The sequence below is a fragment of the Thermus arciformis genome (assembly GCF_900102145.1).
GTDB lineage: Bacteria > Deinococcota > Deinococci > Deinococcales > Thermaceae > Thermus > Thermus arciformis.
Genome location: NZ_FNBC01000004.1, coordinates 1 through 56119 on the forward strand (window position 1 = coordinate 1; position 56119 = coordinate 56119).

Genomic DNA, 56119 nt, shown 5'->3' on the forward strand with positions numbered 1-56119 from the left:
TACTTCCCCCACGTCCACCAGGCGGCGGGCGTAGGGCTTAAGGAAAGCCGGGTAATACCGAGATTCCCGATCCCTAGGGACCTTCAGGTCCACCTGGCCGAAGGTGGTCTCCAGCTTGCGGGGGTAGTAGCCGTTCCTGCGCCCCCCGTGCACCTGCAAGAAGGCTGTCCGGTCCAGCTCCAGAACCGTCTGCAGAACCTCGGCTACTGTCTCCCGCACCGCTTCCCTCAGCAAGATCCGCAAGGTATCCTGGTCCACGGGGCACCTCCTCGTTCCAAGGTGTGCCCCCCTATTAAACACGGACCCTTACACATAAATCCTTACACGACCGGGTCGCTGGTGGCTGGTTGTAGGGTTCAGCGGACTTGTGGCGTCCTGTCAGTTGGGCGGGGTTCAACCCTCCAGTGCATCCCCTTCGGATGGGGACCCCATCCCTCCTGCTCTGGCTGAATCTCTTGCTGTGGGTCTGAAGGTTTCCACGAGCGGGCTTAGTCCACAGGCGGCAAAAGGGAAGAGCTACAGGATTGCCAGGGAAATGGTCTACGATATGTCTGGCAAGCCGCTACACCACTTGATTCTATTGGGGCCTGGGACTGGCGAGTTCTGGGCAACCCTGAGTGCACCGGACCCAGAGCATGCCCTCTTTGCGGTTGGGGCCACGGATAAGCGTAGCTTCTTCTCCTTCATCATCCCTGCCAGCAGTTTCAAGAGCATAGTGGAAACCCGGGACCGGGCAGGCTCCTTTAAGCGGTTCCTCAGCCCCACCCCCGGGGTTCTCTACCTGGAAGACCGCAGTGGGCGCATCTGGGATACCACCACGGCGACCGAGGTGGACCCGGCGGTTGTAGAGCAGTGGAGAAAGGCACAGCGGACCCTCATTGAGCAGAGGCAAAAGGACGGCATCCTGGACAAGATGAAAGAAGACTGGGCAAGGGTCCTTGCCGAAGCCAGCGGACAGGGCCTTAGCCCTCAGAGCACCGGAGTACCGACCCTAAGGGCGCTTACCTTGCCTGACGGCAGTCTGGATGTAGAGGGGTTTTTGACCCTCCTGGAAACCCAGATGGCTTCCAGGGGTATAAGCCCGCAGTATGTCAACGAGCGGGCTTGGTGTATGGGCTGGTTCTGTGCTGGCATGGGCTATGCCAGTGTGGTGAGGGGAAACCGCTACAACGGCGACATTGCCAACGACAGCCTTTACAACCCCAATGACCCGCAGGATTGCTCCACGCAAAACAAATGCGACATTGCTAATGGTCTTTTAGAGGGAGACCCGTTTGGGAATGAGCAGACAATAGCAGAATATCGTTATCTGCCGGACGGTACTTGGGGTGCTTGGGATTTTGGTCCTAGCGGGCTAATGCGCCTGGACTATGTCGGTTGCGGCCCCATGTCCATAGTTCGGCTCTTCAACTGGTACGCCTTCCACCGGGAACGGTTTGGAAGCGGCCCCAATGTGCATTTCGTAACCGTGAACGGAAGACCGCCAAGCTCTGAAAGGGAGCTCGCCCAAATCATGTTCGACCCGGTGCTCCTCGGGACACGGGATGGCATCAACTACTACCAGCCCAGGATTGCCCGCTACACGGACACCTGGCATTTCATGGGGCAGGGTATGACCCGGGATACCAATATGATTCCTGGGGCCAACACATGGATTAGTTACCACGCCAGCCCAGAAGGGAAAAACTGGGAGATGCGGGGTAGCCACAAGGCATTTGTGAACCTGGCTTATGCTGGGTCAGTACTCACTGTCGTAGGTATACCAATCTCCCTGATTGACTTCTCCCAACACACCTGGCGTGTGCGGGACATTGTGCGGGGTAAGATTGGACGGGACAACGAACCTGTTATTGCCCTCTATGCTACTGGTCGTGCTTTGGGGCTTGAGGGCCACTACGCCATGTCCCAGGCATACATTGTGCACGAGGGTTGGTTTTCCGCCAGTGTCCTCCTGTGGACAACAAAAGGTGCGGGGGACATACCACAAGGGCGGTATGTCAATGTAACCGATATGGGCTCTTTCTACAGCGGAGCATACGGCATGTACCGGAGGTGAAAGAGATGAGGTCCCTCAGAACAGTTGGGTTTTTTGGGCTTCTTGCGGGCCTCTCCCTCCTGCTTACCGCTTGCCCGGGGTTTGTTCCTGAGCGTATTCCGAGTTTGTTCGTGATGTACGAAGCCGGGGGTGTTTGTCAGGGGGTGATGGTGACGAATCACATGGGGGAGCAGTGGCGGATGTGGAGTTATGATCGAGGCAATGAGGAGTTCGTAACACTTCTCCCCCCAGGCCAAACCGTGCGCATCCCAGACCCCTTACCTTACCCCGAAATCACACGGTACAGCTTGAAAGGGCCTCAACTCCTTCCTCTGGGCCAGAAGGTACCCATAGACATAAGCTGGCACTGCTTGCCGGATAGACCTCCCGAGAGGTTTACGAGGGAGATTGAGAACGACCCCTCCAGGTACCTGTATGTCAGGGAAGACCCCAGGGCACCCAGCGGATTGCGCATCTACCTGGTCCTGGGAGAGCCACCCCGACAGTGAAGACCAATGCCGCCTACGGGCTTGTCAGCCTGCTGGCTAAAGTGTTCGGACAGCTTCACCCAGGGGGTCTGTCCACTCATCCCCCCAAAGGAGCAGGGCTTCATGTAAGGCTTCCTCGGGGGACATGTGGTTTTCCCCTTGGGGGAAGAAGAGGTCTAGAACAGGCTTTGTAAGGCGTATACCTCCTCCTAAGGCTAAATACGCGGAAGGCACTTCTGGGTACAGGGCGATTTTTCCTTTACCGGGACATAGCGGCCGCACAGAACATCCTGGCAAAGGCTTAGGCGGAGCCTGCGGGGATTGTGGTGGCAGTAAATGCTCTACACGAACCGTGGTCACGGGCGTAGCCCGTATCTTGTAGCCCTGCTCTTTAGAGCGGGGAGTCGTCACCCTCCTTGCCACGCGGTTTTCATCTCCGGTGCCTATGCTAATAGGGATGCGGCGGGGGTTTCTCCTCCTCCTGGGGTTCGCCCTGCTCCTCCTCCTTTTGGCCTGGCCTTCCCTTTTGCGTCTTGCCGTGGAGCGGGGCCTGGTTCTGGCGGGCTTTAAGGGCCAGGTGCAGGAGGTGAGGGGGCACCTCCTCCTGGGGCTGCGCTTAAGGGGGGTGGTGCTTAAGGGGGAAGGGCTTGCCCTCGAGGCGGAGGAGGTGCGCCTGGGCTATGATCTATTGGGACTTCTTCGCAAGGAGCTTCCCGTATCCCTGGTGGTAAGGGGGGCTAAGGTCCGGCCCACCTGGGAGGCCTTGATCCCGGAGAAACCGGGGCCTCCCCCCGCCATCCGGGTGGTCTTCCGGCAACTCCGTTTGGAGGAGACCCAGGTGGAGCTTCCCAAGGGGGAAAGGCTCTTTCTGCCTCCCGTCCGCCTCACCCTACTGGGGGAAAACCCCTATACCTTCGTGGCCCGGCTCCCCGGGGGGAGCTTCCAGGGGGAGGCCAGGGCCCTGGCCCCGGACCTCTCCGCCTGGGAGGTGCGCTACCAGGGAGAGGTGCGGGGGCTTTCCTTCTTCTACGAGGGGCTGAAAGGGGGCAGGCTCTGGGGGAGCTGGCGCCTTGGGCCCGGAGGACTGGAGGGGGAGAACCGGGTAGAGGGCGGGGTGGTGGAGCTGGTGGGCTTCCTCCTCACCGGGGTCAAGGGGGAGGTGGCCTTCCGGGAGGACCGGGTGGAGGCCAGGCTTCAGGGGGTGGGCCTCGAGGGGCCCCTACAGGCCCAGGTGGAGGTGGACCTGGAGGCCCCCCGTTACCGCTTCCAGGTGGAAGGCCGCCCCAGGCTTCCCGCCCTGGCCCGGCACTTCGGCCTCGCCCTCCCCGTGGAGGGGGACGGGGCCTTGTGGCTTCGGGGGGAGGGGTGGGAGGCCCTGAGGCTCCTTGGGGGCTTCCAGGGGGAGGGCCGGCTTTGGGGGGAGCCCTTTCGCCACCGGGGACGCCTTTCCTTTGACCGGGTCTTCGCCCTGGGGGCGGAGGCCGAGGGGCGCCTTTTTGACCGCACCTACGCCCTGGCCCTGGACCTGAAGGGCGGGGGCTACCGCCTGGACTACCGGGACTCCCTGGGGAGCGCCCTCGGGCTTTTCGGGGAGGGAAGCGCGGTGCGGGGGGAGGGCCTGGCCGCCTGGCCCAGGCCCCTGGAGGGGCTCGCCCGGGTGGCCTTCCAGGGGGAGGGGAGGCGCTGGCGGCTTCGGGTGCAAAGCCCCGGGGTGCGCCTGCCCCTCTTCCGGCCCCTGGACCTCTCGGGGGAGGTGGCGGGAGAGGGGGGCAGGGTCGGGGGGCGGCTTGGGCCCCTCGCCCTGGAGGGCCCCTGGGAGGACCTGGCTCTGGCCCTCGGCCCGGTTCCCCTGGTGGTGGGGCGCCTGGAGGGGGAGGGCCGCCTCCGGGGGGGGCGCCTCGAGGCCAGGCTCCGCTACACCTCCCCCTACGCGGCCTTTCCCCTTTCCCTGCGCCAGGAGGGGACGGGCTTCCGCTTCCAAAGCCCCTACGGGGAAGGGAGCTACCGGGGCGGGGCCCTGGCCCTAAGGCTTAGGGGGCTTCCCATCCGGGCCCTGGACGCCCTGACCCTTTCCGGGGAGGCCTTGTACCGGGAGGGGGCCCTCTCGGGGAGGCTTCGCCTGGAGGGGCGCTACCTGGACCTGGAAGCGGCCCTTTGCGGCCTGGGGGCGGACCTAAAGGGGCGCCTCCAGACCCCCCTGGGGGCGCTTCCCCTGGCGGGGGCCTACGACCCCGGGGAGGGGCTTCGCCTGAGGGCCCAAGGCCTCCTCCTCACCTACCGGGAGGCTTTGCGCCTGCGGGGCGAGGCGGCCTTGGGCCCCTGGTCCATAGGGGCGGACCTGGCCCTTGGGGAGGGGTTTTCCGGCTCGGCCTGGGTGCGGGGGCCCTACGGGCTTGAGGGCCGCCTTCTGGGGGAGGGGAAGCGGCTTCGCCTCAGGCTTTCCGGGCCCCTGGAGGGGGAGGGGGAGGTCTTCCCCCGGCTCCAGGTGGAGGGCCGCTTGGCCCTCCCCTTGCCCGAGGGGCTGGAGCTTCCCCCCTTGGCCTTCCGCCTGGACCGGGAGGGGCTTGGGCTTCCCGGGGTGGGGCGGGTTTCCTTCCCGGAAGGGGCCTTCCGCCTGGACCTCCCCTTCCGCTACCGGGGGGAGGAGGGAAGGCTTTGGGGGGAAGGGAACCCCAAAGGGGGCTTTCTCCGCCTGACGACCCGGTACGGGGCCTTGGAGGGGAGGGGGCCCTGGGGAAGCCTGGCCCTCCTCGGGGAGGGGGAGGCGCCTTTCCTCGGGCCCTGGCGCTTCCGGGGGAGGGCGGACCTCCCGGGCCTCCGCTACGGGGGGGAGGCCTTCTGGCCCCGGGCGGGCCTCCGCCTGAGCCTCGCTGGGGAAGGGCTAAAGGGGCGCCTCCTGGGCCAGGCCCCGGGGCTTAGGGTCCTGGGGGGGTATGGGGAGGGGGTTAGCCTCCTCCTCCAGGCGGAGGGGTACGACCTCGCCCCCCTGGGCCTTCCCCTAAAGGCCTGGGGCACCTGGGGGACCAAGGGGGGAAGGCTTCGCCTGGAAAGCCCCTACGGGGAGGCCTCCTTTTTGGGGGAGGAGCTCCTTCGGGCCAGGGTGCGCCTCCTCGGCCCCTACGTGGAGGGGGAGGGGGAGGTCTCCCCTCAAGGGGCCGCCTTGGGCTTCCGGGCCCGCTACCTTGGGGAGGGGGTGGCGGTGGAGGCCTGGGGGGAGGGGGGTGGCCCCTGGGGGGACTTGCGCTTCCAGCTGGCGGGGGAGGCCCGGCTTCCCTACCAGAAGCCCCTCCCCTTCAGGGGAGAGGTCTGGACGGCGGGCGGGGTGGGCTACCGCCTGGAGGGGCCGGTCTCCCTGGAAGGGCAAGGCCTCCGCTACCGGGGGCGCCTGGACCTGCCCCTGGCCCTCCTGGGCAAGGAGGGGCGGGTCCTGGGGAGCTTCCAGGGGGAGGGCCTTCGCCTCCAGGGGGAAGGGGAGGGGGTGTGGGCGGGGCTTCCCTTCGCCTTCCAGGGAGGGTACGGGGAGGGGGCTTCCCTCCGCCTCCGCTTCCCAGGGGGCGAGGTGGCCTGGAGGGGGGAGGAGGTGGCCTTGGACCTCAAGGAGGTGGCCCCCCTGGCCCAGGCCCTGGGGGTTCCCCTGGAGGGCCAGGCGGAGGCCAGGCTCTCCTTGCGGGGGGAGGGGGAGGGGAAGGCCCTCTTGGGCTACGGCGGGGAGGTCCTGGAGGCCACCTACCGGGGCACCTCCCTGAGGCTCTTCCTCCCGAGGAGGGGGGTGGGCCTCGCCTGGGACTGGCGCACGGGGGAGGTGGAGGGCCTGGGGGAGGTTCAGGGCGGGGGCCTCCTGCGCCTTCCCCCGGGGAAGGTGGAGGGGCGCTTCGCCTACCGGGGCCTGGAGGTGGAGCTTTCCGGGCCCTTGGGGGCCTTGGACCTCCGGGCCCGCTACGCCGAGGAGGCCCTGGGGGAGACCCTCCTCACCGCCCGGCTGGACCTCTTGGCCCTAAGGGGGGAAGGGGAGGTGCGCCACGCCTCGGCCTACGCCCAGGGCCAGGCCCGGCTTTCCTGGGAGGGGCGCCGCTACCTCCTGGAGGGCCGCCTGAGGGGGCTTCGGTACCTGGAGGAGGAAGGGCCCTTCCGCTTGGAGGGGGAGGGGGAGCGCTTTGAGGCCCGGTGGGAAGCCCCCCTGGCCCTGGGGGCCCGCCGCGAGGGGGGGTGGACCCTCTGGGCCAAGGGGAAGGGGGAGGTCCTGGGCTTCCGGGTGGCGGCCGACCTCGCCTACGGGCCCGGGGGGTACCGGGGCGCCCTCGAGGCGGAGGGGAGAGGGCTTGTCCTCCTGGGGGAGGGGAAGGGGCCCTTGGGCCTTCGCCTGAGGGGGGAGGGCCTGGAGGCGGAGGCCACCCTGGAGGACCTCCGCCTTTTGGGGGAGGCCCGCTACGCCTACGCCCTGGGCCAGGCCCGCCTCGAGGCCCGGGCCCGCCTGGCGGGCACCCTCCCCAAGGTGGTCCTGGAGGGGGAGGGGGCCTTGGCGGGGCAGGGGGAGAGGCTTCCCTTCCGCTTCGCCTACCGCCCGGGGGAGGCCTGGGACGTGCGGGCCCTGGAGGCCTTCGGGGAGGCGGAGGGGTTCCACCTTGTTCTCAAGGAGGGGCGCCTTTCCCTGAGGCTGGACCGGGACCTGGCCCCCTTCGGCCTCCCCGTGCGCCTAAAAGCCCAGGGGGAGGGCTCCTGGGACGCCCCCTTCGGGGTGGTGCTGGAGGGGAAGGAGGGGAGGCTTTCCGGGGAGGTGGCCCTTTGGCCCCTCAGGGCAGAGCTTTCTGGGGAGGTTTTGGGGGAGGCCGTGTTCCTCCGCTATGGGGAGGCCCTCGCCCTTTCCTTCCTGGGCCCCCGCCTCCGGGGGGAGGCCCTTTACCGGGAGGGGCTTTCGGGGGCCTTGGCCCTCCGGTACCCCCTGCCGGGAGGGGGGGTTGAGGGGAGGGTGGACCTTGCCCGGGGCACCTGGAGCCTCGAGGGCCAGGGGGCCTGGCAAGGGAGGCTGGAGGGGGGCTTCTGCCTGCCCCCTCCCCTGGGGCCTTGCCCGGGGCTTCGGGCGGAGCTGAAGGGCGGCTTGGGGTACGGGGAGCTGGTCTTCACGGGGGCCTACCGCTACGCCGCCCGGGAGGGCTACCTGGGGGAGGTGGCCGGGGAGGGGACCCTCGCCACCCCCTACGGGGGCCTCCGCCTCCTCGGGCGGGGGCTCGGCCTGGACCTCCAGGGGGCGGACCTGCCCCTGGAGGGGCGGCTTGAGCTCAACCCCTTCCGCCTGGCCTACCGCTACCAGGGGGCCTTGCCCCGGGGCCTGGGGGAGCTTTCCGCCACGGGGGTCTACCCCGGGGCCTGGCTTTCCGGGAGGTACCGCCTGGGGGAGGTGGTCTTGGCCTTGGAGGGCCTCCCCGGCTTCCGGGTGGCCCTGGAGGGGGAGGGGCTTAAGGGGGAGGTGGGGCCTGAAGGGGTTTCCCTCGCCTTCACGGGCTTCCGCTACGGGCCCTTGGCCTTCACGGGGAAGGCCCAGGGGCCCTGGGCCGGGCTTCTTCTGGAGGGGACGCTTTTGGCCTGGGGGCGGAGGGCGGAGGTGGAAGGGAGCTGGAACGGGGAGGGCCTCCGCCTCGCCTTTTCCGGGGACCTGGAGGGGGAGGCGGCCTGGAAGGGGGTCTGGGCGGGGAGGCTCGGTTTCCGGGAAGGGTGGGTGGCCCTCTCGGGGCCAGGGGTCCCGGAGCTTGAGGGGGAGGTCTTGGGGGAGGCGGTGCGCCTCCGCTGGCCCAGGCTTGCGGTGGGGGGGCTTTGGCTGGACCTTGGGGCGCGGGAGGTGGGGGGCAGGGGGCGGCTCTTTTCCGCGCTGGTCCCGCAAGGGGTGGAGGCCTGGGGGGAGGGGGGAAGCCTCCGCCTCGCCTACCGCCTTCCCGGCCTTGGCCTCCCCTTGGAGGGGGAGGTGGACCTAAAGGACTTCTCCCTCGCCCTCACGAGCCCGGAAGGGGAGGGGAGCCTCCGCTACGGAGGGGGAAGGCTTTCGGGGAGGCTTTCCCTGGACCTCGGCGGCCTGGCCCTCACCCTCTTGGGGGAAGGGGACCGCCTGGGCCTTTTAGGAGAGCACGGCCCCTACCCCTGGTGGGCGGCGGGGGAGGGGAGGCTGGAGGGGGAGGTGGACCTCTCGGGGGCCTACCGGCTCGCTTACGCCGCCGGGCCCCAGCGCCTCACCCTCACGGGACGCCTCCTGGAGGCGGTCCTCGAGGCGGAGGGGCCCTACGCCTCGGGGCGGCTCACCTACCCGGCGGGCGGGGACCTCCGGGTAGACCTCCCCCTCCCCCCCCTGGAGGGCCGCTTCCGGGGCCGGGTGGGCGGGGAGGGCTACGGGGTGGAGGGGGTCTTGGAGGCCGGAGGCGGCCGGGTCCTCGTGGAGGGGAGGCTCCTTCCCTTGCGCGGGGAGCTCGTCCTGGAGGAGGCCGCTTTGGAGGACTTTGTGGCCCGGTACGCCCCCTACCTCCGGGGGAGGGTTTCGGGGAGGCTTCGGCTGGAGGGCCTGGAGGCCCGGGGTGCCCTCTCGGGGCGGGTGGAGGTGGCGGGGACCGCCCTTCCCTTCCGCTTCTCCGGCGACCTGGGGGTGGGGCTCGCCCGGGGGGAAGGGCAGCTCGGGGAGACCCCCTTCCGGCTGGACCTCGAGGCGGGCAGGCTGGACCTTAGGGCCTCCCCCCGGGCCTTCCCCCTGCACCTCCTCCTCGCGGCGGTGGCGGGGCCTCTGGAGGGGGAGGCCTACTGGACGGGGGAGGCCCGCCTCCGCCTGCCCCTCGCCGACCCCTGGGGGGGGCAGGGGGTCTTGGTGGGGGAAAGCCTGGTCTTCCGGGGAGGGGGGGACGAGCTTCGGGGTAGGGCGGCCCTCCGCTACGGAGGGAAGCGGCTTTACGTGGACCAGTTCCATCTTTCTGGCAAGGGCACCTGGGAGGGGAAGGGCTACTGGAGCCCCGAGGGGAGCGACCTCTACCTCGTCCTGCGGGACACGGTCTTCACCCCCGTCCTCCAGGTGGTGCCCGCCCTCAAGCCCTACCGCCCCGAGGGCTCGGGGACCCTGGTCCTGCGCCTTAAGGACGAGGGCTTCCAGGTGGACTTCCGGGACTTCCGCTTCCGCCTGGGGCCCGTGGCGGGTTACCTGCCCGAGGGCCTCCTTTCCCTGAACGGGGGGGCGAGGGCGGAAGGGGAGCTCCGCCTTTTAGCCCCCTTCCCGGGCCGGGCGAGGCTTGGCCTCGAGGGCAGCCTGAGCGGCTTCCGGGTGACGGCGAAGGGCGCCGTCTCCCTCCCCGGCCTCAAGGAGGACACCCCCGCGGAGGTGGCCTTCCGCTACCCCACCTACGGGGTGGAGATCCGCCTGGGGGAGGCTTTGGCCCAGGGCACCCTCTTCCCCTTGCGCCTTGCGGGGTACGGCCGCCTGCCCCTTTCCTACCCCCAGTACTACCTGCAGGAGGGCCTTTTGGACGTGAAGGGCTTCTTCCTCTACGAGGAGAAGGGCGCCTACCGCCTCACGGGAAACGCCGAGGTGGTGCGGGCCCGCCTGGCCCTGCCCGAGGGAAGCCCCCAAAGGCTCCAGGAGGGGGTGGCGGTGGGGGAGGGCAAGGCGGCCCTGCCCCTCTTCTTTGACGGCGTGCGCCTCTACGCGGAACGGGGCGTCCTGGTCCAGGAGAGCTTGGCCCAGGGGGAACTCAAGGGGGAGGTCTACCTGGGGGGAAGCTACCAGGACCCCTTCCTCACGGGGGAGGTGACCCCCCTTTGGGGGAACTTCCGGCTCTGGGACAGCCTCTTCGCCCTAGACCCCACGGGGAGCTCCCTCCGCTTCCGGCCGGACCGAGGCCTCCTCCCGGAGTTCGCCCTGAAGGCCCAGGCGGAAACCCGCGGCTACAAGGTGTTCCTGGAGGCCACGGGGGAGTTCTTGCGGGAAGGGGGCCGGGTCAAGGTCCGCCTCGAGCCCCGCTTCGCCTCCGAGCCCCCTTTGAGCGAGCCTGAGATCTACGCCCTCCTCACCCTGGGGACCCCGGACGTGGCCCGCCTCACGGAAACCCTCCCCCAAGTGGCCCTGGGGGCGGCCCTGGAGAACCTGGTCCTGGGCCAGCTGGAGAGGGAACTCTCCCGCGCCCTGGGCCTGGACCGCTTCCAGGTGCAGGTGCCCCTCCTCCAGGGGGGAGGGCTTGAGGAGACCCGCTTTTCCATCGGCAAGTACCTGAGCCCGGAGCTCTTCTTGGGCTACGAGGTGGACCTCCGGGGAGAGCAGACCTTCTCCGCCCAGTACCGCAGGGACGGCTTCACCTTCACCCTCTCCTCCACCTTCCTGCCGGGGGATGGGAGGCTCGCCCGCTTCGGCTTCGCCCTGGGCTACGATCTCACGGAGGCCCTGGGGGTTTCCTTGAGCCTCGAGGCCAACGACGCCGTCCGCTTCAGCGTGGGCGCGGCCTACCGGTGGTAGCATGGCCCCGGTATGCGCGCCTTGGCCAAGCTGGCCCCCGAGGAGGGCCTAACCCTGGTGGACCGCCCCGTGCCCGAGCCGGGCCCGGGGGAGATCCTGGTGCGGGTGGAGGCGGCGAGCATCTGCGGCACCGACCTCCACATCTGGAAGTGGGACGCCTGGGCCCGGGGGAGGATCAGGCCCCCCCTCGTCACCGGGCACGAGTTCAGCGGGGTGGTGGAGGCCGTGGGCCCCGGGGTGAAGCGCCCCCAGGTGGGGGACCACGTGAGCCTGGAAAGCCACATCGTCTGCCACGCCTGCCCCGCCTGCCGCACGGGGAACTACCACGTCTGCCTCAACACCCAGATCCTCGGGGTGGACCGGGACGGGGGCTTCGCCGAATACGTGGTGGTGCCCGCGGAGAACGCCTGGGTGAACCCCAAGGACCTCCCCTTTGAGGTGGCGGCCATCCTCGAGCCCTTCGGCAACGCCGTGCACACCGTCTACGCGGGAAGCGGGGTCTCGGGGAAGAGCGTCCTCATCACGGGGGCGGGCCCCATCGGCCTCATGGCGGCCATGGTGGCCCGGGCGAGCGGGGCGGGGCCCATCCTCGTCTCCGACCCGAACCCCTACCGCCTCGCCTTCGCCAGGCCCTACGCCGACCGGCTGGTGGACCCCTTAGAGGAGGACCTCCTGGAGGTGGTGCGCCGGGTGACGGGAAGCGGGGTGGAGGTGCTTTTGGAGTTTTCGGGGAACGAGGCCGCCATCCACCAGGGCCTCATGGCCCTCATCCCCGGGGGGGAGGCGAGGATTTTGGGGATCCCTTCCGACCCCATCCGCTTTGACCTGGCCGGGGAGCTCGTCATGCGGGGGATCACCGCCTTCGGCATCGCCGGGCGGAGGCTTTGGCAGACCTGGATGCAGGGCACCGCCTTGGTCTACTCGGGGAGGGTGGACCTAAGCCCCCTCATCACCCACCGCCTCCCCCTAAGCCGCTACCGGGAGGCCTTCGGCCTCCTGGCCTCGGGCCAGGCGGTGAAGGTGATCCTGGACCCTAGGGCCTAAAGCCGCCTTTCCGGGTCAGGGGAGAGGGGGCGTGGCTCCCCTCCCCCGTTAAGGCTTTTGTAAGCCCCCCTGGGGAGGATGGGAGTAAGGACCCCAGGGGTCCCGGAAAGGAGGCGGTATGCGTCAGGGCGAGAGGTATGGGCTTCTCGTTAGGGGCTGGCTTTGGGCAGGGCTTCTTTTGGGGCTTGCCGCCTGCAGCTTCCCCTTCAACTACGCGGTCAACGTCCTGGAGTACGCCGGCCTCTCGGGCACCTTCACGGTGGGGCAGGGGGGGATCAGCCCCAACCCCAAGACGGTGGGCCCCGTGGAGATCCGTTACACCCCCGACAGCCGGCTGAACCTCACGGGGGCCACCCTGGACTACAAGGTGTGCTTCACCTCGGAAACGCAGGGGGCCACCTTCCAGGGGAGTGTGGCCTACACCGCCTACCTGGGCGGGGACGCGGGAACGCTCTTCCAGGAAGCCAACAAACTGGCGGAGGGCACCAAGGAGGTCTCGGCCCTCTCCACGGGAGCGGTGTGCGTGGAGGGGTAGGCCCAGGCCACGGCGGCCCAGGTCCAGGCCTTGCAGAGCGGGACCTTCTACGTGGGGGCCAGGATCTCCGGGGACGCCACCAGCGCCCAGGAGGCCACGGTGCGCTACCGGACGGAGCGCTTCCTCCTTAGGCTTTCCGGGACGGCGCGCCCGTAGGGGTCTTCTTTGAACGTGGGCCCCGCCCTTGGGGCGGGGCCCGGCCTTGGGGTAGCCTCTTCCTCAAGGAGGGGTCATGCTGAGCCGTAGGCGGTTTCTTTTGGGGCTTTTGGGCCTAGGGCTTTCCCGGGCCCAGGGCTTGAGGGCCGAGGAGGTGGTGGGGGGCCTCGAGGTCCCCTGGGCCCTGGCCTTCCTGCCGGACGGGGGGATGCTCATCGCGGAGAGGCCCGGAAGGATCAGGCTCTTTAAGGAGGGGAGGCTTTCCACCTACGCCGAGCTATCCGTCTACCACCGGGGGGAGTCCGGGCTTTTGGGCCTCGCCCTCCACCCGAGGTTTCCCCGGGAACCCTACGTCTACGCCTACCGCACCGTGGAGGAAGGGGGGCTTAGGAACCAGGTGGTGCGCCTGAGGCACCAGGGGGAAAGGGGGGTCTTGGACCGGGTGGTCCTGGACGGGATCCCCGCCCGGCCCCACGGCCTCCACTCGGGAGGCCGCATCGCCTTCGGCCCGGACGGGATGCTTTACGTCACCACGGGGGAGGTCTACGAGCGGGAGATGGCCCAGGACCTTGCCTCCTTGGGGGGGAAGGTCCTCCGCCTCACCCCGGAAGGGGAGCCCGCCCCGGGAAACCCCTTCCTGGGGCGGAAGGGGGCGAGGCCCGAGGTGTATAGCCTCGGCCACCGCAACCCCCAGGGGCTTGCCTGGCACCCAAAGACCGGGGAGCTTTTTTCTAGCGAGCACGGGCCAAGCGGGGAAGAGGGCTTTGGCCACGACGAGGTGAACGTGATCGTCCCCGGGGGGAACTACGGCTGGCCCAGGGTGGTGGGGAGGGGGAACGACCCCCGGTACCGGGACCCCCTTTACGTCTGGCCCCAGGGCTTCCCCCTGGGGAACCTCGCCTTCTTCCGGGGGGACCTCTACGTGGCGGGCCTCCGGGGGCAGGCCCTTTTGAGGCTCGTCCTCGAGGGGGAGAAGGGCCGCTGGCGGGTTTCGCGGGTGGAGACCGCCCTTTCCGGCTTCGGCCGCCTGAGGGAGGTCCAGGTGGGCCCCGATGGGGCCCTTTACGTCACCACCTCCAACCGGGACGGAAGGGGCAGGGTGCGCCCCGGGGACGACCGGGTCATTCGCCTGGCGTAGACTTGGGCCTGTGGAGCGGGTCTTGCCTTTCCGGTGGGACGAGGGGGAAGGGGTCTTCTGGCTTCTGGACCAGAGGCGGCTTCCCCTCGAGGAGGTCTGGGTCCCGGTGCGCACCGCCAAGGAGATGGCCGAGGCCATAAGGGCCATGGTGGTGCGGGGGGCCCCGGCCATCGGGGTCTCGGCGGCCTTCGGCATGGTGCTGGCCCACCTTCGGGGGGAGGACCCCGTGGAGGCGGACCGCCTTCTTAGGCAAAGCCGCCCCACGGCGGTGAACCTCTTCTATGCCCTGGACCGCATGCGCCCTCACTGGGGGAGTGCGGAGGGAAGCCTAGAGGAGGCCAAGGCCCTCTGGCGGGAGGTGGAGGAGACGGAAGGGGCCATAAGCCGCCACGGGGCCAGGGTCTTAAGGGGCCAGGTCCTCACCCACTGCAACACGGGGCCTTTGGCCACCGGGGGCTTTGGCACCGCCCTTGGGGCCATCCTCGAGGCCCACCGCCAGGGGCGGGTCACCCACGTCTGGGTGGACGAGACGAGGCCCTACCTCCAAGGGGCCCGCCTCACCGCCTTTGAGCTCATGAAGGCCGGGGTCCCCGCCACCCTCATCGCCGACAGCATGGCGGGGTTTCTCATGGCCCAAGGAAGGGTGGACGCGGTCATCGTGGGGGTGGACCGCATGGCCCTAAACGGCGACTTCGCCAACAAGATCGGCACCTACGCCCTGGCGGTCCTCGCGCGCCACCACGGCATCCCCTTCTACGCCGCCTTGCCCCTTTCCTCCGTGGACCCAAACCTCCCAACCGGGGAGGGCATCCCCATTGAAGAGCGCCCCCCCGAGGAGGTCCTGGAGCTAAAGGGGGTGCGCCTCGCCCCTTTGGGCTTTCCCGCCTACCACCCCGCCTTTGACCTGACCCCCCACCGCTACCTCACCGGCATCGTCACCGAGAAGGGAGTCCTCTACCCCCCCTTTGACGAGGCCTTACGGGATGCTTTGGGGCTTGCTTGAAGGGCTCTTGGGCCACGCCTGCCCGGGATGCGGGGGGAGGCTGGACCGGCCCCTCCTCTGCGCCTCCTGCCGGGGGGAGCTTAGGCCCTGGGCGCGGGAGGGGATGGTCTACCTGGGCCCCTACGCCCGCTGGGGAGGGCTTGCCCGGGCCCTCAAGTACGGCCGCCGCTTCGGCCTCGCCCTCCTTCTCGCCCGCCCCCTGGCGGAAGGGGTGCGGGAGGCGGGCTGGGGCCTCTGTGGGGTGACGGCGGTGCCCACCCTCCTCCCCCGGCTTCTCCTCCGGGGCTATAACCCCCCTGAGCTCCTCGCCAAGGAGGTGGCCCGCCTCCTCGGCCTCCCCTACCGGAGGGCCCTTCGCCGGGTGCGCTACGCCCCGAGCCAGCCCACCCGGGGCCGGGCCCGCCATAAGCTTCCCGGGGACCTCTTCGCCCCCGCCCTCCGGGTGGAAGGCCCCTGGCTTTTGGTGGACGACGTCCTCACCAGCGGGGCCACCTTCTTAAGGGCCAAGGAGGCCCTCCTCCTCGCGGGGGCGAGCCGGGTCTACGGGGCCTTCCTCGCCGTGAAAGACCCCGAGGCCCTGGGGCCTTACCGCTAGGCCACATTCCCCGGGAGGCGTTCCCCTAGACTGGGGCGTAAGGGGGTGGTTCCCCGTGAAGAAACCCCGCCTCCGCCGCCTCCCGGACCTCCTTCCCTACCTCAAGGAAGGCCGCTACCGCCTGGGCCCCCACGTGGCCAAGCACATGCTCCAGGAGGGCTTCACGGAGCTGGACGTCCTCCGGGCCTTGGAGTGGGGGAGGGAGCTTGCCATCTACCCCGAGGACCAGCGGATGCTGGTCCTGGGCTACATGGTCTTCCCCCCAAGGCTTCGGCTTCCCCTCCACGTGGTCCTGGAGTACGCCACCCCCCGCCAGGTGGACATCGTCACCGCCTTCATTCCCAAGGAGCCCTACCGGGTCTACTCCAGGCGGCGCCTCGCCGCCCTTCTCCGCCACGACCGGGCCTTGGAGGAGGTGCGCTGGACCAAGCCCCTGGACCTCTACCCCGCCTGGGAGTAGCACTGGGGGCAGCGGCCGTAGACCGTCACCTCGTGGGCCTCCGCCAGGAAGCCTGGCGGCAGGTGGGTGAGGGCCAGGTCGCACCCCGAAAGCTCGTACACCCGGCCGCAGGCCCGGCAGAGGAAGTGGTGGTGGTGGGCCTGGCCTGCCCGCTCGTACCTCGGGGGCTCCCCGGGCAGGGCCACGGGGACCAAGAAGCCTTCCTCCAGCAGGTTCTTCAGGTTGCGGTAGACGGTGGCCAGGCCCAGGGAGGGCACCTTCTTGCGGGCAAGCTCCAGCACCTCCTGGGGGGAGAGGGGGCGGCCCGCCTCCAGGAAGGCCTCCCGGATGGCCCGCCGCTGGCGGGTGGAGCGCTCCATGCCCTTAAGATACCTAACTTGAGAAGAAATTTTCATCCTCCTGGGGTACAGTGGCCCCATGCGCGGCCTTTGGATCCTCTTCCTCTGGTCCTTCGCCCTGGCCCAGGGGGCGGGGGAGTACCTCTTGGGGCGGATCCTCGCCCTGGACCCGGCGAAGGGGGTGGCCCAGGTGGAGGTCCAGGGGAGGGTGGAGGAGGCCCTCCTCCCCACGGACGCCGGGGGCTTCGGGGTGGGCCTGCGGGTGGTCCTCTACCGGGAGGGGGGAAGGCTTTACGTGGCCGAGCCCGACCGGATGCCCTGGCTTCTTGGGCTTTTGGGCCTCTTCGCCCTCATGGCGGCCCTGCTGGGGCGGGCCAAGGGGGTGCGGGGGCTTATCGGCACCCTCTTGAGCCTCCTGGTGGTGGTCTACCTGGTGGTGCCCAAGGTGGCCTCCGGGGGGAACCCCCTCCTTTACGCCCTCCTGGGGAGCCTAGGGGTGCTCCTCCTCACCGTCTACCTCGTCCACGGGGTCAACCGCAAGACCACCGCGGCCCTTCTCGGCGTCCTGGGGGCGGTGCTTCTGGTCCTTGCCTTGAGCGCCTTCTTCGTCCGGGCCATGGGCTTCACCGGCCTCGCCTCCGAGGAGGCCCTCCTTCTCCGCCAGTGGGGCGGGGTGGACCTCCTCTCCCTCTTCCTGGCCGGGGTGGTGGTGGGGGCCTTGGGGGCCCTCACCGACGTGAGCGTGACCCAGGCGGCGGTGGTCCAGGCCCTGGCCCACGCCAACCCCCACCTGGGGTTTTACGAGCTCTACCGCCGGGGGATGGAGGTGGGCTACGACCACATCGGGAGCCTGGTGAACACCCTGGTCCTGGCCTACGCCGCGGGGTCTTTGCCCCTTTTCCTCCTCCTCACCAAGGACCCCACCCCCTTGCGCTTCCTCCTGAACACCGAGCCCTTCGCCGCGGAGATCGCCGCCATGGTCTTGGGCTCCTTGGGGCTTCTTTTGGCGGTTCCCCTCACCACCTTGGTGGCGGCCTGGTTCTTCCAGGGGGGGAAGGGGGAGGCCCCAAGGGACCCCGGGCACGTCCACTGAGGCCCAAAGGGGCCCCCGTCCGGTGGGGTGCGTAGAATGGGGGCGTGCGCCTATTGCACACCGCCGACTGGCATTTGGGAAAGGTGTTGAAGGGCATAGACCGCACCCCCGAGATCGGGGAGGCTCTGAAGGACCTCCTGGAGATCGTGCGCAAGGAGAGGGTGGACCTGGTGGTGGTGGCCGGGGACCTCTTTGACCGGCCCCAGGTCTCCGCCGAGGCCGAGGCCTTGGCCGTGGAGTTTTTCCTGCGTCTGAAGGAGCTCCACGTGCCCGCCTTGGTCATCGCCGGGAACCACGACCCCAAGGAGCGCCTCGAGGCCCTCTCCCCCCTTCTGGCCCTGGCCGGGGCGGCGGTGCGGGGGAGGCTCCTTTTGCGGGAGGAGGGAGGGGTGGTGGAGGTCCAGGGGGTGCGGGCCGCCCTCCTGCCCTTCGTCTCCGAGAGGGTTTTGGTGAAGCGGCTTTGGCAGGAGGCGGAGGAGCGCCACCGCACCTACGCCGAGGCCATGCGGCGGGTCCTGGCCAACCTGGAAAGCCCCCTGATGCTGGCCCACTTCGCCCTGGAGGGGGTGCGGCCCGGGGGCGGGGAGTTTTTCTTCCACCTGGCCGGGTCCTACGCCGTGCCCCCCTCGGTCCTCCCCTTAGGGGCCCGCTACCTGGCCCTGGGGCACATCCACCGCCAGGGGCAGGTCTCCGAGGCCCCGTTGGCCTGGTACGCGGGAAGCCTCGTCCAGCTGGACTTCGGCGAGGGGGAGGAGGCAAAGAGGGGGGCGCTCCTCGTGGAGCTTCCCCCAAACGGGCCTCCCCGGGTGCACCCCATCCCCGGGCGCTGGGGGAAGCCCCTTAGGACCTTCCGCCTGAAGAAGGAGGAGCTGGACGGAAGGTTTTCCGAGCTGGAGCGCTTTCCCGGCTACCTCCGGGTGGTGGTGGAGGGGAGGCTTTCCCCGGCGGAGAAGGAGCGGTTTTACCGGGCCCTTCCCCACCTCCTGGCCCTGGAGGCCCTCGGGGAGCCCAGGGAGGAGGTGGGGGGAGAAGCCCCCGAGCTTGGCCTGGTGGAGGCCTACGGCCGCTACCTGGAGGAGCGGAACCGCAAGGAGGAGGCCCTTCTCGCCAGGTTTGGGGAGGTGCTTCGCGAGGTGGAGCGTGAGGCCCTGGAAGTTGGAGCTTGAAGGCTTCGGCCCCTACCGGGAGAAGCAGGAGGTGGACTTCTCCGAGGTGGAGCTTTTCGCCATCACCGGCCCCACGGGAAGCGGCAAGAGCACCCTTCTGGACGCCATCGCCTTCGCCCTCTACGGCCGGGTTCCCCGGGTGGGGCGGAACGTGAAGGACCTCGTCCACCCCGCGGCGAGCGAGGCCCGGGTGCGCCTCACCTTCGCCGTGGGGGAAAGGCTTTACCGGGTGGAGCGGGTGCGGGGCAAGAAGAGCGAGGCCCGGCTCTTTGAGGGGGAGCGGCTTGTCCCTCTGGAGGGCCTCGAGGACGTGAACCGCGCCCTGGAGGGGCTTTTGGGCCTATCCTACGAGGCCTTCACCCGGGCCCTCCTCCTGCCCCAGGGGGAGTTTGACCGCTTCTTGAAGGGGGAGGCCAAGGAGAGGCGGCAGCTTCTCATGGACCTCTTTGAGCTCTCCCGCCTGAAGCGGGCCCGGGAGAAGGCGGCCAAGGAGCGGGACCGCCTCAAGGAGGAGAAGGACCGCCTGGAGGGGGAGCTTCGGGGCCTTCAGGAGGCCACGCCGGAGGCCCTGGAGGCCCTGGGGGAGGCCCTGGAGGCCCTGAGGCGGGAGGAGGAGGACCTAAAGGGGGAAAAGAGGCGCCTGGAGGGCGCCCTGAAGGAGGCCGAAGGCCTTCTGGAAAGGGTTCGGGAAAGGTCCCTTCTGGAGGCGCGCCGGGCCAGGCTCCTCACCGAGAGGCCGGAGATAGATGACCTCCGCCACCGCCTGCGCAAAGCCGAGGAGGCGGCGAGGGCCCTGCCCCTTTGGGAGCGGCGAAGGAGGTGGGCGGAGGCCCTGGGCAAGACGGAGGAAGCCCTTTCCCAAGCCGAAGGGCGCCTGGAAGAGCTAGAGGCCCAGGTCCAGGCTTTGGCCTTTGACCCCGAGGCCCTGAAGGAGGCCCGGGAGAGGCTTCAAGAGGGGCAGGGGCTTAAGGCCCTCGAGGCCCTCTGGCGCAAGGTGGCCCCCGCCTTCCCGGAGGGCCTAGAAGGGGTTCCCCTCCCTCCCGGGGCGCCCGATCCCGAGGGCCTGGAGCGGCTTTTGGAGGAGGAGGCCTCCCTCCAAAGGGCCCGGGAGCTCCTTCGGCGCCTGGAGGAGCGGAAGGCCTCGCTGAAGGAGGCCCAGGAGGCCCTTTCGGCCTTGGAGCGCCAGGGCAAGGCCCAGCGGGAGGAGGTGGAGGGCCTAAAGGCCCGCCTCCAGGGGGCCTGGGCCCACCGCCTGGCCCAGGTGGAGGCGGCCCTCGCCGGCTTGAAGGCCGAGGAGGAGGCCTTGCGGGAGGCCCTGGAGGCCTTGCGGCGGGAGGAGCGCCGCCTGGGCCTCCTCGCCTACCACGACCTCCTCCGCCCCGGGGAGCCCTGCCCCCTCTGCGGGGGGGTGGTCCACCGGGTTCCGGAAAGGCCCTCCGGCCGCGACCTGGAGGGGGAGCGGAAGGGGCTTCTGGACCGCCTGGGGGCGCTTGAGCGCAGGCGGGGAGGCCTCCTCGCCGAGCGGGAGGCCCTTCTTGGCCTCCTGGGGGAGGCCAGGCCTGAGCCCCTCCCCGCCGACCCCAAGGCCCTGGAGGAGGACCTCAGGAAGGCGGAGGAGAGGCTTTCCCACCTCAGGGAGGCCTACAGGGAAGGGAAGGGCCGGGTGCAGGCCCTCTTGGAGGAGGTCCAGGCCTTAAAGGACCAGGTGGCCCGGGAGGGCCTGGGGACCCTGGACGAGGTGGAGGCGAGGCTTTCCGCCCTCAAGGAGGAAAAGGCCGCCTTGGCCGCGGGGCTTTACCGCCACCTGGAGGAGAAGACGGGGGGCCTCGGGGTGGAGCGGCACCTGAAGGCCCTGGAGGCCCGGGTCCGGGAGCTGGAGGCGCGGGAGGGGCGGCAGAAGTCCCTGGAAGAGGAGGTCCACCGGCTCCAGAGCGAGATTTCCGCCCTGAAGGCCCGCAAGGAGGAGCAGGCCCAGGCCCTGGAGGAGGCCCAGGCCGCGGTGCAGGGGCTCATGCCCGAGGAGGAGGCCAGGGCCTTCGCCCTCCCAGAGGAGGCGAGGCAGGCCCTGGAAGCCCGGGTCCAGGCCCACGAGAAGGAGTGGGAGGAGGTGGAGGCCCGCCTGCGGGCCCTTCCCCCTCTCCCCCCGGTTTCCCCCGCCGAGGCGGAGAAGGAGGTGAAGGCCCTCCGCGAGGGCCTGGAGGCCCTCGCGGCCAGGCTTCAGGACCTCGGCAAGGAGATCGGCGCCAAGGAGGTCCAGCTGGAAGGCCTGCGGAAGGACCTAAAGCGCCGCCAGGCCCTGGAGGCCCGCCTGGCGGAGGTGGTGCGGGAGATGGCCCTCTGGGAGAAGCTCGCCTGGGACCTCCAGGAGAACAACTTCCCCGAGTACCTTTTGGACCTCAAGCAGAAGGACCTCCTCGCCCGGGCCGACGGCTTCCTCGCCCACCTCTCGGGCGGGCGGTACCGCCTGCGGGTCCAAGGAGGGGAGTACGGGGTGCTGGACCTCTGGACGGAGGCCGAGCGCCCCGTGAAGACCCTCTCCGGGGGAGAGAGCTTCTTGGCGAGCCTCTCCTTGGCCCTGGCCCTTTCCGAGGAGCTTTCCCGGGGGAGGCTTGGGGCCCTCTTCCTGGACGAGGGCTTCGGCACCCTGGACCCCGAGACCCTGGAGGCGGTGGCGGGGGTCCTCGAGGCCCTCCCCACCCGGGGGCGGCTCGTGGGCATCGTCACCCACGTGGAGGCCCTGGCGGAGAGGCTCCCCGCCCGGCTTAGGGTGCGCAAGCACCCCTCGGGAAGCCGGGTGGAGTGGGTTTGAGCCCACCCCATGGGGCGTTTGTCCCTGGCGGGCCCCTGCCCCGGGGAGGTATCCTGGGCTTGCCCGGTTGAGGTGAGGAGGTGCGCCGTGAAAAAGGCCAAGGACATCATGTCCACCGAGGTGGTGAGGATCCAGGGCTCGGCCACGGTGAAGGAGGCCATCAACCTCATGAAGGAGACGGGCCTGCGCGCCCTCATCGTGGACCGCCGCAACGAGGAGGACGCCTACGGCATCGTCACCGAAACCGACATCGTCTACAAGGTCATCGCCTACGGCAAGGACCCCTCCACCGTCCAGGTGCACGAGATCATGACCAAGCCCGTGATCGCGGTGAACCCCGACCTGGCCGTGGAGTACGTGGCCCGCCTCTTCGCCAACACCGGCATCCGCCGCGCCCCGGTGATCCAGGGGGAGGTGCTGGGCATCGTTTCGGTGACGGATATCCTCCGCAAGGCGGTCTTCTGAGGGTGGCCGCCACGGGCCCCGGGAAGCCTCCCGGGGTTTTTCCTTGACCTGGTATAAAAAGGCCTGTAGAATGGCGGCGGAGGTGAACAATGAAGCGGCTTATCGCCCTCGTCCTCCTATGGACCCTGGCCCTGGCCCAGGGCCTCGAGGCCTTCTGGAAGGCGGTGGAGGTGCCCGGTGGGGTCTGCGCCGACGGCTCCCCCTACCGCTTCTACGTGAGCCCCGGGGACCCTAAAAAGGTGGTCATTGACTTCCAGGGGGGCGGGGCCTGCTGGGACCAGGCCACCTGCAACCCCCAAAGCCCCACCTACCGCAAGCGGGTGGACGTGCAGGAGCTCTACCTCGCCCAGGGCATCTACAACCGGATGAGCGTGGCCAACCCCTTCTTCGGCTGGACCCACGTCTTCGTCCCCTACTGCACGGGGGACCTCCACGTGGGCCGGGCCACGGTGGACTACGGGGGCTTCAAGGTCCACCACCAGGGGGCGCGGAACGCCCAGGCCGCCTTGGAGTACGTCTTCCGCAACCACACGAACCCCGAGCGGGTCTTCGTCACGGGGTGCAGCGCCGGGGCCTACGGGGCGGTGCTTTGGGCGGACAAGGTCCTCGCCACCTACAAAAACGCCCAGATCGCCGTCTGCGGCGACGCCGGGGTGGGGGTGGTCACGGGGGACTTCCCGGGCTTTGCCGTCTGGAACCCGCGCCTCCCCGAGCTTCCCGGCCTCTCCTCCCCGCCCAAGGTCGCGGAGGTCTACCGCGCTCTGGCCCAGGCCTACCCCAAGGCGGTCCTCGCCCAGTACACCACCCTCCTGGACGGGACCCAGATCTACTTCTACGCCCTCATGAAGAGGGAGGCCGCCCCCAGCGAGGCCACGGCCCGGGAGTGGGCCGCTTCGGCCCAGGAGGCCGTCTTAACCCCGGCCCAGGCGCCCAACTACACCTTCTACCTCGCCCCGGGAGGCCAGCACTGCATCCTCCCCCGGCCCGAGCTCTACACCTTGAAGGTGGGGGAGGTGAGCTTCCTGGAGTGGCTCAAGGCCCTTGCCGAGGGGAAGACCCCTCCCCGGGTGCGCCCCTGAGGCCGAAGGCGGCGAACCAGGACTTAAGCTCCGGGTAAAGCTCTAGGAGAAGGCGGTGGCCCTTCTTGCGGTCCAGGGGGGCCGCCGCCAAAAAGGCCTTAAGGAGGCGGTCTTGGTCCTTCTGCCGAAGCTCCTCCGCCTTCCGGGTGAAGTGGGCCTGGAACCAGAGGGCGCTTTCCAGGCCGCCCCGCCTCCCCTCGTAGGCGGAGAGGCTCCGCTTTTGGGGCTTCAGCCCCGAAAGGTACCGGCTCCAGGCGAGAAGGGTTTCCAGGAGGTCTTTTTGGGGCGCAAGGCCCAGGAGGAAGAGGTAGTTGGCGAAGAACTCGTCCAGCCACCTGGCCCCGGTGCGGAGCCTCCAGGCCACCTGCAGGGCGTGGGCGTACTCGTGGCCCAGGTTGAGGTCCAAGAAGGCCGGGATCTCCCCCGGGGGCGGCCCCAGGGGGAGGAGGACCTCTCTAAGGCGGTGGAGGAGCCTCTCCGGGTAGGCGAGGGGGGCGTAGACGGAAAGCCCTTCCGGCCCCGCGTGCTGGAAGGGGAGGCCGTAGGGGTAGGGGAGCCTCGCCCGCCAGTCCTTCTCCGAGAGGACGAAGAGGTGCACCGGGGGGAGGGGGGCGTAGCGGACGTAGACCTCCCTTAGGGAGAGGAGGTAGCCCTGGAGGGCCTTGGCCCTTGGGGCCCCGCCCTCGGAGAAGAAGGCGGGGAGGTGGGGGTGGGGGAGGGCCCGCATCAGATCACTTCCCGGAAGCCCACCCGCTCCGCCTGGGCCCTGAGCTCCTCCTTGAGGGCCCTATGCTCGGGGAGGTCCAGGGTGGGGTCCTTCTCCACGATGGCCTTGGCCAGGGCCCGGGCCTTCTCAATGATCCCCGTGTCCTCGGCGAGGTCGCCGAGCCTGAGCTCGGGGTACCCGGACTGCCGCGTGCCGCGGAGCTCCCCGGGTCCCCTGAGCTTCAGGTCCATCTCGGCGATGTAAAAGCCGTCCGTGGACTCCTCCAGGACCTTGAGGCGCTTTAAGGTCTTCTGGCCCGCCTCCCCCGCGAGGAAGATGGCGTAGCCCTGTAGCCCCCCCCGGCCCACCCGGCCCCTTAGCTGGTGGAGCTGGGCGAGGCCGAAGCGCTCGGCGTTTTCCACGATGATGAGGGTGGCCCTGGGGATGTCCACCCCCACCTCCACCACGGTGGTGGAGACCAATAGGTCGTAGTCCCCCCGCCGGAAGGCCTCCATCACCTCGTCCTTCTCCCGGGCGGGCATCCTCCCGTGGAGGAGGGCCAGGCGCACCCCGGGGAGGAGGCCTTGGAGCTCCTCGTAGAGGGTGGTGGCCGCCTTGAGGTCCAGCTCCTCGCTCTCCTCAATGGCCGGGGCCACCACGAAGACCTGGTGGCCCTTTCTCACCTCCTCCCGGGCGAAGGCGTAGGCCTGGAGGCGGAGGCGGTGGGGGAGGACCTTGGTCTTCACCGGGGTCCTTCCGGGAGGCATCTCGTCCAGGACGCTCACCTCCAGGTCCCCGTAGAGGGTTAAGGCCAGGGAGCGGGGGATGGGGGTGGCGGACATGACGAGGACGTCCGGCGGCGTCTGGGCCAGCTTGAGGAGGGCCCGGCGCTGCAGGACCCCAAAGCGGTGCTCCTCGTCCACCACGGCGAGGCCCAGGTCCCTAAAGCCCACCCCCTCCTGGATGAGGGCGTGGGTGCCCACGGCCACCTGGGCCTCCCCCGAGAGGAGGCGGGCCAGGGCGGCCTCCTTCTCCTTGGCCGTCATGGAGCCCAGGAGGAGCTCCACCCTCACCCCCAAGGGGAAGAGGTAGCGGGTGAGGTTTTGGTAGTGCTGCTTGGCCAGGATCTCCGTGGGGGCCATGAGGGCCCCTTGGGCCCCGTTCTTGGCCGCGAGGAAGAGGGCGAAGGCCGCCACCACCGTCTTCCCCGAGCCCACGTCCCCCTGGAGGAGGCGGGCCATCTGGCGGGGGCTTTGCATGTCCTTGGCGATCTCCTCTATGACCCTTTCCTGGGCCCGGGTGAGGGGGAAGGGGAGGGCCTTCTTGAAGGCCTCCACCCAGGCCGCCTCCACCCGGAAGCTCCGGCCGAGCACCGCCCCCCCCGCCTCCAGGAGGGCCTTGAGCTCCAGGAGGAGGTACTCGTCAAACTTCAGGCGGAGGAGGGCCCGCTTCAGGGCCTCCTCGTCCTCGGGGAAGTGGATGGCCTTCAGGGCCTCGGCGTAGGGCATGAGGCCGAGGTCTTTCCGGTAGGCCTCCAGGGGGTCGGGGAGGGGGAGGGCGAGCTCCAGGGCCCTGTGGGCGGTGCGGCGGAGGAAGGCCTGGCTGATCCCCTCCTTGGCGGGGTAGATGGGGACGATCCGCCCGGTGGAGAGGGACTCGGTGCCCTCGTCCTCAAAGTGCTCCACGTAAAGGAGGACCCCGTTTCGCCGCCCCACCCTCCCGGTGACGATGAGGGTGGCCCCCTCCTCAATCTGGGAGAGGACCCAGGGCTGGTTGAACCAGACCAGGGTGAGGCGCCACCCCCAGGCGTCCTGGGCCTTCACCTGGACGAGCTGCATCCCCTTCCTGGGGGTCTTGACGAGCTCCTTGGCGAGGACCTTCACCGCCAGGGTGGCCTTCTGCCCCTCCTCCAGGTAGCGCACCCCCGGGAGGGCCCGGCGGTCCTCGTAGCGGCGGGGGTAGTTGTGGAGCACGTCCCGCACCGTGCGCAGGCCGAGCTCGGAAAGCTTCCTCCGGCTTTGCGGGGGGGCGAGGAGGTGGGCGGGGTCGGAAGGGGCAAGCCTCCTGGGGGAGGCCTGCGCCGGGCCCTGAGGGGGGTTCTGGTCTTCCAGGAGGCGGAGGGCTTCTTGCAAGACCCGCTTCCGCTCCTCCGGGGGCCTTTCCCCGTAGCCCCGGAAGAGCTCCAGGAGCTTGGGGAAGGGGCGGGCGAGGTTTTGCACCAAGGCCTCGAGGCCCCCCACCACCACCCGGTCCCTGGCCCCGTCCTGGAGCTCCCGGAGAAGGGGCTTGAGGAGCCTGGCCTTGAGCTCCTCTTGCGTCACGCCTTCCATGATACCCTTAGGCCTGTGAGCCGCGTGGAGCGCCTACCCAACGGCCTGGTGGTGGCCCTGGAGGAGCGGGACTTCCCCGGGGTCGCCTTCCAGCTTCTGGTCCCCGCCGGGGCGGTGAACGACCCCGAGGGGATGGAGGGGGCGGCCGCCCTCCTCGAGGGGTGGCTCTGGAAGGGGGCGGGGGGCCTGGACGCGAGGGCCCTGGCCCAGGCCTTAGACGCCCTCGGGGTGCGGCGGAGCAGCGGGGCGGGTCTGGAGTACACCGCCTTCGCCGCCGCCTTCCTCCCCGAGGTCCTGGAGGAGGTCTTCCGCCTCTACGCCCTCCTCCTCACGAGGCCCCGCCTCCCCGAGGAGGGCCTGGAGGCGGTGCGGTCCGTGGCCCTCCAGGCCCTCCTCTCCCTGGAGGACCAGCCCGCGAGGAAGCTCCTTTCTGAGCTTCGCCGGAAGGTCTTCCGCTCCCCCCACGGGCGCGAGCCCCTGGGCCGGGAGGAGGACCTGAAGGGGGCGAGGGCCGAGGCCCTGAAGGCGGACTACCGGAGGCGCTACACCCCCAAAGGGGCCATCCTCGCCGTGGCGGGGGGGGTTTCCTGGGAGCGGCTTCGCGCCGCCCTCGAGCCCTTCCTCGCCTGGGAGGGGGAGGAGGCCTATTACCCTGCCCCGGAGCTTTCCGAGCCCCACCGCTTCGTCCTCCGGAGGCCCACGGCCCAGGTGCAGATCGGCCTTGCCTACCCCGACGTGGGCCCCGAGGACCCGGGCTTCTACGCCGCAAGGCTTGCCCTGGAGGTCCTCTCCGGGGGGATGAGTAGCCGCCTCTTCACCGAGGTGCGGGAGAAAAGGGGCCTGGTCTACGCCGTGAGCGCCTTCCCCGCGGGGGTCAAGGGCCGGGGCCTCCTCATGGCCTACGCCGGGACCACCAAGGAGCGGGCGGGGGAGACCCTGGAGGTGCTTCGCGCCGAGGTGGAGCGCCTGGCCGAGGGGGTGACGGAGGAGGAGCTTTCCCGGGCCAAGGTGGGCCTGAAGACCGCCTTGGTGATGGCGGACGAGTCCATCAGGAGCCGCGCCGCCTCCATGGCCCGGGACCTCTACATGCTGGGGAGGGTGCGCCCCCTTTCCGAGATTGAGGCCGCCATTGAGGGGACGGGCCTCGAGGCGGTGAACGCGTTCCTCAGGACCCACCCCTACCGGGACCCCTGGGTGGGGCTTTTGGGGGAGGTGGAGGATGTTTAGGGAAGCCGAGCTTAAAAACGGCCTTCGGGTCATCGCCGAGGTGGTGCCGGGGGCCCGGAGCGTGGCCCTAGGCTACTTCGTGAAGACGGGGGCCCGGGACGAAAGGGAGGAGGAGAGCGGGGTGAGCCACTTCCTGGAGCACATGGTCTTCAAGGGCCCCGAGGACATGGACGCCCTCGCCGTGAACCGGGCCTTTGACCGGATGGGGGCCCAGTACAACGCCTTCACCTCCGAGGAGGCCACCGTCTACTACGGGGCGGTCCTCCCCGAGTTCGCCTACGACCTCCTCGGCCTCTTTTCCAAGCTCCTCCGCCCCGCCCTCCGGGAGGAGGACTTCCAGACGGAGAAGCGGGTGATCCTGGAGGAGATCGCCCGCTACCAGGACCGCCCGGGCTTCATGGCCTACGAGTGGGCCCGCGCCCGCTTCTTCCAGGGGCACCCCTTGGGGAATAGCGTCCTGGGTACGCGGGAGAGCATCACCGCCCTCACCCGGGAAGGGATGGCGGCCTACCATAGGAGGCGCTACCTGCCCAAAAACATGGTCCTCGCCGCCACGGGGCGGGTGGACTTTGACCGCCTCCTCGCCGAGGCCGAGCGCCTCACCGAGGCCTGGCCCGAGGGCGAGGCGGAAAGGGCCTACCCGCCCCTAGCCCCCGTCTTCGGGGTGGAGGAGCGCCCCTACGAGAAGGCCCGGGCCCTCTACCTGGTGGCCCTCTTCCCGGGGGTCGCCTACCAGGAGGAGGCCCGCTTCCCCGGCCAGGTCCTGGCCCATCTCCTGGGGGAGGAGGGCTCGGGCCGGCTCCACTTCGCCCTGGTGGACAAAGGCCTCGCCGAGGTGGCCTCCTTCGGCCTCGAGGAGGCCGACCGGGCCGGGACCTTCCACGCCTACCTTCAGGCGGACCCCGCCCGCAAGGGGGAGGTGCTGGCCGTCCTCCAGGAGGAGCTTGCCCGCCTGGGGCGGGAGGGCGTGGGGGAGGAGGAGGTGGAACGGGCCAAGACCCCCCTCGCCACGGGCCTCGTCTTCGCCGGGGAGACCCCCATGCAGCGGCTTTTCCACCTGGGGATGGAGTACCTCTACACCGGGCGCTACCTCTCCTTGGAGGAGGTGAAGGCTAGGGTCCAAAGGGTCACCTCCCGGGAGGTGAACGCCCTTTTGGAGCGGGGCTTCCTGGAGAAGGGGCTTTACTACCTGGTCCTTCCCCATGGAGCCTAGGGCCTTAGGCGCGGCCCTCCTCACCCTCCTCTTCTGGGCGAGCGCCTTCGCCGCGATCCGGGCGGGGCTTGGGGGCCTAAAGCCCGGCCACCTCGTCCTCCTGCGCTTCCTGGTGGCGGGGGCCCTTCTCCTCCTCTACGCCCGCCTCCGGGGGCTTCCGCCCCCCAGGCGGGAGGACCTGCCCCGGCTCTTCCTCCTCGGGTTCTTGGGCATCACCGTCTACCACACCGCCCTGGTCTACGGGGAGCTCACGGTGAGCGCGGGGGCCGCAAGCCTCCTCATCGCCACGGGGCCCGTTTTCACCGCGCTCCTCTCCCACCTCCTCCTGGGGGAAAGGCTCGGGAGGCGGGGGGTTTTGGGCTTCGGCCTCGCCTTTTTGGGCTCCGCCCTCATCGCCTTCGGGGAGGGGGGAGGGGTGGGGCTTAGCCCCGGGGCGCTTCTCGTCCTCCTCGCGGCCCTCTCCACCTCCTTCTACTTCGTCCTGCAAAAGCCCCTCTTCGGCCGCTACGGGAGCGAGGAGATGACCGTCTACACCCTGCTTCTCGGCACCCTGCCCCTTTTCGCCTTCCTCCCGGGGCTTCCCGAGGCCTTGAGGGAGGCGCCGAGGCCCGCCCTCCTCGCCGCGCTTTACCTCGGGGTCTTCCCCGGGGCTTTGGCCTACCTCACCTGGACCTACGCCCTCTCCCGCACCCCGGCTTCCCGCCTCGCCTCCTTCCTCTACCTCTCGCCCCCCTTGGCCGTCCTCATCGCCTACCTGTGGCTCGGGGAGGTGCCCTCCTTCCTTTCCCTCCTGGGCGGGGGGGTCGCCCTCCTCGGGGTCCTCCTGGTGAACCTCCGGGCGTAGAATGGGCCGGGGTGAGCGCCATGGAGGTCAAGCGGATCGGCGTGGTGGGTGCGGGGCAGATGGGAAGCGGCATCGCCCAGGTGGCGGCAAGCGCAGGCTACGAGGTGGTCCTGGTGGACGTGGCCGAGGGCTTCCTGGAAAGGGGCCTCGCCGCCATAAGGCGCTCTTTGGGCAAGTTCCTGGAGAAGGGGAAGATCACCCAGGAGGCCCACGACGAGGCCCTTAGGCGGATCCGGACGAGCCTAAGCCTCGAGGCCCTCAAAGACGCCGACCTCATCGTGGAGGCCATCGTGGAGGACGAGGGGGAGAAGCGGAGGCTCTTTGAGCGCCTGGGGGCCCTGGCCAAGCCCGAGGCCATCCTCGCCAGCAACACCAGCTCCATCCCCATCACCGCCCTCGCCCGCTCCTCGGGGCGGCCGGAGCGCTTCATCGGCATGCACTTTTTCAACCCCGTGCCCCTCATGCCCCTCGTGGAGGTGATCCGGGGGGAGCTCACCTCCGAGGAAACCCGGGACGTGGTGGTGGAGGTGGCGAGGCGCATGGGGAAGACCCCCCTCGAGGTCCAGGACTACCCCGGCTTCGTCTCCAACCGCCTCCTCATGCCCATGATCAACGAGGCCATAGAGGCCCTCCGCGAGGGGGTGGCCACCAAGGAGGCCATTGACGGCGTCATGCGCCTGGGGATGAACCACCCCATGGGGCCCTTGGAGCTTGCCGACTTCATCGGCCTGGACACCTGCCTCGCCATCATGGAGGTCCTCCACCGGGGCTTTGGGGACGACAAGTACCGGCCTTCTCCCCTCCTTCGCCGCATGGTCCAGGCGGGGCTTTTGGGCCGCAAGACGGGGCGGGGCTTTTACGTCTACGACGAGAAAGGGAACAAGATAGGCTAGACCCTGAGGCAACCCTTTTAGAAGGCCGCTAGGTTTAGCGGCCTTCTTCTACACTAGAAGGTGAAATGCCAACGCCGATGATTAGGTTCCGCGGGGAGTACTTGGAGGCCGTGGCCTCCGGGCGCAAAACCTGCACGCTGAGGTTCAAGCGGCCAAAGCTCCAGCCGGGCGACCGGGTGCGCCTGGCCTTCGGGCGGCGGGACAGGCCGACCATCCTCGAGGCCGTGGTCCGGGAGGTGGCCGAGCTCCACATCCCGGGGGAGGTGGAGGTGGTGCGGGTCTGGCTGGAGGCTCCCACGGACGAGGAGGCCGAGCGCCTGTGGGAGACGATGGCAGCGGAACAGGAGGGCCTGCCGTCGCCTTCCTACGGTGAGCTCCTGGATCGGGCCTGCCAGGACTCCGGCACGGACCTCCTGGACCTCCTGGTGGATATGGTCTACGCCAACACGGACACGGTATGGGCCATATGGTTTGAGGTGGTAGACGCTTAGGTTTGGGTGGCGATGCCTCTACCTACATGGAAGCTCTTCCATACCCCGGGGGTATACTGGGGCCATGGAGCTTCCCCGCGCGTTCGGCCTCCTTCTCCACCCCACGAGCCTCCCCGGCCCCTACGGCGTGGGCGTCCTGGGCCAGGAGGCCCGGGACTTCCTGCGCTTCCTGCGGGAGGCGGGGGGGCGGTACTGGCAGGTCCTCCCCTTGGGCCCCACGGGCTACGGCGACTCCCCCTACCAGTCCTTCAGCGCCTTCGCGGGAAACCCCTACCTGGTAGACCTCAGGCCCCTCGCAGAGCGGGGCTACGTGCGCCTGGAGGACCCCGGCTTCCCCCAAGGCCGGGTGGACTACGGCCTCCTCTACGCCTGGAAGTGGCCCGCGCTTAAGGAGGCCTTCCGGGGCTTCCAGGAAAAGGCCCCCCCGGAGGAGCGGGAGGACTTCGCCGCCTTCCGGGAAAAGGAGGCCTGGTGGCTTGAGGACTACGCCCTCTTCATGGCCCTGAAGGGGGCGCACGGGGGGCTTCCCTGGAACCGGTGGCCCCTTCCCCTGAGGAAACGGGAAGAGCAGGCCCTGAAGGAGGCGAAAAGCGCCCTGGCCGAGGAGGTGGCCTTCCACGCCTTCACCCAGTGGCTCTTCTTCCGCCAGTGGGGGGCCCTGAAGGCCGAGGCCGAGGCGTTGGGCATCCGGATCCTCGGGGACATGCCCATCTTCGTGGCCGAGGACTCCGCCGAGGTCTGGGCCCACCCCGAGTGGTTTCACCTGGACGAGGAGGGCCGCCCCACGGTGGTGGCCGGGGTGCCCCCCGACTACTTCTCGGAGACGGGCCAGCGCTGGGGCAACCCCCTCTACCGCTGGGACGTTCTGGAGCGGGAGGGGTTCTCCTTCTGGATCCGCCGCCTGGAAAAGGCTCTGGAGCTCTTCCACCTGGTGCGCATAGACCACTTCCGCGGCTTTGAGGCCTACTGGGAGATCCCCGCAAGCTGCCCCACGGCGGTGGAGGGGCGCTGGGTCAAGGCCCCGGGGGAGAAGCTTTTCCAGAAAATCCAGGAAACTTTCGGCCAGGTGCCCATCTTGGCCGAGGACCTGGGGGTCATCACCCCCGAGGTGGAGGCCCTGCGCGACCGCTTCGCCCTTCCCGGGATGAAGGTCCTCCAGTTCGCCTTTGACGACGGGATGGAAAACCCCTTCCTCCCCCACAACTACCCTCCCCACGGGCAGGTGGTGGTCTACACCGGCACCCACGACAACGACACCACCCTGGGCTGGTACCGCACGGCCACGCCCCACGAGAAGGCCTTCATGGCGCGGTACCTGGCGGACTGGGGGATCACCTTCCGGGAAGAGGAGGAGGTGCCCTGGGCCCTGATGCGCCTGGGGATGAAGTCCGCGGCCCGGCTCGCCGTCTACCCGGTGCAGGACGTTTTGGCCTTGGGCAGCGAGGCCCGGATGAACTACCCGGGAAGGCCCTCGGGCAACTGGGCCTGGCGGCTCCTTCCGGGAGGGCTTTCCCCGGAGCACGGGGAGAGGCTTAAGGCCATGGCCGAGGAGACCGAACGGGCATAAAAAGCCCCAGGCTGGAGACCAGCCTGGGGCTTGGAAAGGCCTTTAGCCTAGGGCCTTCTTGACCAGCTCCACGATCTCGTCAATGGTGTCGGCCACGGGGATGCCCGCCTCGGCGAAGGCCCGGAGCTTGGACTCCGGCGTGCCCACGTTGCCCATGATGATGGCCCCGGCGTGGCCCATGCGCTTGCCCTTGGGGGCGGAGCGGCCGCCGATGAAGCCCACCACGGGCTTCTTCATGTGGGCCTTCACCCACTCCGCCGCCTCCTCCTCGTCAGAGCCGCCGATCTCCCCGATGAGCACCACGGCCTCCGTCTCCGGGTCCTCGTTGAAGAGGGGGAGGAGGTCCTTGAAGGTGGTGCCGATGACGGGGTCGCCCCCGATGCCCACGGTGGTGGTGGTGCCGAGGCCCGCCTGGGAAAGGGCGGCCGCGGCCTCGTAGGTGAGGGTGCCGGAGCGGCTGATGAGCCCCACCCGGCCCCGCTTGAAGACGTGGCCCGGCATGATGCCGATCTTGGTCTCCTCGGCGCTGATGATGCCGGGGCAGTTCCCCCCGATGAGGCGGCTTCCCAGGGCCTTGATCTCCTCCACCGCCTTCACCATGTCCAGGGTGGGGATGCCCTCGGTGATGAGGACGATGAGGGGGATCCCGGCGTGGGCCGCCTCCAGGGCGGCGTCCGCGGCCATGGGGGCGGGGACGAAGATGATGGAGGCGTCCACCTCGTGGTTCGCCACCGCCTCCTTCACCGTGTCGTAGACGGGGACCCCTAGGACCTCCGCTCCCCCTTTGCCCGGGGTGACCCCGGCCACGATCTTGGTGCCGTAGGCGAGCATCTGCTGGGTGTGGAACTGCCCCTCCCGGCCGGTGATGCCCTGGACCAGGACCCGGGTGTCGCGGTTCACCAGGATCACGCCGCACCTCCCACCATGGCCACGATGGCCTTGGCCGCCTCAATGGACGTGGGGTACATGTAGATGGGCTTCCCCTCCAGAAGCTTCTTGGCCTCCTCCTCGGCGGTGCCCGCCACCCGCATCACCACGGGCTTGGTGAGGAGCCCCTCCTCCAGGGCGCGGATCACCCCCTTGGCCACCTCGTCCGCCCGGGTGATGCCGCCGAAGATGTTGATGAAGACCCCCTTGACGTCGGGGTCCTTGAGGACCACCTTGAGGGCGTTGTAGACCACCTCGGCCTTGGCCCCGCCGCCGATGTCCAGGAAGTTGGCGGGCCTGCCCCCCACCCGGTTCACCAGGTCCAGGGTGTACATCACGAGGCCCGCCCCGTTGCCGATGATGCCGATGTTGCCGTCAAGCTTCACGTAGGCGAAGCCGTAGTTGCTGGCCTCCACCTCCAGGGGGTGCTCGGCCTCCACCTCCCTGAGCTCGGCCAGGTCGGGGTGGCGGAAGAGGGCGTTGTCGTCCAGGACGATCTTGGCGTCGGCGGCCACCACCTGGCCGTCCGTGGTCACCACCAGGGGGTTGATCTCGGCGATGGAGGCGTCCACGCCCTCGTAGGCCCGGTAGAGGGCCACCAGGACCTGGGCGAGCTTGTTCAGGTTGCCCTCGAGCCCCGCCCGCCTCACCATCTCCCGGGCCTCAAAGGGGCGGAAGCCCTTGTGGGGGTCAATCCAGAACTTGTGGATGGCCTCGGGGCGCTCCGCGGCCACCTCCTCAATGTCCACGCCCCCCTCCTTGGAGAGCATCAGGACCACCCGCTTCTTGGCCCGGTCCAGGATGAGGCCGGCGTAGTACTCCTTGGCGATGTCCACCGCCTCGGCCACCAGGACCTTCTTCACGGTGAGGCCCTTGATGTTCATGCCCAGGATGGCCTGGGCCTTCTCGTAGGCCTCCTGGGGGGTGTCGGCGAGCTTCACCCCGCCCGCCTTTCCTCTCCCGCCCACGTGGACCTGGGCCTTGATGACCACCCGCTTGCCGAACTCCTCGGCGATCCTCTTCGCCTCGTCCGGGGTGTAGGCCACCTTGCCGGGAGGCACCGGCACCCCGTAGCGGGCCAGGATCTCCTTGGCTTGATACTCGTGCAGGTTCAAGCTCCACCTCCTTGGCCGGCCAAGGCCGAAGGGCATTATACCCTGGTCCCAGGGAGGCTAAGGCCTTAAAGTGAGGAAATAAAGGAGGCCTTTGTGGAAAAAGGCAACAGCGCTTTGGCCCTAGGGGCGGCCCTCGTCCTTTTGGGCCTTTTGCTCCTCCTGCAGGCTCTGGGGTTCGCCGTGGGCCAGGCGGTTTTAGGCCTCGTGGCCTTGGGGGCGGGCGGAGGATTTTTGGTGGCCCGCGGGCAGAACCCGGGTCTTTGGTGGGCCCTGATCCCCGGATTTGCCCTTTTGGGCCTTGGGGGGGCGTTGCTCCTCCAGGGTCCCCTAGGCGGGGTGCTCTTTTTCCTGGGGCTAGGGGCGGGCTTTTGGGCGGTCTTTTTTCTCCATCGCGAGCACTGGTGGGCGGTGATCCCGGGAGGGGTTTTGACCACCTTGGCCCTGGTGGCCTTCGCGGAGGCGGTGTGGCCTAGGGTGGAGGCCGGGGGGCTTCTCTTCCTGGGCCTCTCCCTCACCTTCGGTTTCCTTTACTTCCTGGGCCACCGCTGGGCCCTGTGGCCTGCGTTAGGGGTGTTGGTGCCCTTGGCCTTAGCCCTCGAGCCCCTGAGGGAGTTATGGGCCTACGCCTTTCCCCTGGCCTTGGTGGCCCTGGGGCTTTACCTGATCTGGCGGGCTAGGCCTCGCTAGCGGGCCGGGCGAAGAAGAGACGGCCCACCTGGGTCTGGATGGCCTGGGTTACCACCACCTCAATCTCCTGCCCCCGGTAGCGGCTCCCCCCGTCCACCACCACCATGGAGCCGTCCTCCAGGTAGCCCACCCCCTGGTGGGGCTCCTTCCCCTCCTTGAGGACCAAAAGCTTCAGGGTGTCCCCCACCTGGAGCTGGGGCCTCAAGGCCTGGGCCAGGGCCTGGACGGAGAGGGCCTTCACCCCGTAGATCCGGGCCATCTGCAGGAGGGCCAGGTCGTTCGTCACCAAAGCCGCCCCCAGCTCCCGGGCGAGGAAGAGGAGCTTTTCGTCCACCGTCTCCCCCTTGGGGGCCTCCTCCAGCACCTCCAGGGGCAGGTGCTCCTTGAGCCTCTCCAGGGCCTCGAGGCCCCGCCTCCCCTTGGCCCGCCTTAGGGGGTCTTGGCTGTCGGCGAAGTGCTGGAGCTCCTTCAGGACGAAGTGGGGCACGTAGAGGGGGCCTTCCAGAAAGCCCGTGGCCGCCACCTCGGCGAGGCGCCCGTCCACCAGGACGCTGGTGTCCAGCACCTTGCCCCCCTGGGGGCGGCGCTCCTTTTGGGGCGGGCGGAGGTACTCCTTGTACCCCAGGGCCAGGTAGGAGAAGAGCCCCGCCAGGAAGAGGGCCAGGAGGAGGCTGTGGTGGGGGCCGAAGCCCGGCACCTGGGAGAGGAGGGTGGTGAGGAGCACGGTGAGGAGGAGGCCCAAGGTGGCCCCCAGGGTGAGGGCCACGGGCACCTCGGGGGGGAGGGCCCGCACGCGGGCGAGGGCCCTTTCCAAGAGGGCCTCCAGCCTGGGGGCCAGGAGGACCCCGCCCAGGAAGCCCGCCACGGCCAGGTAGAGCCGGTTCAGGGAGAGGAAGCCGGCGGAGCGGGGAAGAAGCCCCAGGCCCTCCAGGGCCACCGCGCCCTGGTAGCCCAAGAAGGCGAAGAGAAGGTAGAGGAGAAGGCGTCCCGTCATCCTAGGTACCGCTCCACCGCTTCCCCCAGGCTTTTGGTGTTCCCGGGGTGCAGGAAGCGGGCGAAGCCCGCCCGCTTCCCCTCCCTAAGCCGCCTTTCCAGGCCGGTGACGCTCCGCACCTCCCCCAAAAGCCCCACCTCGCCCACGGCCGCCAGGTCCTGGGGTAAGGGCCTTCCCACCACCGCAGAATACACCGCCAGGGCCACGGCCAGGTCCAGCCCCGGGTCCAAGACCCTAAGCCCCCCCGCCAGGTTCACGTAGACGTCCAGGTTGGCGAGGGGCAGGCCGAGCCGCCTTTCCAACACCGCCAAGACCATGTCCACCCGCCTCCCGTCCAGCCCCTGGACCACCCGGCGGGGGGCGGGGAAGGGGGTCTTGGCGGCCAGGGCCTGGACCTCGAGGGCCAAGGCCCTTTCCCCGGCCAGGGCCAGGGCGATGGCGCTTCCCGGCACCCCAAGGGGCCTTTCCAGGAGGAAGGCCTCCGAGGGGTTTTGCACCTCCAAAAGCCCCTCTTCTTCCATCCGGAAGACCCCGAGCTCCCCCACGGGGCCGAAGCGGTTCTTGGCGCTCCTCAGGACCCGGTAGACCCCGGCGGTCTCCAGGTAGAGGGTGGCGTCCACGGCGTGCTCCACGCTCTTGGGCCCCGCCACCACCCCCTCCTTGGTCACGTGCCCCACCAGGACCACGGCGGCCCCGCTCTCCTTGGCGAAGCGGACGAAGGCGGAGGTGGCCTCCCGCACCGCCACCAGGCTTCCCGGGCTCCCTCCGGCCTCTATGGTCTGCACGGAGTCCACGAAAAGGGCCTCAGGCGGGGAGGCCTCCAGGAAGGGGAGGAGGGAGTCTAAGCGCGTCTCCCGGAGGAGAAGGAGGTCCTTCACCCCAAGCCGCCGGGCCCGGAGCTTGATCTGGGCTGGGGACTCCTCCCCCGCCAGGTAGTAGACCCTTTGGGGCATCCTCCGGGCCATCTCCAGGAGGAGGGTGCTCTTGCCCACCCCGGGCTCCCCGCCCAGGAGGACCACCTCCCCCGGCACGAACCCCCCGCCCAGGACCCGGTCCACCTCGGAAAGCCCCGAGGAGAAGCGCCGCTCCTCCCCTTCGTCCACCTGGGCGAGGGAAAGGAGGGCGGGGGAAGGCCCCGGCGCCTCCTTCCGGGCTTGGGGAGCGGCCTCCTGGAAGCTTCCCCAGGCCCCGCACCCCGGGCAGCGCCCCAGGGGTTTGGGGGTGCGGTAGCCGCACTCCACGCAGACGTAGCTCGCCTTCTCCTGCCGCCTCACGCCGGGGGCGCACCTACACCAGGAACTCCTCCGCCTCGTGGAAGGCCAGGTGCCCGTCCTCCACGCTCACGTAGAGGCGGCCCGCCGGCTTCTTGAGGAGGGCCAGGGAGAGGGGGTCTTCAATGCGCTCGCGGATGACCCCGCGGATGGCCCGGGCGCTTCCCGTCTTGGGGGCCTGGGCCACCACGAAGTGGGCCACCTCGGGGGCGAAGGCCACCTCAATGTCCCGGCTCCGCAGCTCCTTCTGGATCTCGTCCAGCATGAGCCGGGCCACCTGCACCAGCTCCTCCTCGGTGAGGGGGCGGAAGCGGATGACCTCGTCCAGGCGGTCCAGGAACTCGGGGGTGAAAAGGGCCTTGAGGGGGGACTCCGTGTCCACCTCCTTGGAGGTGAAGCCGATGGCGGGGCCCACGTTGTAGCCGGTGTTGGAGGTCATGATGAGGATGACCCGGCGGAAGTCCACGGTGCGGCCCATGCCGTCGGTGAGGCGCCCCTCGTCCAGCACCTGGAGGAAGGTGTTGTAGATGTCGGGGTGGGCCTTCTCAATCTCGTCCAGGAGGACCACGCTGAAGGGCTGGCGGCGCACGGCCTCCGTGAGGCGGCCCCCCTGCTCGTAGCCCACGTACCCCGGCGGGGCCCCGATGAGCTTGGAGATGGAGTGGGGCTCCTGGAACTCGGACATATCAAAGCGGATGAGGGCCCGCTCGGAGCCAAAGAGGACCTCGGCCAGGGCCTTGGCGAGCTGGGTCTTGCCCACGCCGCTTTGTCCCACGAAGAGGAAGCTCGCCGCCACCCGGGTCCTTCCCCCGAGGCCCACCCGGGCCCGGCGGAGGGCGCTCGCCAGGGCGCGGATGGCCTCCTCCTGGCCCACCACCCGCTTCCTCAGCTCCTCCTCCAGGTGCATGAGCCTCTCGTCGTCCTTGTCGTCCACGTAGACCCCGCCCCAGGAGTCCACCACCGCCTCAATGTCCTCCCGGGTGACGATGGGGGTGCCGTCCTCCTCCTCGGCCACGGGGAGGCCCAAGGAGGCGTTCAGGCGCACCCTCGAGGCCGCCTCGTCAATGAGGTCAATGGCCTTGTCGGGGAAGTTGCGCCCGGGAAGGGAGCGGATCCCGATCTTCACGGAGAGCTCCAGGATCTCGTCGGGGATGATCACCCCGTGGTGGGCCTCGTACCGGGGGCGGAGGCCCTTGAGGATCTCCAGGGTCTCCTCCGGGGAGGGCTCGAGGACGATCACCGGCTGGAAGCGCCGTTCCAGGGCGGCGTCCTTCTCTATGTAGCGGTGGTACTCCCCGGTGGTGGTGGCCCCGATGACCTGGATCTCCCCCCGGGCCAGGGCGGGCTTCAGGATGTTGGCGGCGTCCAGGGTGCCCTCGGCCCCCCCGGCCCCGATCAGGGTGTGGAGCTCGTCAATGAAGGCGATGACCTTGGCGTTCTTGAGCTCCTCAATGATCTGGCGCAGGCGCTCCTCAAACTCCCCCCGGTACTTGGTGCCCGCCACCACCCCGGCGAGGTCAATGGCCACCACCCGGGCCCCCTTGAGGATGGGGGGCACCCGGCCCTCCACGATGGCCTGGGCCAGGCCCTCCACGATGGCCGTCTTGCCCACCCCTGGGTCGCCGATGAGCACGGGGTTGTTCTTGGTGCGCCGGGCGAGGATCTGGATCACCCGGTTGATCTCCTCCTGGCGGCCGATCACCGGGTCCAGCTTCCCCTCCCGGGCCTCCTTGGTGAGGTCGCGGCCGTATTCGTCCAGGAAGGGGGTGTTCACGGGCTTTTCCCGCTCGCGCCCCTCGGCCATGGCCAGGATGCGCCAGCGGATGGCGTCCACGTCCTTGGCGAAGTGGCTGAGGATGCGGTAGGCGATCCCGTCCCCCTCGCGGATGATGCCCAGGAGGATGTGCTCCGTGCCGATGACAGAAGCCCCCATGTTGCGGGCCTCGGCGCTGGCGAGCTCCATTACCCTCCGGGCCCTCGGGGTGATGGCCGGGGGCTCCCCGGTGCGGCTCCCCTCGCCCCGGCCCACCAGCTCCTCCACCATGCGGCGCATGGCCTCGAGGCTCGCCCCGTACTCCTGGAGGATGCGGGCCGCCGTACCCCCCTCGCGCATCAGGCCCAGGAGGAGGTGCTCTGGGCCGATCATGGAGTGGCCTAAACGGCTCCCCTCCTCCCTTGCGTAGTGGAAAACCAGCCTGGCGCGATCGTCGTACCTGTTCATGCTCCCCTCGTCACCTATTCTAGCCTAAGGCCCCTCCCCTTGGGGGTTTATGCCCGGGCTCACCTTAGGCCCCATCGGTTAAGATGCCCTCTAACCGGGGGGCTCGCCCCCTTTGGGGAGGAAGCATGCCTGCGGAAACCCTGGACGAACTGGTGGCGCTTTGCAAGCGGCGTGGGTTCATCTTCCAAGGCTCGGAGATCTACGGGGGCCTCCAGGGCACCTACGACTACGGGCCCTTGGGCGTGGAGCTCAAGAACAACCTCAAGCAGGCCTGGTGGCGGCGGAACGTCTACGAGCGGGACGACATGGAGGGCCTGGACGCCAGCGTCCTCACCCACCGCCTCGTCCTCCACTACTCCGGGCACGAGGCCACCTTCGCCGACCCCATGGTGGACAACCGCCTCACCAAGAAGCGCTACCGCCTGGACCACCTCCTGAAGGAACAGCCGGAGGAGGTCCTAAAGAGGCTTTACCGGGCCATGGAGGTGGAGGAGGGGAACCTCCACGCCCTGGTCCAGGCGATGATGCAGGCCCCCGAAAGGGCCGGGGGGGCGATGACGGCGGCCGGGGTCCTGGACCCCGCAAGCGGGGAGCCCGGGGACTGGACCCCGCCCCGCTACTTCAACATGATGTTCAAGACCTACGTGGGCCCCGTGGAGGAGGAGGCCGCCTTGGCCTACCTCCGCCCCGAGACCGCCCAGGGCATCTTCATCAACTTCAAAAACGTCCTGGACGCCACGAGCCGCAAGCTCCCCTTCGGCATCGCCCAGATCGGCAAGGCCTTCCGCAACGAGATCACGCCCAGGAACTTCATCTTCCGGGTGCGGGAGTTTGAGCAGATGGAGATTGAGTACTTCGTCCGCCCCGGGGAGGACGAGCACTGGCACCGCTACTGGGTGGAGGAGCGCCTCAAGTGGTGGCAGGAGATGGGCCTAAGCCGGGAGAACCTCGTCCCCTACCAGCAGCCCCCCGAGGAGCTCGCCCACTACGCCAAGGCCACCGTGGACCTCCTCTACCGCTTCCCCCACGGCCTGGAAGAGCTCGAGGGCATCGCCAACCGCACGGACTTTGACCTGGGGAGCCACACCAAGGACCAGGAGGCCCTGGGGATCACCGCCAAGGTCTTGAAGAACGAGCACTCCACCCAGCGCCTCGCCTACCGCGACCCCGAGACGGGGAAGTGGTTCGTCCCCTACGTGATTGAGCCCTCCGCCGGGGTGGACCGGGGGGTCTTGGCCCTCCTCGCCGAGGCCTTCACCCGGGAAGAGCTTCCGAACGGAGAAGAGCGCATCGTCCTCAAGCTCAAGCCCCAGCTCGCCCCCATCAAGGTGGCGGTGATCCCCCTGGTGAAAAACCGTCCGGAGATCACCGAGTACGCCAAGCGCCTGAAGGCCAGGCTCCAGGCCCTGGGCCTGGGGCGCATCCTCTACGAGGACACGGGCAACATCGGCAAGGCCTACCGCCGCCACGACGAGGTGGGCACCCCCTTCGCCGTCACCGTGGACTACGACACCATCGGCCAGAGCAAGGACGGCACCACCAAGCTCAAGGACACGGTCACGGTGCGGGACCGGGACACCATGGAGCAGATCAGGCTTCACGTGGACGAGCTGGAGGGCTTCCTTCGGGAGAGGCTTAGGTGGTAAGCTGGAGGAACGATCCGTTTTTGAGGGACCCGAAGTGGCGCAAAACCGGAAGCACTGGAAGGAGGTTCTGGCTCAGCTGGAGGCGCGCATAGAGGAGCATTGGCGGAAGATCCGGGAAGAGGAAGCTAGACCTCAACCCAACTGGGGCGTCATCGCCCACTGGGAGCGGGAGATCCGGTCATGGGAAAGAAGAAGGGAACGCATCTTACGGCGCCTAGGCAGGAGGTCCTAGGCATCCCCGAGCCGATCTGGCGGGAGCTTTGGGAAGAGGTAGAGCGGGCACGGGCGCTCTACCAGGAGATGCAGGTGGCCCCTTCCCGCGAGCTGGAGCGGGAACTCTTTGGCGCCTTGACCCACCTGGTGGGCCACGTGAGCGCCATGTGGGAAGAGGCCGAGTTTCTAGAGGAGGACGCATGAGGGTGGCCGTGGTGGGGGCCACGGGGGCCGTGGGGCGGGAGATCCTCAAGGTCCTCGAGGCCCGAAACTTTCCCCTAAGCGACCTCAGGCTCTACGCCTCCCCCCGCTCCGCCGGGGTGCGCCTCGCTTTTAGGGGCGAGGAGATCCCCGTGGAGCCCCTGCCCGAGGGGCCTTTGCCTGTAGACCTCGTCCTGGCGAGCGCCGGGGGGGCGCTTTCCAAGGCCAAGGCCTTGGTCTGGGCGGAGGGCGGGGCCCTGGTGGTGGACAACTCCAGCGCCTGGCGCTACGAGCCCTGGGTGCCCCTGGTGGTGCCCGAGGTGAACCGGGAGAAGATCTTCCAGCACCGGGGGATCATCGCCAACCCCAACTGCACCACGGCCATCCTGGCCATGGCCCTTTGGCCCCTGCACCGGGCCTTTCAGGCCAAGCGGGTCATCGTGGCCACCTACCAGGCGGCTTCCGGGGCCGGGGCCAAGGCCATGGAGGAGCTCCTTACCGAGACCCACCGCTTCCTCCACGGGGAGGCCCCCAAGGCCGAGGCCTTCGCCCACCCCCTCCCCTTCAACGTCATCCCCCACATTGACGCCTTCCAGGAAAACGGCTACACCCGCGAGGAGATGAAGGTGGTCTGGGAGACCCACAAGATCTTCGGGGACGACACCATTAGGATCAGCGCCACGGCGGTGCGGGTGCCCACTTTAAGGGCCCACGCCGAGGCGGTGAGCGTGGAGTTCGCCCGCCCCGTGACCCCGGAGGCGGCCCGGGAGGTCCTCAAGGAGGCCCCGGGGGTGGAGGTGGTGGACGAGCCCGGGGCCAAGCGCTACCCCATGCCCCTCACCGCAAGCGGCAAGTGGGACGTGGAGGTGGGGAGGATCCGGAAAAGCCTCGCCTTTGAGAACGGCCTGGACTTCTTCGTGGTGGGGGACCAGCTCCTGAAGGGGGCCGCCCTAAACGCCGTGCAGATCGCCGAGGAGTGGCTTAAGGGCGCCTGAGCCAAAGCCAGTACTCCAGGTTCCCCTCCTTCCCCGGGAGGGGGCTTTCCGCTTCCCCCAGGGCCTGGAAGCCCAGGGCCAAGGCCTTTTCCCGCACCCGCCTTAGGGCCTCCCGCCGCTTCGCCTCCTCCCGCACCACCCCCTTGTGGGCCTTGGGCCCCAGCTCAAACTGAGGCTTCACCAGGACCAGGGCCTCTCCCCCAGGGCGCAGGAGCCCTAAGACCTTGGGGAGGAGGAGGGTGGAGGAGATGAAGGAAACGTCCATCACCACGAGGTCCACGGGCTCAGGCAGGACCAGGGTGCGGGCGTCCTCTTCCTCCAGGGCCACCACCCGGGGGTCTTCCCGGAGGCGGGGGTGGAGCTGGCCCTTGCCCACGTCCACGGCGTAGACCCGCCTCGCCCCTCGCTCCAAAAGGACCTGCGTGAACCCCCCGGTGCCCGCCCCGAGGTCGGCGCACACCTTCCCCTCCACCGCCACGGGGAAGGCGGAAAGGGCCCCGAGGAGCTTGTAGGCCCCCCGGCCCACGTAGCGCTCCTCCTCCAAGAGCTCCACCCTGGCCCCTTCGGGCACGGGGTGGGCGGGCTTTTGCACCACCTTGCCCCCCACCCGCACCTTGCCCTCCTGGATCAGGCGCTTGGCCTTCTCCCGGCTTTCCACCAGGCCCCGTTCCACCAGGTAGCGGTCCAGGCGCACAAGGGTATTATGGGGGGGTGGCGCCCGACCTTTCCGGGACCTGGTACGTTTTGGAGGGAGACCCGGGGGAGCACCTGGTGGTGGAGGCCTTGGGGGAGAGGCTTTCCGGCATCTGGACCAGCCGGGAGCTGGCCGAGGCCTTCCTGGCCCACCACCCCCACCTGGGGATGCGGGTGAGCGCCTTGGAGGGCCGGGCCCTGAAGGAGGCCTTCTTGAGGGCCCTCGGGATGCTCCAGGTGGAGGCGGTCATGGTGGACTACCGCCCCGGGACCCACCGGGCGCAGGTGGCTAGGGTAAAGGACCTTCTGGAGGAGGTGCGGCGTGCGTAGGCTTTTGGCGGCCCTTTTTCTGGTCTTGGCCTTCGGCGTGGCCCAGCGGGCCGAGCTCAGCGTGGGTAGCCCCTTCGGCCTCCAAGGGGGGGTGCGCTTCCCCCTCCTTCCCCTTCTCCTGGACGGGCGGGCCTACGGGGGGGTGGGCCTCGAGGCCTTGGGGGGAGGGGCGGACCTCCTCCTGAAGCTTCCCCTCACGGACCTCTACCTGGGCCTCGGGGCCTTCTACGGCACGGGCCCCGCCCTGAGCTACCCTCCGGACGGGCGGGGCCAAGGGGGGCTCAGGGCGGTCCTCGGCACCTGGCTCAACCTGCCTCTTCCCCTCCTCGGGGCTTACCTGGAAATCCACCCCACCTACTACCTCGCCCCCACCCAGGGCTTCGGGGTGGGGGCGGCGGTGGGCCTGAGCGTGGGGCTTTAGGCCTTGTACCCCTCCTTCAGGGGGACGATGCGGTTCATCACCAAGGCGCCGGGCCTCGAGTCCACGGGGTCCTGCCAGAAGTAGCCCAGGCGCTCCAGTTGGTAGCGGGTGTCCTTGGGGTCTTGGGCCACGCTGGGCTCAAGGAAACCCCGCTTCACCACCAGGGCCTCGGGGTTCAGGTTCTTTAGGAAGTCCCCCCCTTCCTCCGGGTCCTTGGTGAGGAAGAGGCGGTTGTAAAGCCGAAACTCCACGGGCAGGGCGTGGCGGGCGGAGACCCAGTGGATCACCCCCTTGGGCTTCGGGCCTTCCTCGGGGTTCGCCCCCAAGGTCCCGGGGACGATGCGGGCCTTCAGGAGCTTCACCTCGCCCCCTTCCTCCACCACGTCCTCAAGCTCTAGGACGTAGGCGTGCCTCAGGCGCACCCTCTGCCCCGGGGCGAGGCGCTTCCAACCTTTAGGGGGGTTCAGGCTGAAGTCCGTGCGCTCAATGTAGAGCTCCGGGGAGAAGGGGAGGGGCCGGCTTCCCTCCTTGGGGATGTCCCGGGGCCAGTAGGGGGCCTCGAGCCACTCCTCCCCCTCGTAGTTGGTGAGGACCACCTTCAGGGGCTCCACCACGCCCAAGACCCTGGGGGCGATGGGGTTCAGGTCGTCCCGCACCACCTCCTCAAAGAGGTCCATCTCAATCTGGGCCTCGTTGCGGGAGATCCCCGTCTTGCGCACGAACTCCACGATGGCCTCGGGCCTCACCCCCCTCCGCCTCAGGCCCCTCAGGGTGGGGAGCCTGGGGTCGTCCCAGCCCGAGACGTACCCCCCTTCCACCAGCCTGATGAGCTTCCTCTTGGAGAGCACGGTGTGGCTTAGGTCCAGCCGGGCGAACTCGTACTGGTGGGGCCTGGGGGAGGTGGGAAGCCCGCACTTCCCCTTGAGGTTTTCAATGACCCAGTCGTAGACGGCGCGGTTGTTCTCAAACTCCAGGGTGCAGAGGGAGTGGGTGACCCCCTCTATGAAGTCCTCCAGGGGGTGGGCGAAGTCGTACATGGGGTAGACCACCCACTTGTCCCCAACGTGGTAGTGGGGGGCGTGGACGATGCGGTAGAGCACGGGGTCGCGGAGCTTGAAGTTGGGGTGGGCGGGGTCAATCTTGGCCCTCAAGACCCGGCTTCCCGTGGGGAACTCCCCCCGGCGCATCCTCTCAAAGAGCTCCAGGTTCTCCTCCACGCTCCTTTCTCGGTAGGGGCTCGGCTTCCCCTGGGCCCTTAGGGCGCTCATCTCCTCCTCGGGGAGGTCGTCCACGTAGGCCTTGCCCTCCCGAATGAGAACCAGGGCGCACTGATACATGGTCTCAAAGTAGTCCGAGGCGTAGAGGACCCGGGTGGGCCGGAAGCCCAGCCAGCCCACGTCCTCCTCAATGGCCCGGGCGTACTCCTCCTTCTCCGTCTCGGGGTTGGTGTCGTCAAAGCGCAGGTTGCACTCCCCGCCGTAGTCCAGGGCGAGGCCGAAGTTCAAGACGAGGCTCCGGGCGTGGCCGATGTGGAGGTAGCCGTTGGGCTCCGGGGGAAAGCGGGTGACGAGCTTGGCGTACTTCCCCTCCTTGAGGTCCCGCTCCACGATCTCGGTGATGAAGCACTCGGGGACAAGGCCCATAAGGAGAGTCTACTCAGAACCTGGGCGGCCGCTTCTCAAAGAAGGCCCGGATCCCCTCCCTCAGGTCCCCGGTCTCCCGCACCCAGGCGTTGGCCAAGGCGGCGAGGCGGAAGCCGTCCTCGAGGCCCATCCCCGGTAAGGAGAGGAGGAGCTCCTTGGTGAGGCGGAGCGAGGTGGGGGCGTTCTTCGCCACCTCCTCCGCTAAGGCCTTCGCCTCCTCCAGGGCCTTTCCTAAAGGGGCGATGCGGTTTACCAGGCCCAGGGCCTTGGCTTCCTCTGCCCCCACGAGCCTTCCCGTGAGGAGGAGGTCCTTGGCGGCCTTCTCCCCCACGGCCCGCACCAGGATCACCGAAACCAAGGCGGCCACGAAGCCGATCTTCACCTCGGTGTAGCCGAGCCTTGCCTCCTCGTCCATGACCACCAGGTCGCAGGCGGTGGCAAGCCCCGCCCCCCCCGCCACCGCTGGCCCGTTCACCGCGGCCACCGTGGGCTTGGGGTAGGTGTAGAGGCGGTGGAAGAGGCGCATGAGGGAGAGGGAGTGGCGGTAGTTCTCCTCGGCGCCGAGCTCCGTGACCCTTTCCAAGAAGGCCAGGTCCGCCCCGGCGCTAAAGGCTTTCCCCCTTCCCGTGAGGACCACCGCCCGCACCCCGGGGTTGGCCTCGAGGCGGTCCAGGGCCTCCAGGAGGCCCGCCACCATCTCGGGGGAGAGGGGGTTGCGGCGCTCGGGATCGTTCAGGAACACCGTGGCCACGAGACCTTCTTCCACCTGGACCATGCCCCCATTGTAGCCGAGGGGCTTTTCCTGCTACACTCCCCTTAGCCCGCAAAGGGTGCCGTAGAAGCCTAGCGGGCGAGGAGGTGGTGTAGATAAAGGAGTACCTGACCAACGAACGCATCCGTGCGAAACAGGTCCGCGTCATCGGCGCCGACGGGCAGCAGCTCGGCATCATGGACACCCGGGAGGCCCTGCGCCTGGCCCAGGAGCAGGACCTGGACCTGGTCCTGGTGGGCCCCACCGCCGACCCCCCCGTGGCCCGCATCATGGACTACTCCAAGTGGCGCTACGAGCAGCAGGTGGCGGAGAAGGAGGCCCGGAAGAAGGCCAAGCGCACCGAGGTGAAGTCCATCAAGTTCCGGGTCAAGATTGACGAGCACGACTATCAGACCAAGCTGGGGCATATCAAGCGCTTCCTGGAGGAAGGCCACAAGGTCAAGGTGACCATCATGTTCCGGGGACGGGAGATGGCCCACCCCGAGCTGGGGGAGAGGCTTCTCCAGCGGGTGGCCGAGGACCTCAAGGGGATGGCGGTGGTGGAGATGAAGCCCGAGATCCTCGGCCGGGACATGAACATGCTCCTGGCCCCGGCCAAGGTGTCGGCCTAGACCCGGTAGCCTCCCTCTGGTATAGTGGGAAGGCTTTGGGGAGCACCCAAGACCCCCGCTGGGGGCGCTTCCCAGGGCGGAGGAGGCTTATGCCGAAGATGAAGACCCACAAGGGCGCCAAGAAGCGGGTCAAGATCACCGCTTCGGGCAAGGTGGTGGCCATGAAGACGGGCAAGCGGCACCTGAACTGGCACAAGTCGGGGAAGGAGGTCCGCCAGAAGGGGCGGAAGTTCACCCTGGCCAAGCCGGAAGCGGAGCGGATCAAGCTCCTCCTGCCCTACGAGTGAGGAGGTAAGGGATGCCGCGCGCCAAAACCGGATTCGTCCGCCGCAGGAAGCACAAGAAGATCCTGAAGCTGGCCAAGGGGTACTGGGGCCTGCGCTCCAAGAGCTTCCGCAAGGCCCGGGAGACCCTCTTCGCCGCCGGGAACTACGCCTACCGGGACCGCAAGCGGCGGAAGCGGGACTTCCGCAGGCTCTGGATCGTGCGCATCAACGCCGCTTGCCGCCAGCATGGCATGAACTACTCCAGCTTCATCCACGGCCTGAAGCAGGCGGGGGTGGAGCTGGACCGCAAGGTCCTGGCCGACCTTGCGGTGCGGGAGCCCGAGGCCTTCGCCGAGCTGGTGGAGCGGGCCAAGGCGGCCCGGGCGTAAGGCCCGAGGAAGGGGCGCCGGTCCATGGGCCCGGCGCCTTTTTTAAAATGGACGGCATCCCGCCACAGCTTTACGTCCTCCTGGTGGCGGCCCTCCCGGTGGTGGAGCTCCGGGGGGCCATTCCCCTCGGGGTGGCCCTGGGCCTTCCCCTCTGGGAGGCCTTTTCCCTGGCCCTCCTGGGCAACCTCCTGGTGGCCCCCCTGGCCCTTTGGCTCCTGCCCTGGGCGGTGGGGGTCGCCACCCGGGTGCCTGCCCTCGCCCGACTCTGGGAGGCCCTCGAGGCCCGGGTGCGCCTGAAGGGCGAGGAGCAGGTGCAGCGCCTGGGGGCCTTGGGCCTCTTCCTCTTCGTGGCCGTGCCCTTGCCGGGAACCGGGGCCTGGAGCGGGGCGGTGCTCGCCGTGGTCCTCGGGCTTAAACGGCGCTACGCCCTTCTCGCCATCTCCTTGGGGGTCTTGGCGGCGGGCCTTCTCGTCCTCCTCCTCACCGGAGGGGCGGTGGCGGGGCTAAACTACCTGCGATGACGGCCCTCCTCCTTCCTTTGGCCTACCTTACGGGCGCCTTGCCTTTGGGGCACTGGCTCGCCCGAAGGCGCGGGGTGGACCTGCGCACGGCAAGCCCCTACGCCCTGGGCCTGGAAAGCGCCATGAGGCGCCTGGGCCTGGGCTTCTTGGTCCTTTCCTTCCTCCTGGACTTCCTCAAGGGCTACCTGCCCCTCCTCCTGGGGCGGGCCTTGGGGCTGGACTTTGCCGGGCTTCTCGCCTTGGGGGTGGCGGTCTACCTGGGCCACCTCTACCCCCTCTTCTTCCGGGACCCCTGGCCCCTAAGGGCCAAGGGGGCGGGGGTGCTTCTGGGGGTGCTGGCGGGCCTTCCCCTCCCCCCCGCCTTGGGCCTTGTCCCCGTGGCCTTGGGCCTCGTCCTCTACGCCCTCACGGGCTACGCCTCCTTGGCCGCCTTGGGGCTTCCCCTGGGGCTTTTAGGGGTGGTGCTCTTCGGGGGGTTCGGCCTTGGGGAAAAGCTCCTCGCCTTCGCCCTCCTTCTCCTCGCCCTCTGGCGCTACAAGGAGAACCTGGGGCGGATCCTCGAGGGCACGGAGCCCAAGCTCGGCGACCCCTTGCCCCTTCCCTCGGAGAAGCAGGTGGTCTGCGCCTTTCTCATCCACCCCCTGACCCTGGAGGACTTCTGGCAGAGCCCCCGCTTCCGCTGGCTCAGGCCCCTGGTGCGCCTGGGCCTCCTTAAGCAGGAGTGGATAGAGCGCCTCGCCGAGCGCTTCCGCCCCATGAAGGTGGGGGAGGTGCGGGGGGTGCGGACGGCGGACGGGCGGGAGGTCCTCTGCCACCTCCTCTCCGCCCCCCTTTTGCCCCACCAGATCAAGGCCAAGCCGGAGCTCGCCGTGCGGCGGGCCATCCAGGGGGCGCGGCTTGCTCAGGAGCTCGGGGCCACGGTGGTGGGCCTCGGGGCCTTCTGGAGCGTGGTGGGGGAGAAGGGGAAGCGGGTGCAGGAGGCCGTGCCGGGCATTGAGGTGACGAACGGCGGGGCCTACACCGCGGGCACCGTCCGCGCGGCCATCCCCAGGATCCTCGCCCACTTCGCCCAAAGCGGCAAGGACCTGAAGGGGGTCACGGCGGCCGTGGTGGGGGCGAACGGGGTGGTGGCCTTCGGCATCGCCCGCCAGATCGCCCCCTACGTGGGGCGGCTCATCCTGGTGGGGCGGGACCTGGAAAGGCTTGAGCGGGCGGCGGAAAGCCTCAGGAAGAACCTGGAAAGAAAGGGGGAGGCCCCCGAGCTGGTGGCGACCACGGAGGTCGCCGCCATCCGGGAAGCGGACCTCGTCTTCACCGCCACCAGCGATCCCAACCCCGTGATCTACCCCGAGCACGTGAAGCCCGGGGCCTGGATCTACGACGAGGGCGTCCCCCCCGACGTCCACCCCTCCGTCAGGGAGGTGCCGGGGGTAAGGGTGATCCCCGGGGGGGTGGTGCGGCTTCCCGGGGAGGCGAGGGCCACCCTGGACCTCCACTTCGGCGCCCCCGACCAGGTGCCCGCCTGCCTCGCCGAGACCATGGTCCTGGCGGCGGAGGAGGCCTTTGACCGGAAAAGCCTCGGGGGGGAGGTCAGGGCGGAGAACATCCAGTTCTTCGTGGAGCGGGCCGAGGCCTTGGGGTTTAAGGTGGTGGAGTAGTGTGGCTCCTTCTTTCCCCCACCCGCCTCGAGGCTCCCTTCCTCAAAGGGGAGCCCTTCGCCTTCCTGGCCTGGCGGGGCCTTAAGGGAAAGGGCTTCGTCTACCTGGAGACGGGAATCGGCAAGGTGAACGCCGCCATGGCCCTTGCGGCCTACGCCGTCCGAAACCCCGTGGAAAAGGCCCTCCTCTTCGGCCTCGCCGGGGCCTACCCCGGGGGGCCTTCTTTGGGAGAGGCGGTCTTGGTGGGGGAGGAGGTGGAGGCGGATTTGGGCCTCAAGGAGGGGCTAGCGCCTTTGGGCTTCCCCGCCTTGGTCCTTGGGGAAAGGCGCTACTTCAACCGCTTTCCCTTGGACCCCGGCCTTACCCAAGGGCTCGCCCAGGGGCTTGGCCTGAAGGTGGCCGTGGGCCTCACCCGGGACCTGGTCTCGGAGACCCTCGAGGAGGCCCTGGCCCTGGCCCAGCGGTGGGGGGCTTCCCTGGAGAACATGGAGGGGGCGGCCTTCGCCCGGGCCTGCCTGGCCCTGGGGGTGAGGGGGGCGGAGCTCAGGGCCCTCTCCAACCCCGCCGGGGTGCGGGACAAGGCCCGTTGGCGCACCAAGGAAGCCCTTTCCGCCCTGGCCCAGGCGGTAAGGCAGCTCCTCGCCGAAGAGGGGGCCCCGTAGGGCCCCCCGGCGAAGGCCATGGGGATCAGGCCTTCTGGAAGAGCTCCTCGGCCACGTCCCAGTTGAGGACGTTCCAGATGGCCTGGAGGTAGTCGGCCCGGCGGTTCTGGTACTTGAGGTAGTAGGCGTGCTCCCAGACGTCAATGCCCACGATGGGGGTAAAGCCCTCCATCACCGGGTTGTCCTGGTTGGGGGTGGAGAGGACGTGGAGCTTGCCGAAGGGGTCCTTCACGAGCCAGGCCCAGCCCGAGCCGAAGCGGCCCATGGCCGCCTGGGTGAGCTTCTCCTTGAGGGCCTGGAAGCCCCCGAACTCCTGGTCAATGGCCTTCTTCAGCTCCCCCACGGGCTCCTTGGCGCCCCCTGGGGTGAGGAGCTTCCAGAAGAGGCTGTGGTTCAGGTGGCCGCCGCCGTTGTTGCGCACGGCGGTCTGGATATCCGCGGGGAGGGCGGCGAGGTGCCTCAGGAGGACTTCCACCTCCGCCCCATGCAGGTAGGGGTATTTCTCCAGGGCGGCGTTGAGGTTCGTCACGTAGGCCCCGTGGTGCTTCTGGTGGTGGATCTCCATGGTCTTGGCGTCAATGTGGGGCTCCAGGGCCTCGTAGGGGTAGCCTAGCTCCGGAAGCTTGAACGGGTACGGCATACTTCACCTCCGCCTCCCACTATAAAGGAGGCCACCCCCAGGGGGGTGGCCTTTCTCACAAAGCCCCGCGCCGCCTACGCCCCCTCGTGGGGCTTGGCGAGCCTCATGGGGACCACGATGCGGTCAAACTCCTCCTCCGTGAGGTAGCCGAGCTCGAGGGCCGCCTGCTTCAGGGTCTTCTTCTCCTTGATGGCCTTCTTGACGATCTCCGCCGCCTTGTCGTAGCCGATGGCCTTGTTGAGGGCGGTGGCCAGCATGGGGTTCTTCTGGAGGTGCTCCTCAATGCGCTCCAGGTTGGGCTCAATCCCCTTGGCCAGGTGCTCGTTGAAGGACTCCATGGCCTCGGCGAGGAGCTTGATGGACTCGAGGGCGGCGTCGGCCATCACCGGCTTAAAGACGTTGAGCTGGAAGTTCCCCTGGCTTCCCGCGAAGGCCACGGCGTGGTCGTTGCCATAGACCCGCACCACCACCATGGTGAGGGCCTCCACCTGGGTGGGGTTCACCTTCCCCGGCATGATGGAGGACCCGGGCTCGTTGGCGGGGATGAAGATCTCCCCGATCCCCCCGTAAGGCCCCGAGGCCAGCCAGCGGATGTCGTTGCCGATCTTCATCAGGGCCCCGGCCAGGGTGCGGATGGCCCCCATGGCGAAGACCAGCTCGTCGTGGGCGGCCAAGGCGGCGAAGCGGTTTTCCGCCACCCGGAAGGGGAGGCCCGTTTCCTCCGCCAGGTACTTGGCCACGAGCTCCCCGAAGCGGGGGTGGGCGTTTAAGCCCGTGCCCACCGCCGTGCCCCCGATGGCGAGGTTGTAGAGGCCCTTTTCCGCCTCCCTCACCATGGAGAGGGTGTTCCTGAGCTCTGCGGCCCAGCTTCCCACCTCCTGGCCCAGGGTGATGGGCACGGCGTCCATGAGGTGGGTGCGGCCGATCTTGACGATGCCGTCAAAGGCCTTGGCCTTTTCCTCAAAGGTCTGGATCAGGCCTTCCGCCGCCGGGTAGAGCCTTTGGTGAAGGGCCAGGGCCATGGCCACGTACATGGCGGTGGGGAAGGTGTCGTTGGAGCTTTGGCCCCGGTTCACGTGGTCGTTGGGGTGGACGTACTTGGAGCCCAGGGGCTTCCCCAGGATCTCCGAGGCCCGGTTGGCGATGACCTCGTTCACGTTCATGTTGGTCTGGGTGCCGCTTCCCGTCTGGAAGACCACCAGGGGGAAGTGGTCGTCCAGCTTCCCCTGGACCACCTCCTCCGCCGCCTGGATGATGGCCCTCCCGATCTCCTCGGGAAGCTCCCCGAGCTCCAGGTTGGCTCTGGCCGCGGCCTTCTTCAGCATCCCGTAGGCGCGGATGACCTCGAGGGGCATGCGGAAGCGCCAGGCCCCGATCCTAAAGTGTTCCAAGGAGCGCTGGGTCTGGGCCCCCCAGTAGCGGTCCGCCGGCACCTTCACCTCGCCCATGGTGTCCCGCTCCACCCGGTATTCCATAAGCCACCTCCGCCTCTGATTTTATTCCTCGTAAGGGTCGTGGAGCTTCACCGGGCTTCCCCTAAGCCCAGCCCGGAGGTTCAGCCACTCCACGAAGACGGCGAAGCCCATGGCGAAGTACACGTAGCCCTTGGGGATGTGCACCCCCGTGCCCTCGGCCACCAGGGTGAAGCCCACGAGGAGGAGGAAGGAGAGGGCCAGCATCTTCACCGTGGGGTGCCGGTTCACGAAGGCGTAGATGCCCTTGGAGGCCACGAGCATGATGCCCACCGAGATGAGGATGGCCGCCACCATCACCGGCACGTAGGAGGTGAGGCCCACGGCGGTGATGACGGAGTCTATGGAGAAGACGATGTCCAAAAGGAGCACCTGGCCGATCACCGAGGCGAAGGAGGGGGCCACCCTTTTGGCCGCGTGGCCGGGCTCCCCTTCCAGCCGCTCGTGGATCTCCTTCACCGACTTGTAGATGAGGAAGAGCCCCCCGGCGAGGAGCACCAGGTCCTTGCCCGTGACCTCGTGGCCCAGGAGGGCGAAGAGGGGCTTTTTAAGGGCCATGATCCAGGCGATGGAGAGGAGGAAGAGGATGCGGGTCACCGCCGCGAGGCTCAGCCCTACCACCCGGGCCCGGTCCTGTTCCTCCTTGGGGAGCTTGGAGGCCAGGATGCTGATGAAGATCACGTTGTCCACGCCGAGGACCACTTCCAGGACCGTGAGGGTGAGGAGGGCCACCCAGATCTCGGGGTTCGTGAGCCAGTCCATGGGAAGGAGTCTACCGGGTGCCCTAGACTTAAGGCCATGGTGGACGTCCTGGTGGTGGGGGCGGGGCCCGTGGGGCTTTGCGCCGCCCTTTGGGCCAAGCGCCTCGGCCTTTCCCACCTGGTGCTGGAGCGGGGCACGGTGGCGGAGACCCTTTACCGCTTTCCCCGGGACATGGTCTTCTTCTCCGAGGCCAAGAACATTGAGATCGGGGGCCATCCCCTGGTCGCCCAAGGCCCCAAGCCCACCCGCAAGGAGGCCCTCCTCTACTACCAGCGGGTGGCGGAGCGGGAGGGGCTAAGCGTCCTCACCTACACCGAGGTCCTGGCCATCCGGGGCCGGGAGGGGGACTTTCAGGTCCTGGCCAAGGACCGCAAGGGGGAAGGGGTTTTCCCGGCCCGGTACGTGGTGGTGGCCACGGGCTACTTCGGGAACCCGAACCGCCTGGGCGTCCCCGGGGAGGACCTCCCCCACGTCCTCCACCGCTACGAGGAGGCCGCCCCCTTCTTCGGGCGGGAGGTGGCGGTGGTGGGGGGGTCCAACTCGGCGGTGGAGGCCGCCTTGGACCTCTACCGGGGCGGGGCGAGGGTCACCCTCGTCCACCGGGGGAAGTGGGTCCGTCCCAGCGTGAAGTACTGGCTCCTCCCCGACTTTGAGAACCGGGTGAAGGAGGGGAGCATCCGGGCGGTGATGGAGGCGGAGGTGGAGGCCATCACCCCGGAGGGGCTTTGGCTTTCCCGCCCAGAAGGGCGGGAGTTCCTGCCCGCCGACTTTGTGCTGGTGCTCATCGGCTACCGGGCTGAAGACCGCCTCCTTAGGGAGGCGGGGGTGGCGTACCAGGGGGAAAAGCCCGTGCTCTCCCCGGAGTTTGAGACCTCCTTGCGGGGCCTCTTCGCCATCGGCTCCTGCGCCTACGGGCCCGACACCCGCTCCGTCTTCATAGAGAACGGCCGGGAGCAGGCCCGCTTCGCCCTCGCCGCCATCGCCGCCAGGGTGCGGGGCTTGACACCAAGGCCTTAGGGGGCTATCCTTAGCCCCAAGATGCGCGCCGGACTCGCCCTATCCCTAGCCCTGGTCCTAATCGTAGGGCCAGCGGGGGGTAGGGCGTAGCGTTTTAGGGCGCATCCCATAACCCCCCGGGCCAACCGGGGGGTTCAAGTTTAAGGAGGGGTCCATGAAGGGAGCGGAGGCACTTTTACGGGCGCTGGAGCGGGAAGGGGTGGAGGTGATCTTCGGCCACCCGGGTGGGGCGATCATGCCCACCTACGACGCCCTCTACGATAGCCCCATCCGCCACATCCTGGTGCGGCACGAGCAAGGCGGGGTGCACGCCGCCACCGCCTACGCCCGCGCCAGCGGCAAGGTGGGGGTGGTGATGGCCACCTCAGGCCCCGGGGCCCTGAACCTGGTCACGGGCCTCGCGGACGCCATGATGGACTCCACCCCGGTGGTGGCCATCACCGGGAACGTCCCCCGGGCCCTCATCGGCACCGACGCCTTCCAGGAGGCGGACGTCACCGGGGTCACCATGCCCATCACCAAGCACAACTACCTGGTCCAGGACGTGAACGAGATCCCCCGGGTGGTGAAGGAGGCCTTCCACATCGCCTCCACCGGCCGCCCCGGCCCCGTGCTCATTGACATCCCCAAGGACGTCCAGCTGGAGGAGTTCACGGGAAGCTTTGACGTGCCCCTGGACCTCCCCGGCTACAAGCCCACCCTGAAGGGGCACCCCAAGCAGATAGAGAAGGCCCTGGACGCCCTGGAGAAGGCGGAACGCCCCGTCCTCATGGTGGGGGGTGGGGCCCAGCACGCCCACGCCGAGCTCCTCGCCTTCGCCGAGAAGACGGGGCTTCCCGTGATCACCACCCTCATGGGCCTTGGGGCCTTCCCGGGAAACCACCCCCTTTGGCTCGGGATGCCGGGGATGCACGGCACCGTGGCCGCCAACCGGGCCATCCACCACGCGGACGTGATCCTGGCCATCGGCCTCCGCTTTGACGACCGGGTCACGGGCAAGGTCTCCCGCTTCGCCCCCCACGCCCACACCATCATCCACGTGGACATAGACCCTGCGGAGATCGGCAAGGTGGTGCGCACCCACATCCCCATCGTGGGGGACTCGAGGCTCGTCCTCAAGGAGCTCCTCAAGGGGGCGAAGGCCTTGAGGCTCGCCGCCTGGTGGCGGCAGCTTGAGGAGTGGCGCACCCGCTACCCCTTGCGCTATAAGCCCAAGCCCCACCTGCAAAGCCAGGAGGTGATCCGGGCCTTCCACGAGGCCACGGGGGGGCACGCCATCGTCACCACCGGGGTGGGGCAGCACCAGATGTTCGCCGCCCAGTTCTTCCCCGTGACCAGGCCCAGGAGCTTCCTCACCAGCGGGGGCCTCGGCACCATGGGGGTGGGGCTTCCCTTCGCCATCGGGGCCAAGATCGCCCGCCCCGAGGAGCTCGTCCTGGATTTTGACGGGGACGGCTCCTTCCAGATGACCCTCCAGGAGCTCGCCACGGTGGTGAAGTACGGGCTGGACGTGAAGGTGGTCATCCTGAACAACGGCTACCTGGGCATGGTGCGCCAGTGGCAGGACCTCTTCCACGCCAAGCGCTACAGCGAGGTCTACCTGGCGGACTCCAACCCCGACTTCGCCCGGCTCGCCGAGGCCTATGGGATCAAGGGGGTGAAGGTGGAGCGGAAGGAGGACCTCAGGAAGGGGGTGGAGGCCGTCTTGAACACCGATGGCCCCGTGGTGGCCGAGTTCAAGGTCTACCAGGAGGAAGGGGTCTTCCCCATGATCCCCGCCGGGGGCGCCGCCGAGGACATGATCATAGAGCACCCCGCGGAGCGGGAGGAGGTGGAGGCGTGAG

General features: G+C 68.9%; 50 protein-coding genes (1 of these 50 cut by a window edge). 35 read left to right on the plus strand and 15 right to left on the minus strand.

What is annotated here, in order from left to right:
• The coding region (locus BLP62_RS02345) for a transposase (protein ID WP_176758123.1) at nt 1-300 on the minus strand (300 nt) is incomplete at its 3' end.
• 160 nt (nt 301-460) lie between these two features.
• Here BLP62_RS02345 and BLP62_RS02350 point away from each other — a divergent pair.
• The 9 genes from BLP62_RS02350 (at nt 461) to BLP62_RS02390 (ending at nt 15927) form a co-directional block, all read left to right on the plus strand.
• Nucleotides 461-2056, plus strand: a complete 1596-nt coding sequence (locus BLP62_RS02350; protein ID WP_241374125.1) for a hypothetical protein — start codon at nt 461-463, stop codon at nt 2054-2056.
• Nucleotides 2057-2980: 924 nt separating this feature from the next.
• Nucleotides 2981-10996 (plus strand): translocation/assembly module TamB domain-containing protein, encoded by an 8016-nt coding sequence (locus BLP62_RS02355; protein ID WP_093005474.1) that lies wholly within the window; start codon nt 2981-2983, stop codon nt 10994-10996.
• A 12-nt stretch (nt 10997-11008) separates the two neighbouring features.
• Nucleotides 11009-12040 carry an L-threonine 3-dehydrogenase gene (gene tdh / locus BLP62_RS02360; RefSeq protein ID WP_093005483.1) on the plus strand — a complete coding sequence of 344 codons (1032 nt, stop codon included), beginning with the start codon at nt 11009-11011 and terminating at the stop codon, nt 12038-12040.
• Nucleotides 12041-12158: 118 nt separating this feature from the next.
• On the plus strand, nt 12159-12575 hold the full coding sequence (locus BLP62_RS13945; protein WP_241374126.1) for a hypothetical protein: 417 nt from the start codon (nt 12159-12161) through the stop codon (nt 12573-12575).
• Nucleotides 12576-12605: 30 nt separating this feature from the next.
• A complete protein-coding gene (locus BLP62_RS14305; RefSeq protein ID WP_277621115.1) occupies nt 12606-12731 on the plus strand; it encodes a hypothetical protein in 126 nt (41 codons plus the stop codon).
• 76 nt (nt 12732-12807) lie between these two features.
• A complete protein-coding gene (locus tag BLP62_RS02375; protein WP_176758124.1) occupies nt 12808-13869 on the plus strand; it encodes a PQQ-dependent sugar dehydrogenase in 1062 nt (353 codons plus the stop codon).
• Between the two features lie 10 nt (nt 13870-13879).
• Nucleotides 13880-14872 carry an S-methyl-5-thioribose-1-phosphate isomerase gene (mtnA, locus tag BLP62_RS02380; RefSeq protein WP_093005487.1) on the plus strand — a complete coding sequence of 331 codons (993 nt, stop codon included), beginning with the start codon at nt 13880-13882 and terminating at the stop codon, nt 14870-14872.
• A complete protein-coding gene (locus BLP62_RS02385) occupies nt 14853-15467 on the plus strand; it encodes a ComF family protein (protein ID WP_093005489.1) in 615 nt (204 codons plus the stop codon). The genes mtnA and BLP62_RS02385 overlap by 20 nt, the downstream gene beginning before the upstream one ends.
• A 55-nt stretch (nt 15468-15522) precedes the next feature.
• Nucleotides 15523-15927: a DUF4258 domain-containing protein gene (locus BLP62_RS02390; protein WP_093005491.1), complete on the plus strand. Its 405-nt coding sequence runs from the start codon at nt 15523-15525 to the stop codon at nt 15925-15927.
• On the opposite strand, the gene BLP62_RS02395 is transcribed toward BLP62_RS02390, so the two are convergent.
• Complete coding sequence (locus tag BLP62_RS02395) at nt 15909-16286, minus strand: zinc uptake transcriptional regulator (RefSeq protein ID WP_093005493.1); 378 nt, start codon at nt 16284-16286, stop codon at nt 15909-15911. The two genes, BLP62_RS02390 and BLP62_RS02395, sit on opposite strands and share 19 nt — an antisense overlap.
• A 58-nt stretch (nt 16287-16344) precedes the next feature.
• On the opposite strand from BLP62_RS02395, the gene BLP62_RS02400 reads away from it, so the two are divergent.
• The 5 genes from BLP62_RS02400 to BLP62_RS02420 all read left to right on the plus strand — a co-directional run bounded on the left by BLP62_RS02400 (nt 16345) and on the right by BLP62_RS02420 (nt 22877).
• Entirely contained in the window at nt 16345-17358 is a 1014-nt protein-coding gene (locus BLP62_RS02400) for a YibE/F family protein (RefSeq protein WP_093005495.1), read from the plus strand.
• A gap of 44 nt (nt 17359-17402) precedes the next feature.
• On the plus strand, nt 17403-18524 hold the full coding sequence (locus BLP62_RS02405; RefSeq protein WP_093005497.1) for a metallophosphoesterase family protein: 1122 nt from the start codon (nt 17403-17405) through the stop codon (nt 18522-18524).
• Entirely contained in the window at nt 18499-21333 is a 2835-nt protein-coding gene (locus BLP62_RS02410; RefSeq protein ID WP_093005499.1) for an AAA family ATPase, read from the plus strand. Before BLP62_RS02405 ends, BLP62_RS02410 begins: the two co-directional genes overlap by 26 nt.
• 87 nt (nt 21334-21420) lie before the next feature.
• Complete coding sequence (locus BLP62_RS02415; RefSeq protein WP_093005501.1) at nt 21421-21798, plus strand: CBS domain-containing protein; 378 nt, start codon at nt 21421-21423, stop codon at nt 21796-21798.
• Between the two features lie 89 nt (nt 21799-21887).
• The gene (locus tag BLP62_RS02420; protein WP_093005503.1) at nt 21888-22877 is read left to right on the plus strand and encodes a pectin acetylesterase-family hydrolase; all 990 of its coding nucleotides are present in this window, start codon (nt 21888-21890) and stop codon (nt 22875-22877) included.
• Here BLP62_RS02420 and BLP62_RS02425 read toward each other — a convergent pair.
• Both BLP62_RS02425 and recG read right to left on the minus strand, forming a co-directional pair.
• Nucleotides 22831-23604 carry a hypothetical protein gene (locus tag BLP62_RS02425; RefSeq protein WP_093005505.1) on the minus strand — a complete coding sequence of 258 codons (774 nt, stop codon included), beginning with the start codon at nt 23602-23604 and terminating at the stop codon, nt 22831-22833. The two genes, BLP62_RS02420 and BLP62_RS02425, sit on opposite strands and share 47 nt — an antisense overlap.
• Nucleotides 23604-25913 carry an ATP-dependent DNA helicase RecG gene (gene recG / locus BLP62_RS02430; protein WP_093005507.1) on the minus strand — a complete coding sequence of 770 codons (2310 nt, stop codon included), beginning with the start codon at nt 25911-25913 and terminating at the stop codon, nt 23604-23606. Before recG ends, BLP62_RS02425 begins: the two co-directional genes overlap by 1 nt.
• A gap of 15 nt (nt 25914-25928) precedes the next feature.
• On the opposite strand from recG, the gene BLP62_RS02435 reads away from it, so the two are divergent.
• The 6 genes from BLP62_RS02435 to malQ all read left to right on the plus strand — a co-directional run bounded on the left by BLP62_RS02435 (nt 25929) and on the right by malQ (nt 32148).
• Nucleotides 25929-27140, plus strand: a complete 1212-nt coding sequence (locus BLP62_RS02435) for a M16 family metallopeptidase (RefSeq protein ID WP_093005674.1) — start codon at nt 25929-25931, stop codon at nt 27138-27140.
• Entirely contained in the window at nt 27133-28353 is a 1221-nt protein-coding gene (locus tag BLP62_RS02440) for a M16 family metallopeptidase (protein ID WP_093005509.1), read from the plus strand. The genes BLP62_RS02435 and BLP62_RS02440 overlap by 8 nt, the downstream gene beginning before the upstream one ends.
• Complete coding sequence (locus tag BLP62_RS02445; RefSeq protein WP_093005511.1) at nt 28343-29197, plus strand: DMT family transporter; 855 nt, start codon at nt 28343-28345, stop codon at nt 29195-29197. Before BLP62_RS02440 ends, BLP62_RS02445 begins: the two co-directional genes overlap by 11 nt.
• A gap of 20 nt (nt 29198-29217) precedes the next feature.
• Nucleotides 29218-30090, plus strand: coding sequence for a 3-hydroxyacyl-CoA dehydrogenase family protein (locus BLP62_RS02450; RefSeq protein WP_093005676.1), 873 nt, complete (start codon nt 29218-29220; stop codon nt 30088-30090).
• Nucleotides 30091-30167: 77 nt separating this feature from the next.
• Nucleotides 30168-30581: an ASCH domain-containing protein gene (locus BLP62_RS13685; RefSeq protein ID WP_093005513.1), complete on the plus strand. Its 414-nt coding sequence runs from the start codon at nt 30168-30170 to the stop codon at nt 30579-30581.
• Between the two features lie 64 nt (nt 30582-30645).
• The gene (gene malQ, locus BLP62_RS02460) at nt 30646-32148 is read left to right on the plus strand and encodes a 4-alpha-glucanotransferase (protein ID WP_093005515.1); all 1503 of its coding nucleotides are present in this window, start codon (nt 30646-30648) and stop codon (nt 32146-32148) included.
• 42 nt (nt 32149-32190) lie between these two features.
• On the opposite strand, the gene sucD is transcribed toward malQ, so the two are convergent.
• A complete protein-coding gene (gene sucD, locus BLP62_RS02465; RefSeq protein WP_093005517.1) occupies nt 32191-33057 on the minus strand; it encodes a succinate--CoA ligase subunit alpha in 867 nt (288 codons plus the stop codon).
• Entirely contained in the window at nt 33054-34190 is a 1137-nt protein-coding gene (gene sucC / locus BLP62_RS02470; protein WP_420918347.1) for an ADP-forming succinate--CoA ligase subunit beta, read from the minus strand. The genes sucD and sucC overlap by 4 nt, the downstream gene beginning before the upstream one ends.
• 93 nt (nt 34191-34283) lie before the next feature.
• On the opposite strand from sucC, the gene BLP62_RS02475 reads away from it, so the two are divergent.
• Nucleotides 34284-34877, plus strand: a complete 594-nt coding sequence (locus BLP62_RS02475) for a hypothetical protein (RefSeq protein ID WP_093005521.1) — start codon at nt 34284-34286, stop codon at nt 34875-34877.
• Here the strand turns inward: BLP62_RS02475 and BLP62_RS02480 are convergent.
• From BLP62_RS02480 to BLP62_RS02490, 3 genes are read right to left on the minus strand one after another with little or no spacing between them, the layout of a single operon-like run.
• On the minus strand, nt 34864-35871 hold the full coding sequence (locus BLP62_RS02480) for a PIN/TRAM domain-containing protein (protein WP_093005523.1): 1008 nt from the start codon (nt 35869-35871) through the stop codon (nt 34864-34866). The two genes, BLP62_RS02475 and BLP62_RS02480, sit on opposite strands and share 14 nt — an antisense overlap.
• The gene (radA, locus tag BLP62_RS02485) at nt 35868-37145 is read right to left on the minus strand and encodes a DNA repair protein RadA (protein WP_093005525.1); all 1278 of its coding nucleotides are present in this window, start codon (nt 37143-37145) and stop codon (nt 35868-35870) included. Before radA ends, BLP62_RS02480 begins: the two co-directional genes overlap by 4 nt.
• A 13-nt stretch (nt 37146-37158) precedes the next feature.
• Nucleotides 37159-39363 (minus strand): ATP-dependent Clp protease ATP-binding subunit, encoded by a 2205-nt coding sequence (locus tag BLP62_RS02490; RefSeq protein WP_093005527.1) that lies wholly within the window; start codon nt 39361-39363, stop codon nt 37159-37161.
• A gap of 125 nt (nt 39364-39488) precedes the next feature.
• On the opposite strand from BLP62_RS02490, the gene BLP62_RS02495 reads away from it, so the two are divergent.
• From BLP62_RS02495 to BLP62_RS02510, 3 genes are all read left to right on the plus strand, one after another.
• Nucleotides 39489-41009, plus strand: coding sequence for a glycine--tRNA ligase (locus BLP62_RS02495; protein ID WP_093005529.1), 1521 nt, complete (start codon nt 39489-39491; stop codon nt 41007-41009).
• A 180-nt stretch (nt 41010-41189) separates the two neighbouring features.
• Nucleotides 41190-41426, plus strand: coding sequence for a hypothetical protein (locus tag BLP62_RS02505; RefSeq protein ID WP_011172631.1), 237 nt, complete (start codon nt 41190-41192; stop codon nt 41424-41426).
• Entirely contained in the window at nt 41423-42418 is a 996-nt protein-coding gene (locus BLP62_RS02510; RefSeq protein WP_093005533.1) for an aspartate-semialdehyde dehydrogenase, read from the plus strand. The genes BLP62_RS02505 and BLP62_RS02510 overlap by 4 nt, the downstream gene beginning before the upstream one ends.
• On the opposite strand, the gene BLP62_RS02515 is transcribed toward BLP62_RS02510, so the two are convergent.
• Nucleotides 42405-43112, minus strand: coding sequence for a TlyA family RNA methyltransferase (locus BLP62_RS02515; protein ID WP_093005535.1), 708 nt, complete (start codon nt 43110-43112; stop codon nt 42405-42407). The two genes, BLP62_RS02510 and BLP62_RS02515, sit on opposite strands and share 14 nt — an antisense overlap.
• 17 nt (nt 43113-43129) lie before the next feature.
• On the opposite strand from BLP62_RS02515, the gene BLP62_RS02520 reads away from it, so the two are divergent.
• Both BLP62_RS02520 and BLP62_RS02525 read left to right on the plus strand, forming a co-directional pair.
• On the plus strand, nt 43130-43441 hold the full coding sequence (locus BLP62_RS02520) for a DUF3234 domain-containing protein (RefSeq protein ID WP_093005537.1): 312 nt from the start codon (nt 43130-43132) through the stop codon (nt 43439-43441).
• Complete coding sequence (locus BLP62_RS02525) at nt 43434-43862, plus strand: hypothetical protein (RefSeq protein ID WP_093005539.1); 429 nt, start codon at nt 43434-43436, stop codon at nt 43860-43862. The genes BLP62_RS02520 and BLP62_RS02525 overlap by 8 nt, the downstream gene beginning before the upstream one ends.
• Here the strand turns inward: BLP62_RS02525 and BLP62_RS02530 are convergent.
• A complete protein-coding gene (locus BLP62_RS02530) occupies nt 43859-45505 on the minus strand; it encodes a glutamine--tRNA ligase/YqeY domain fusion protein (RefSeq protein WP_093005541.1) in 1647 nt (548 codons plus the stop codon). The genes BLP62_RS02525 and BLP62_RS02530 overlap by 4 nt on opposite strands.
• A gap of 13 nt (nt 45506-45518) precedes the next feature.
• Nucleotides 45519-46280, minus strand: coding sequence for an enoyl-CoA hydratase/isomerase family protein (locus BLP62_RS02535; RefSeq protein ID WP_093005543.1), 762 nt, complete (start codon nt 46278-46280; stop codon nt 45519-45521).
• Nucleotides 46281-46372: 92 nt separating this feature from the next.
• Here BLP62_RS02535 and infC point away from each other — a divergent pair, with 92 nt between their 5' ends.
• The 6 genes from infC to mqnB all read left to right on the plus strand — a co-directional run bounded on the left by infC (nt 46373) and on the right by mqnB (nt 50384).
• Nucleotides 46373-46888: a translation initiation factor IF-3 gene (gene infC / locus BLP62_RS02540; protein WP_093005545.1), complete on the plus strand. Its 516-nt coding sequence runs from the start codon at nt 46373-46375 to the stop codon at nt 46886-46888.
• Between the two features lie 89 nt (nt 46889-46977).
• Entirely contained in the window at nt 46978-47175 is a 198-nt protein-coding gene (gene rpmI, locus BLP62_RS02545; protein ID WP_093005547.1) for a 50S ribosomal protein L35, read from the plus strand.
• Between the two features lie 11 nt (nt 47176-47186).
• Complete coding sequence (gene rplT, locus BLP62_RS02550) at nt 47187-47543, plus strand: 50S ribosomal protein L20 (RefSeq protein WP_093005549.1); 357 nt, start codon at nt 47187-47189, stop codon at nt 47541-47543.
• 47 nt (nt 47544-47590) lie between these two features.
• Entirely contained in the window at nt 47591-48064 is a 474-nt protein-coding gene (locus BLP62_RS02555) for a COG2426 family protein (RefSeq protein ID WP_093005551.1), read from the plus strand.
• The gene (locus tag BLP62_RS02560; protein WP_093005553.1) at nt 48061-49722 is read left to right on the plus strand and encodes a glycerol-3-phosphate acyltransferase; all 1662 of its coding nucleotides are present in this window, start codon (nt 48061-48063) and stop codon (nt 49720-49722) included. Before BLP62_RS02555 ends, BLP62_RS02560 begins: the two co-directional genes overlap by 4 nt.
• Complete coding sequence (mqnB, locus tag BLP62_RS02565; RefSeq protein WP_093005555.1) at nt 49722-50384, plus strand: futalosine hydrolase; 663 nt, start codon at nt 49722-49724, stop codon at nt 50382-50384. The genes BLP62_RS02560 and mqnB overlap by 1 nt, the downstream gene beginning before the upstream one ends.
• A 25-nt stretch (nt 50385-50409) precedes the next feature.
• On the opposite strand, the gene BLP62_RS02570 is transcribed toward mqnB, so the two are convergent.
• The 3 genes from BLP62_RS02570 to BLP62_RS02580 all read right to left on the minus strand — a co-directional run bounded on the left by BLP62_RS02570 (nt 50410) and on the right by BLP62_RS02580 (nt 53258).
• Nucleotides 50410-51024, minus strand: a complete 615-nt coding sequence (locus BLP62_RS02570) for a superoxide dismutase (protein ID WP_093005557.1) — start codon at nt 51022-51024, stop codon at nt 50410-50412.
• Nucleotides 51025-51098: 74 nt separating this feature from the next.
• Nucleotides 51099-52499, minus strand: a complete 1401-nt coding sequence (gene fumC, locus BLP62_RS02575; protein WP_093005558.1) for a class II fumarate hydratase — start codon at nt 52497-52499, stop codon at nt 51099-51101.
• Nucleotides 52500-52520: 21 nt separating this feature from the next.
• Nucleotides 52521-53258 (minus strand): TerC family protein, encoded by a 738-nt coding sequence (locus tag BLP62_RS02580; protein WP_093005560.1) that lies wholly within the window; start codon nt 53256-53258, stop codon nt 52521-52523.
• 36 nt (nt 53259-53294) lie between these two features.
• Between BLP62_RS02580 and BLP62_RS02585 the strand changes: the two genes are divergently transcribed.
• The 3 genes from BLP62_RS02585 to ilvN form a co-directional block, all read left to right on the plus strand.
• Nucleotides 53295-54275, plus strand: coding sequence for a YpdA family putative bacillithiol disulfide reductase (locus BLP62_RS02585; RefSeq protein WP_093005562.1), 981 nt, complete (start codon nt 53295-53297; stop codon nt 54273-54275).
• Between the two features lie 154 nt (nt 54276-54429).
• Nucleotides 54430-56118 (plus strand): biosynthetic-type acetolactate synthase large subunit, encoded by a 1689-nt coding sequence (gene ilvB / locus BLP62_RS02590; protein WP_093005564.1) that lies wholly within the window; start codon nt 54430-54432, stop codon nt 56116-56118.
• Nucleotides 56115-56119, plus strand: the 5' end (the start) of a protein-coding gene (gene ilvN / locus BLP62_RS02595) for an acetolactate synthase small subunit (RefSeq protein ID WP_093005566.1). It continues 508 nt past the right edge of the window; the window shows 5 of its 513 coding nt (coding positions 1-5); it begins with the start codon at nt 56115-56117; its stop codon lies off the right edge, out of view. Before ilvB ends, ilvN begins: the two co-directional genes overlap by 4 nt.

Bases quoted from the DNA above. Each gene is read 5' to 3' on its own strand.
- BLP62_RS02495 (WP_093005529.1), top strand. From the start codon at position 39,489: ATGCCTGCGGAAACCCTGGACGAACTGGTGGCGCTTTGCAAGCGGCGT.
- BLP62_RS02490 (WP_093005527.1), bottom strand. From the start codon at position 39,363: ATGAACAGGTACGACGATCGCGCCAGGCTGGTTTTCCACTACGCAAGG.
- BLP62_RS02580 (WP_093005560.1), bottom strand. From the start codon at position 53,258: ATGGACTGGCTCACGAACCCCGAGATCTGGGTGGCCCTCCTCACCCTC.
- BLP62_RS02375 (WP_176758124.1), top strand. From the start codon at position 12,808: ATGCTGAGCCGTAGGCGGTTTCTTTTGGGGCTTTTGGGCCTAGGGCTT.
- BLP62_RS02510 (WP_093005533.1), top strand. From the start codon at position 41,423: ATGAGGGTGGCCGTGGTGGGGGCCACGGGGGCCGTGGGGCGGGAGATC.
- BLP62_RS02395 (WP_093005493.1), bottom strand. From the start codon at position 16,286: ATGGAGCGCTCCACCCGCCAGCGGCGGGCCATCCGGGAGGCCTTCCTG.
- recG (WP_093005507.1), bottom strand. From the start codon at position 25,913: ATGGAAGGCGTGACGCAAGAGGAGCTCAAGGCCAGGCTCCTCAAGCCC.
- BLP62_RS02480 (WP_093005523.1), bottom strand. From the start codon at position 35,871: ATGACGGGACGCCTTCTCCTCTACCTTCTCTTCGCCTTCTTGGGCTAC.
- BLP62_RS13945 (WP_241374126.1), top strand. From the start codon at position 12,159: ATGCGTCAGGGCGAGAGGTATGGGCTTCTCGTTAGGGGCTGGCTTTGG.
- malQ (WP_093005515.1), top strand. From the start codon at position 30,646: ATGGAGCTTCCCCGCGCGTTCGGCCTCCTTCTCCACCCCACGAGCCTC.
- BLP62_RS02450 (WP_093005676.1), top strand. From the start codon at position 29,218: ATGGAGGTCAAGCGGATCGGCGTGGTGGGTGCGGGGCAGATGGGAAGC.
- BLP62_RS02535 (WP_093005543.1), bottom strand. From the start codon at position 46,280: ATGGTCCAGGTGGAAGAAGGTCTCGTGGCCACGGTGTTCCTGAACGAT.
- BLP62_RS02425 (WP_093005505.1), bottom strand. From the start codon at position 23,604: ATGCGGGCCCTCCCCCACCCCCACCTCCCCGCCTTCTTCTCCGAGGGC.
- BLP62_RS02505 (WP_011172631.1), top strand. From the start codon at position 41,190: ATGGGAAAGAAGAAGGGAACGCATCTTACGGCGCCTAGGCAGGAGGTC.
- fumC (WP_093005558.1), bottom strand. From the start codon at position 52,499: ATGGAATACCGGGTGGAGCGGGACACCATGGGCGAGGTGAAGGTGCCG.
- BLP62_RS02555 (WP_093005551.1), top strand. From the start codon at position 47,591: ATGGACGGCATCCCGCCACAGCTTTACGTCCTCCTGGTGGCGGCCCTC.
- BLP62_RS02440 (WP_093005509.1), top strand. From the start codon at position 27,133: ATGTTTAGGGAAGCCGAGCTTAAAAACGGCCTTCGGGTCATCGCCGAG.
- BLP62_RS02355 (WP_093005474.1), top strand. From the start codon at position 2,981: ATGCGGCGGGGGTTTCTCCTCCTCCTGGGGTTCGCCCTGCTCCTCCTC.
- ilvB (WP_093005564.1), top strand. From the start codon at position 54,430: ATGAAGGGAGCGGAGGCACTTTTACGGGCGCTGGAGCGGGAAGGGGTG.
- BLP62_RS02585 (WP_093005562.1), top strand. From the start codon at position 53,295: ATGGTGGACGTCCTGGTGGTGGGGGCGGGGCCCGTGGGGCTTTGCGCC.
- BLP62_RS02445 (WP_093005511.1), top strand. From the start codon at position 28,343: ATGGAGCCTAGGGCCTTAGGCGCGGCCCTCCTCACCCTCCTCTTCTGG.
- BLP62_RS02560 (WP_093005553.1), top strand. From the start codon at position 48,061: ATGACGGCCCTCCTCCTTCCTTTGGCCTACCTTACGGGCGCCTTGCCT.
- rpmI (WP_093005547.1), top strand. From the start codon at position 46,978: ATGCCGAAGATGAAGACCCACAAGGGCGCCAAGAAGCGGGTCAAGATC.
- tdh (WP_093005483.1), top strand. From the start codon at position 11,009: ATGCGCGCCTTGGCCAAGCTGGCCCCCGAGGAGGGCCTAACCCTGGTG.
- BLP62_RS02400 (WP_093005495.1), top strand. From the start codon at position 16,345: ATGCGCGGCCTTTGGATCCTCTTCCTCTGGTCCTTCGCCCTGGCCCAG.
- BLP62_RS02530 (WP_093005541.1), bottom strand. From the start codon at position 45,505: ATGGGCCTTGTCCCCGAGTGCTTCATCACCGAGATCGTGGAGCGGGAC.
- rplT (WP_093005549.1), top strand. From the start codon at position 47,187: ATGCCGCGCGCCAAAACCGGATTCGTCCGCCGCAGGAAGCACAAGAAG.
- BLP62_RS02570 (WP_093005557.1), bottom strand. From the start codon at position 51,024: ATGCCGTACCCGTTCAAGCTTCCGGAGCTAGGCTACCCCTACGAGGCC.
- BLP62_RS02385 (WP_093005489.1), top strand. From the start codon at position 14,853: ATGCTTTGGGGCTTGCTTGAAGGGCTCTTGGGCCACGCCTGCCCGGGA.
- BLP62_RS02420 (WP_093005503.1), top strand. From the start codon at position 21,888: ATGAAGCGGCTTATCGCCCTCGTCCTCCTATGGACCCTGGCCCTGGCC.
- BLP62_RS13685 (WP_093005513.1), top strand. From the start codon at position 30,168: ATGATTAGGTTCCGCGGGGAGTACTTGGAGGCCGTGGCCTCCGGGCGC.